This window comes from Peteryoungia rhizophila, assembly GCF_004912145.1.
GTDB lineage: Bacteria > Pseudomonadota > Alphaproteobacteria > Rhizobiales > Rhizobiaceae > Allorhizobium > Allorhizobium rhizophilum.
In genome coordinates, this window is the sequence record NZ_STGT01000006.1 from 114,823 (window position 1) to 170,348 (window position 55,526).

The following is a 55,526-nucleotide window of genomic DNA, read 5'->3' on the forward strand; positions in this document are numbered from 1 at the left end:
CCATGCCAAGGTCCCGCGCTTTCAACGTCATCATCTGGCCGAAGGCTTCCTCGGAGCCGGCAAGGGTTTCGGCGACAGCCGTTGCCGCATCATTGGTCGAAAGCACGACCATGCCCATGACCGCCTCGCGCACGCTGATCGTATTGCCGGCGCCGACCGCGAACTTGTAGGGCTCCTTGTCATTGGCATTCTTGGAAATGACCAGCCGCTGGTCCCAGTCGAATCGGCCTGAATGCAACGCCTCGAAGGTGAGGTAGAGCGTCATCATCTTGGTGAGTGATGCGGGATACAGCACCCGGTCGGCATTGTCCGCCTCCAGGATCGCTCCGGTTCCGGCATCGACCAGGATGGATGCATGGCCCGGCTTCTGGATCTCTGCTGCCGCTGGCAAGATGACCAGGAGGAGGCCGGTGAGGGCGAGCATGGACAGGCGGTACAGATGTGTCATCATCGAAGGGCGCGTCTTCTTTTATTGAGCATGATCCGGGGATAGCGGAGTTCATGCGTTCTGTCAGCCTTTGCAGGTTCCAGCGCGGCTTTTTCCGCTGGAGAACGCTGCGGCGTCGATGCCTTGTTGACAAATTTGTATAACGCCACTAATGACCGCTCCAACGCCGGGCCGAAACGCCCGGTGTTTGTTTTGACATGTCCCGTGGTTTTCTCCGTTCGCTGACGTGAGAAGCCTGTCGGAACCTCGGAAACGGAGGTTCAGAGGAGGGCGTGTTTCCTTAAGCGGCTTGGCAACAAACCGCTGTAACCTGTTGAAAAGGAAATACGGATGAGCAAGCGCGCATCTTCCAAGTATAAAATTGACCGCCGTATGGGCGAAAACATCTGGGGCCGTCCGAAGTCCCCGGTGAACCGCCGCGAATACGGTCCTGGCCAGCACGGCCAGCGCCGCAAGGGCAAGCTTTCCGACTTCGGCGTGCAGCTGCGCGCCAAGCAGAAGCTCAAGGGCTACTACGGCGATATCCGCGAGAAGCAGTTCCGCGCAACGTACGACGAAGCCAACCGTCGCAAGGGTGACACGGGTGAAAACCTGATCGGCCTGCTCGAGTCGCGTCTGGACGCCATCGTCTACCGCGCCAAGTTCGTACCGACGGTCTTCGCTGCCCGTCAGTTCGTCAACCATGGCCACGTCACCGTCAACGGCGTTCGCGTCAACATCGGTTCGTACCGCTGCAAGGCCGGCGACGTCATCGAAGTTCGCCAGAAGTCGAAGCAGATGGTCACCGTTCTGGAATCGGTAACGCTCGCTGAGCGTGACGTTCCCGACTACATCGAAGTCGACCACAACAAGATGGTTGCCACCTTCGTTCGCGTCCCGACCCTGGCTGACGTTCCGTACGCAGTCATCATGGAACCGAACCTGGTCGTCGAATTCTACTCGCGCTAATTGCTGCCGAGACGGATTTGTGGAAAGCCGCCCTTCGGGGCGGCTTTTTCTGTTTGCAGTGCAGCGCTGCCTGGGGAAGATGGCGCCGGACTTGGCCGGGCAAGGGGAACGAGATGGATCTGCAGCTGATTGCCGAAGAGATCGTCAGTGCGCTTGAGCCGCGCCTCGGCGAGGGCAAGGTGGCCGACTACATTCCGGATCTCGCCCGCGTAGACCCCAAGCAGTTCGGCATTGCGATTACCACCGTCGATGGCCAGACCTTCAAGGCTGGCGACGCCGACACGGCGTTTTCAATCCAGAGCATTTCCAAGGTCTTCATGCTGACGCTCGCGCTCGGCAAGGCGGGCGAATCGGTCTGGAAGCGGGTGGGTCGCGAACCCTCCGGCTCCTCCTTCAACTCTATCGTCCAGCTCGAACACGAGCACGGCATCCCTCGCAATCCCTTCATCAATGCCGGTGCGATCGTCGTCACCGACATGGTGGTGGCGGGCCACGCGCCACGGGAGGCGATCGGCGAGTATCTGCGTTTCATGCGCTACCTCGCCGATGACGAGACACTGTCGATCGATGAGAAGGTGGCGCAGTCGGAGCAGCGGACCGGCTACCGCAATTTCGCACTGGCCAATTTCATGCGCGGGTTCGGCAATCTCGAACATCCGGTGGAGCACACGCTCGGAGTCTATTTCCACCAGTGCGCACTGGCGCTCTCCTGCGTCCAGCTCTCGCATGCCGGTCTCTTCCTCGCCAACAGGGGCACCAATCCGCTGACGGGATTCTCGGTCGTCTCGCCGAAGCGGGCGCGGCGAATCAATGCCTTGATGCTGATGTGCGGCCATTATGATGGTTCCGGCGATTTCGCCTATCACGTCGGCCTGCCGGGCAAGTCCGGCGTCGGCGGCGGCATCCTGGCCGTCGCCCCGGGCAAGGCCTCTATTGCTGTCTGGTCACCGGGTCTCAACAAGGTCGGCAATTCGGCGCTCGGTTCGGCTGCCCTCGAGATGCTGGCAACCCGCACGGGCTGGTCCGTCTTCGGGGCTTGATCTTCCGGGCTGCAACGGGCATTGCATGGCACAATTGCCGCCGGGCCGGAGCCGCAGATGAACCTCGTGAACACGATCGACACTCAGGATGCCTCAGCACTCGACGGTGAGGATGCGCTCGACCTCTCGACGGTGCACCCGGTTTTCGCTCACGCGCCGCGCTCCGTGTCCTTCAACAAGCTGCGCAAGCGGCTCATCCGCCAGGTGCGTCAGGCCATTGGCGATTTCGACATGCTGAAGGGGCAGACGCGCTGGCTGGTCGGCCTCTCCGGCGGCAAGGACAGCTACGGCCTGCTCGCCATCCTGCTCGATCTGCAATGGCGCGGTCTGCTGCCCGTCGAGATCATTGCCTGCAATCTCGATCAGGGGCAGCCGAATTTTCCCAAACACGTCTTGCCGGAGTACTTGGCCTCGATCGGGGTCAAGCACCGCATCGAGTATCGTGATACCTATTCCATCGTTAAGGAAAAGGTGCCCAGCGGCGGCACTTATTGCTCGCTCTGTTCGCGTCTGAGGCGCGGCAATCTCTACCGCATCGCGCGGGAGCAGGGCTGTGACGCGTTGGTGCTCGGCCATCACCGCGAGGATATCCTCGAAACCTTCTTCATGAATTTTTTCCATGGCGGCCGGCTTTCGGCGATGCCTGCCAAGTTGCTCAACGACGAGAAGGATCTCTTCGTGCTGCGGCCGCTCGCCTATGCCGCCGAAGAGGATATGGCACGCTTCGCCCAGGCCATGCAGTTCCCCATCATCCCTTGTGACCTCTGCGGCTCCCAGGATGGGCTCCAGCGCAATGCGATGAAGGAGATGCTGGCCGGGATCGAATCAAAGATGCCGGGTCGGAAAGATGCGATGCTCAGGGCGCTTGGTCATGTCGATCCCTCGCATCTGATGGACCCGAAACTCTTCGATTTTGCCGGACTGGTGGCGACGAAGCCGGAGTGATTGCTGCGCCGCACCTTTTATGGCGCTCTTGCTTGTAAAGACACGGGGAAAATTGACGCATTCTCGACCTATCGGGTTCCGAGACTGGACGGCGCATGAGGCTTCTTGCACATTGCGCCCGGACAGGGACTGCGAACGCTGCTTCGCTGAACCGGGAAATTGTGGGAGTAGGAATGTCTGAGGTCGCTCAGCCTTCGGTGTCGAGGCGTGCCGTGTTTCTCGTCGGAGGATATGAACGCAACGACGCTGCCGGCTTCTTCCGGCGCATCGGGCGCGAGATGGATCGGTTTTGCAAGTGCTGGTCGGTCGAAGCAACGCTCGAAACGCCAGTGGAGCATGCGCAGGTCTCGGTCACTACGGCGGCCGCCGATTATCGTGGTCCGGATGGTGCCTGCCGGTCCGACATCACCTTCCTGAGTTTCGACGACATCGTCAAAACCGATGGTGCGCGACCCTTCGTGGTCAGGCTCTTCGCCTATCTCGTGGCCTTCTTCGATTATGTACTGAGCGGGACCATGTTCCGCTTCTTTGCCACCAATTGGCGCTTCGCGCTGTACTTTCTCTACCCTTTCGTGATGCTGGTCTTCTTCGCCTGGCTCGCAACAGCCGCCTATCGCTTGGCTGATCATTTGCCGCTTCCCGGTGGACCGCTCTTGCCACTCATCGTCGGGGCCGGTGTCGCTTATGGCGTCGGCCGCTTCATCGGGCGGCGCTACTTCGTCTTTCACCTCATGGATCTCTGGTCGTTCAGCCGCGAGCACCTGCATTGCCGTCGTCCTGTGATGGATGCGCGCGTCGATGCCTGGGCTGGGCTGATTGATGAGCGGCTGTCTGCCACGACCTATGACGAGGTTTTGCTCGTCGGGCATTCGACGGGCGGTGCGCTCATCCTCGACGTCGCACACCAGCTTGCCGAGCGACGAGTTGGGGAGGGCAGGCCGGTCCATTTCAAGCTTGTCACAGTCGGTTCCACGTCGCTCAAGGTGGCGCTGCATCCGGCGGCAAGGCGGGCTCGGATGCGATTGGAAGCGCTGGCCCGTCATCCGGACATCCGCTGGACCGAGTTCCAGGCGCTCACCGACATCATCAACTTCTACAAATGTGATCCTTACGCCGGTGCTGGACTGATGCATCAGCGTGGCGACGCGTTTCCGCACCAGTTTCAGGTGCGAATCCGCGATATGCTTGAGCGGGACACCTATCGCCGCGTGAAGAAGAACTTCTTCCGGGTTCACTATCAGTTCATTTCGGCGAACAGCCGGCGGTATTTCTATGATTTCTTCATGATCTGCTGTGGCACCCGGCCGATCGAGGCCGTAAGAGGCGATGCGCTGCCGATTGCGGTGGAGGCAGGCAAAACGGCAGAGGCAGTATCATGACGCGTGTTTCCTTCATCCTCTGGGCCCTGATGCTGGTGACTTGGTGTGCGATGCGTTATCCGGCCATGCGTCGGGCACGCCGCCAGAAGACGCGGGTCGACCGTCGCTCCACGCTCGATATTTCGCTTCTCGCCTTCTGCACCTTCGCGCTCGTGGTAATGCCAATCGTATGGCGGCTGCATCTGCTCGATGGCGTGGCCGATCGAGGGCAGGGGCTCCTGCCGATGATACTCGGCACGCTGACCGGCATCGCCTTTCTCTGGCTGTTCCGGCGCAGCCACAAGGATCTCGGCAAGAACTGGTCGGTAACGCTCGAGGTCCGCGAGGGACACCAACTGGTTACAGGGGGCGTCTATGCCCATGTGAGGCACCCGATGTATGCATCCTTCCTGCTCTGGGGGATCACCCAGGCCCTGCTCATTCCCAACTGGATCGCGGGTCTTGCCGGCCTTGTCGCCGTGCTCGCGCTGTATGCCGTGCGCCAGTCCCGTGAAGAGGCGATGATGCGGGATAGCTTCGGCGCCGAATACGACGCCTATTGCGCCCGCACGAAGCGCTTGGTCCCCGGGATTTTCTGAATAACCGTCAGCGCTTGCGCAGAGCCCGGGTGATCTCCTTCACCGCCCGGTCATGGAGGGCGGGGTTCTTGTCGATGTTGAAATGGCCGATGCCCTTGATCGCGGTGTCGCCCTGGCGCAGGTTGATATTGGCCAGTTCGCCCTTGAAGCCCGGCGCCGGCAATACCGGTGACCACAGATTTTCGCCGCCGGTGTAGAAATTCAGCGTCTTCTTGACGTTGCCCGGGACAGGGCCCTTGCCTGTCGGATCGAAACTCAGGATCAGCGCCACCGGGATCTTCATCGGTTGCAGGGCGCTTGCCACGGAGAAGGTCATATCTGCACCCAGCGAGTGTCCGATGAGAACGATCGGGCGGGCATCCTTCGACGCTCGATAACGCTCTGCGATCCTGCGGGCGAAGGTCTGAGCGTTTGGCAGCGACAGGACTTCCGCCTTGATGCCATCCTCTGTGAGTTGCTTTCCGAGCGTGTCGAGGCCTGTTGAGAAAATGTTGGCGAAGCCGCGGAAGAGATAGACCTGGCCGTTGGCGAGCTTCGGTTTCCTCGGTTTTGCCGCCTCGGCGGGCAGAACGGAGGCAGCGAGGATCAGCGATGCATGGGAAAGAAGGGCGCGCCTGGAGATCATGTCGGGAGGTGGTCCTGAAAATGCAGTGGTTTCGAATTCATGCATGTTTCAGGCCGGCTGACAACCGGATTGACCCGGCTCGGCATGGCTTTCGGCCTGTACTTCAACATTGTGGCCGGGCTCGGGCATTTCAGGCGGAAGGGGACTCCGCCTGAAATGCCCTCGCTCCCTTTTCAGACAATTCCGGGCGCAAAACCGCTTCGCACTTTTGCTGGAATTGCTCTAGAACGGGCGCAACCGGACGGTGCGATACCGTCGTGCCATGCCACAAGCATCAGGAGACGCCTCATGACTGCCGCCATCGATATCGCCGCCCTTGCCAATCTCTTGCAGGAGGCTGCCGTCGAGGAGATCCTGCCGCGCTTTCGCAATCTCGGCGATGGCGATATCAGGATGAAGACGGAAGCGATCGACCTCGTCACCGAAGCCGACGAGGCTGCCGAGCGTTTGATCCGCAAGGGCATCGAGGGCCTGATGCCCGACGCGCTGTTCGTGGGCGAAGAATCGGTCGCTGCAGATCCTGCGCTTCTCGATCAACTGAAGGATGCCGATCTCGCCGTGATCGTCGATCCCATCGACGGAACCTTCAACTTTGCCTCCGGGCTCAGCCTGTTCGGCGTGATGCTCGCCGTCGTCTCCAAGGGCGAGACCGTCGCGGGCTTGATTTATGATCCGATCGGCAATGATTGGGCGCTGTGCGAAAAGGGATCTGGCGCCTGGCTCTATCGCACGGACGGCGCCCAGGAGCAGATGTTCATGCGGCCGAGCGGTCCGCTCGAACAGATGATCGGCATCGCCAATACCGGCTTCTTCGATCTCGAAATGCGCCGCAAGATCCTGTCGAACCTTGCCGAGGTACGGCTTTTCACCAGCTACCGCTGTGCGGCCCATGAATACCGGCTGCTCGGCCAGGGCCACATGGATTTCGCCATGTACAACAAACTGATGCCCTGGGATCACCTCGGCGGTGCCTTGATGATGCAGGAGGCGGGCGCCCATGTCGCGCGCTTCGACGGATCGCCCTATCTGCCGCATCATACTGCGGGCGGGCTTCTGGTCGCAGCCGATGAAGACGCCTGGCAGGAATTGCGCGAGCGGATCTTCACCGTCGACTGATAGAAAAAAAAGGCCCGGCAGTGACCGGGCCTTTCGATTTTTGGGCTGCGCAAGCGGTTGTTCAGACCGGTTTGTTCTGTGCCTGGAACAGCCGGCCTTTTTCGCCGATCAGGACGAAGACGAGGCCGATGATCGAGACGACGAAGAAGCCGGCGACCATGGGGAGCGCCGTGCCGTCGAAGGCTTGGCCGATGGCCGCACCGATAATCGATCCGCCGATCGTGCCCATGAAGCCCAACACCGAGGAGGCCGTGCCGGCCACGTGACCGAGCGGCTCCATGGCCAGTGAGTTGAAGTTCGAACCGATCCAACCGAACTGGAACATCGCCAGACCAAAGAAGGTGATGAACAGAGCGAACGGCATCGGCGCCGGACCGACGAGCTGCACCACCAGCCAGATGAAGTTGATGGTGATGAAGCCGATGAGCGAACCGTGGGACAGCTTGCGCATGCCGAAGCGGCCGACGAGCTTGGCGTTGACGAAGGATGCGAGCGCCATGAACAGGGCGACGCCGGCAAAGGCGACGGGGAACCAGACGCCGAGGCCGTAGATGCCGACATAGATCTGCTGGGCCGAGTTGATGAAGCCGAACAAGGCGCCGAAGATGAAGGTGCTGGCGATCGTGTAACAGAGGGCGACACGATTGGTCAGCACGATGCGGAAACCATCGAAGATCACCTTCACCGTGAACGGACGCACGTCTTCCGGCGCAAGTGTTTCCGGGAGGCGGACATACATCCAGGCGCCGACGATCACGGCGATCACCGCCATGAAGACGAAGATCCAGTGCCAGTCGCCGAAGAGCATGATGACCTGGCCGGTGCCCGGCGCGACCACAGGGATGACCATGAAGACCATCATGATCAGCGACATGACTTCGGCCATCTGACGACCGCCGAAGACATCACGGACGATGGAGACGGTGATGACGCGTGTGGCGGCCGAGCCGATGCCCTGGATGAAGCGCAGCACGAGCAGCGATTCGAAGGACGGGACCATGACGACGGCGAGCGAGGAGACCACGTAGATGGCAAGACCGATGATCATCGGCATGCGTCTTCCGAAGCGATCCGCGATCGGCCCGTAGAAGAGCTGGGCGATGCCGAAGCCGATCAGATAGGCGGAAACCACATATTGCCGATGGTTTTCGTTCTCGACATTGAGTGCCGCGCCGATTTCCTGGAGGCCCGGCAGCATGATGTCGATGGCGAGCGCATTGAGTGCCATCAGGAAAGCCATGAGGGCGATAAACTCGGCACGACCCATGCCCCCAAGGACCTTGGGGGTGGACTGTAATGAATCTGACATGAATTATGACCTTGGAACGGCATGAAGGCGTTGCTTGCGACAACGCCTTCAACACCTCGAATATTGGGGGCCTAATGGCCGGTAGGGTCAGGCGGCGCCGCGTACGGCGATGCCCTGGTCTTCAAAATGCTTCTGCAGCTCGCCGGCCTGGAACATCTCACGGACGATGTCACAGCCGCCGACGAATTCGCCCTTGATATAAAGCTGCGGAATGGTCGGCCAGTTCGAATAGGCCTTGATGCCCTCGCGGATTTCCATGTCGGCCAGCACGTTCACGCCCTTGTAGTCCACACCGAGGTAGTCGAGCATCTGAACAACCTGGCCCGAGAAACCACACTGCGGGAACTGCGGGCTGCCCTTCATGAACAGGACCACGTCGTTGGTCTTGACTTCGTTGTCGATGAATTCGTGGGCGCTCATGTCATTCTTCCTTTCACATGCCGTTCAAGGCGGCAGCTTCGATTTGCCTTAGAAATAGCAATACAGCTCGGCTTTTGCCAGTGGCGAGTTTGCGCCAATGCCTGAATTAAACGCTGCGCTGGCGGCTGCGCTTTGCGGCTGTGCGGCGGCGGCTGACCTGCTTGCGTGCCGGTGCCTTCACGCGCTTTTTCGTCTTGCGCACGAAACGTCCCGTGGTCGCAGAACGGGTCTGGCGCTTGCGGCGACGTGTCGTGCCGCTGCGGGTGGTTTTCTTCAGGATTTCCTTCAGCACGCCCTCAACGACGTCCTTGACGATGTTGCCGATCAGATCCGCCATCTTCTCTCCCCGATGCCCTCGAATTCAGAGGGTTTTTGTTCCATCCGCTCTTTAAATCAGCGCAATTCTCGTCTAGCAAGCGCCACCTGCGGCGGCCTGCCGTCTATCAAGTGACCGACTAAATGATCCAAAGTCGCATCGTGCTGCATTTTCCGGGCTTCGAACCCCTCGAAGCCGAAGCCCATCGTCAGCGCTACAAGCGTTCGGCCGCGCAAGCCTCGGCTGTCTGGCAGACGCGGTTTGATGTCGGCGACCTCTTCGTCGATGGGCAGGGCACCCACTTCCCTGTGCATGCCGAAATTGCCGGTCGGGCGACGCGGTCCGACATCCACATATTCGACCATAACGACCTGATCAGCGCCATGCGGGCCGAACCGGTCTGGATGCAGATCGGCAAGGGGTTCAAGGCGGGATTCGACGTGGTGCGGCAGGGCGGTGCGTGGGGCTATTTCCGCCATGCCTGGCGCTTTGGTCTGTTCTTCCTTTTCCCCTTTCTGTTCCTGGCCGCGGGTCTGGCACTGGCTGTGAATATCGCTGCCATTCCCTCAGCTTTCGAGCTTTCCTCCTGGTGGTTCCTGCTGGCACTGCCTGCCGGCTATTTCGTCTTCCGCCACGGGGTCATTCCGTTTTCGGACCGTTACCACGTCATGCATCTGCTCGCCGATTGGCGCCTCGCGGTGGCCGTGGCGGAAAACAGGCGAGAGGTCGATGCTTTCATCGAGCGGGCGGCAAGGGAGGCGGGCGCTGCCTTGGAAGGCCCGGCCGACGAAATTCTTGTCACATCCCACAGCATGGGCGCGAACTTCGCCATCTCCGTCATTGCGCGGCTTCTCGAGAAGGCGCCGGGCGCGCTCAAAGGGCGACGGCTCGTCTTCGTCACGTTGGGCGGTGCGGCGCTGCAGTGCAGTCTCTTGTCGTCAGCATCCGTGCTCAGGCAGCGGATCGGCGCACTCGCTCGTCGTCCATCCGTCGACTGGTTCGACATCCAGTGCCTGACTGATCCGATCCATCTCTACAAGTGCGATACCGTGGCGTTGTCAGGTCATGCGGATGCGCCGCAGCCGAAGCTCGTCTTCATCCGCTTCAAGCATGCAATGTCGTCTGAGCGCTACGAGAAGAACCGCCGCGATTTTCTCAGGATGCACCGACAATATGTGCTCGGTCCCGACCAGCCGAGCGGCTTCGACTTCACCTTGATGACGGCTGGGCCGCTGCCGGCAAAGAGCTTCGAAGGGCTGGACTCGACGCGCGCTCCAGTGATCCATCCGATGTCATGAAAAAGGCCCGCCGAAAAACGGCAGGCCCCAGATTTGGTCTTGGCAATGCAGCCCGTTCAGTCTGGAATGCTGGTCTGCAGCGCGAGTGCGTGCAGCACGCCGCCCATATTGCCCTTCAAGGCGTCATAGACCATCTGGTGCTGCTGGACGCGGCTCTTGCCCCGGAAGGCTTCGGCGACGACCTCGGCGGCATAGTGATCTCCGTCTCCGGCGAGGTCGCGGATGACGACCTTCGCTCCCGGAATACCGGCCTTGATCATGTCTTCGATGTCGCCTGGTTTCATCGGCATGTAACGGATCCCTCATGCAAATCAGCAATGCGAGAACTATCCTGCATTCGCCGAAGTCTTTCAATGGGGTAGGCTGCGCCTACCCCATGCTCCACAGGCATGTGATCGAATGCCTCAGGCGAGTTCGCGTTCCATGAGAGCTGGAAACCACGCTTCGTGGGCCGTCTTGAGGTCCTCGACCGCGACAGGCTTGGCATCGCCCAGAACCACGTTCGAACCACCGGTGCGGCCGATCCACGGGCAGAACACGCCAGCGGCTTCGGCGCGGACCTGGACCTGATCGACATTGTCTTCGATGACGGTCAGGACATAGCGGCCCTGGTCTTCGCCGTAGAAGACGGCGATCGGGTTCGCATCGTTCAAAGCATTGACATGTGCGCCGATGCCGGAGGCCATCGCCATTTCGGCGACGGCGAGGGCCAGGCCACCCGACGAGCAGTCGTGAACTGCAGTCGCCAGACCATCCTCGATCAGGCCGCGTACGAAGTCACCGACCTTCTTCTCGTGGACCAGATCGACATGCGGCGCTGGGCCATCGGTCCGGCCATGAATGTCGCGCAGGTAGACCGACTGGCCGAGATGCGTGCCCCAGCCGGAGGGGGCACCGGCCAGCAGGATCGCTTCGCCCTGAGCGGCAAAGCGGATGCGGGCCATCTTCTTCCAGTCCGCCATCAGGCCGACGCCGGCGATGGTTGGGGTCGGCAAGATGCCCTGGCCATTGGTTTCGTTGTAGAGCGAGACATTGCCCGAGACGATCGGGAAGTCGAGTGCGAGGCAGGCTTCGCCGATACCCTTGATGGCAAATACCAGCTGGCCCATGATCTCAGGCCGCTCGGGATTGCCGAAGTTCAGGTTGTCGGTGGCTGCGAGCGGAAGTGCGCCGGTCGCAGTGATGTTGCGCCAGCATTCGGCAACCGCCTGCTTGCCGCCCTCGAAGGGATCGGCCTCGACGTAACGCGGGGTGACGTCCGAGGAGAAGGCGAGCGCCTTGGAGGCATGGCCTTCGACGCGGATGACGCCGGCATCGCCGCCCGGCAGCTGAAGGGAGTTGCCCTGGATCAGCGTGTCATACTGCTCGTAGACCCAGCGGCGCGAGGAGTTGTTGGCCGAGCCAACGAGCTTCAGCAGCGCGTCTGCGACGTCACCGGCCGGCATGTCGTTCTCGGCAAGCGGGGCAGGAGTCTTCGGCTCGATCCAGGGACGGTCGTATTCGGGGGCTTCGTCACCCAGTTCCTTGATCGGCAGGTTCGCGACTTCCTCGCCCTGATGGATGACGCGGAAGCGCAGGTCGTCAGTGGTGTAGCCGACGATCGCGAAGTCGAGGCCCCACTTGACGAAGATCGCCTTGGCGACTTCTTCCTTGGAGGGCTCAAGCACCATGAGCATGCGCTCCTGGCTTTCCGACAGCATCATTTCATAGGCCGTCATGCGCTCTTCACGCACCGGCACCTTGTCGAGCATGAGTTCGATGCCGAGGCCGCCCTTGGCGCCCATTTCGACCGCCGAGCAGGTGAGGCCGGCAGCCCCCATGTCCTGGATGGCGATGACAGCACCGGTCTGCATCAGTTCGAGGCAGGCTTCGAGCAGGCATTTTTCGGTGAAGGGGTCGCCGACCTGCACGGTCGGGCGCTTTTCTTCGATCGATTCGTCGAATTCGGCCGAGGCCATGGTGGCACCGCCGACGCCGTCGCGACCGGTCTTGGCGCCGAGATAGACGACGGGCAGGCCGACGCCCTTGGCTTCCGACAGAAAGATGCCATCCGCCTTGGCAAGGCCGGCAGCGAATGCGTTGACCAGGATATTGCCGTTGTAGCGGGCGTCGAATTCGACTTCGCCGCCAACCGTGGGCACGCCGAAGGAATTGCCGTAGCCACCGACACCGGCGACGACGCCGGCGACCAGGTGTTTGGTCTTCGGGTGATCGGGGGCGCCGAAACGCAGCGCGTTCATGGCGGCGACCGGACGGGCGCCCATGGTGAAGACGTCGCGCAGGATGCCGCCGACGCCGGTCGCAGCGCCCTGGTAGGGCTCGATGTAGGACGGGTGGTTGTGGCTCTCCATCTTGAAGACGACGACGTCGCCGTCATCGATATTGACCACACCGGCGTTTTCGCCCGGGCCCTGGATCACGCGCGGGCCCTTGGTCGGCAGCGTCTTCAGCCACTTCTTGGAAGACTTGTAGGAGCAATGCTCGTTCCACATTGCCGAGAAGATCCCGAGCTCGGTGAAGGTCGGCTCGCGTCCGATCAGGTTCAGGATGCGATCGTATTCGTCCGGCTTCAGGCCGTGGCTTGCGATCAATTCTGCGGTGATGGGACGGGCGTTGGAAACGGTCATCTGGCTCTCAGGGCAATGGAGATCGGTGGGATATCGGTTTCGAGGCAGGCTATAACGCAAGGCTGCGCTCGGCGCACTTGAAAAATGCGCGCAATCAGGCCTTTCCTGCGGCTTTCCAGCACAAGACGCCTTGGGTATTCCTGATGCTCAGACGATGGCGCTGGTGCCGAGCGGCGACTGGTCGAGGATGCGGCGGACGGTCTTCAGGCCCTCGATCGAGATCGAGCGCTCGCGCCCCTCGCTGAAGCCGACGCGGACATGGTGATAGACCCGTGACGAACGGGCGGGCTTGAACTCGTCCTCGTCGTCAATCAGGACATCGGCATCGAGAACGGCCTGCTTGAAGGTACCGGACATCCAGGGTTCGGGGAGCTTCAGCCAGAAGAAGGGCAGGCGGGGATGGGAGCGGAAGTCCTTGCCGGCGAAAAGCTCGCGGACCACCGCTTCGCGCGCGCCGATTTCCGCCAGCACCTTGCCTCGGATTTCTCCTGCAGCGCCTGACAGCACCAGCCGGGCGGAAAGCTCGGCGAGAAGGAATGGCAGTCCGCCGGTTACCATCTTCTGGGTCACGCGCACGCGCTGGCTCATATGGGGCGGACAGGCGACCCAACCGCCACGCACGCCGGCGGCAACGCATTTCGACAAACCGTTGAGCAGGAATGTGCGGTCGGGCGCCAGTTCGGCAAGCAGGGGAATGCTGTCAGCAATCATGCCGCCATAGAGATAATCCTCGATCAGCCAGACATTGTACTTGCGGGCGATGTCGACAATCTCCTTGCGACGAGACAGTGGCAGGCAGGCGAGGGTCGGGTTCTGGCCCGAGGACATGATGAAGGCAGCCTTCGGGTGCTCGCGAGCGCAGACGCGCTCGAAATCCTCCGGCAGAATCCCATCCTGATCCGAGTCAACGAGGGTGATCTGGCGGCCCATGAGATTGGCGCTGCGGGAAACTTGCGAATAGGTGAGGTGTTCGCAAACAATGCGATCGCCTGCGCCGCTGACGGCCGCTACGACCGCGTTGATCCCCGCATGTACGCCGAGCTGCGGCAGGATCTGTTCGGGGTCGGGTGTCCAGTTGCCCGAAGACAGCCATTGCCGGCCGGCCTCCAGCCAATCGGGGGAAAGGGTGCGGGTATAGCTCGAAATTTCGCCCGGATGCGCCGAGGCGATCTCGGCCATGATCTGTCCGACGACTTCCGCCTGACCGACATCGATGGCGGCCGTGGTGTCGAAGCGCAGCTTGCCCGGCGGCGGAATGATCGCGCGCGTGCCGCCATAGGTGATGCACACAGGGTCGCGAGGTGTGGCGGAACCCTGGTCATCACTGCCCTGCACATAAGTGCCGCGCCCGACTTCGCCGTTGACCAGGCCGCGCTCACGCAGCAAGGCATAGGCGCGGGATATTGTACCTATTGTCACCCCAACATCATAGGCGAGATCGCGCTGTGGCGGCAGCTTGGCGCCATGCGCAAGTGCGCCTGATTTGATGGCGTTTTCCGCCTCATCCGCGATCCGGACATAAAGCGGGCCGGTTCCTATATCGAGAGAAGGGAGCCAATTTGTCATGATGACAATTCTATAGATTGTCACCGCGTATGAGTCAATTCATACGGTGCCGTCAATGGAATTGCCTGTAGGAGCTTTCGCCATGGTGACAATAGAGACAATCACTTCGAATGCAGACAATGCTTTGGTTCGCCCGGCGCGATCAGCGTGGCTGGCGGCCAGTGTCCGGGCGGTCGGCGAGGCGCTGAAACTGTGGAGACGTCGGCGGACGACCCGCGTCCACCTTTCGCAGTTGACCGATGAGCAGTTGCGGGATGTCGGCCTGTCGCCTGATATGGCCGAGCGTGAAATCAGAAAGTCGCGGCTCTTGCTACTCGATCGGCCGTTGCAGCCACCCTTCTGATCAGCAGTTCTTCGCGCCATTCGCCCAGCGGACGACGTCCTTCTGAATGCGCGGCGCGATGTCTTCATTCATCATCGGCCCAAAGGCATCGAGACGTGCCGGCCGGCCTTCCGCCTGTACGACAAGCAGCGGACGGATGTCGGACGCGCCCTTGCGAACCAGCAGGATGCGGGGGCGGCCGGAGAAAGACGTCAGTTCCGGGGCGAGCGAATAGGCTTTGAATGCGGGGTCGCCCGACTTGAACCAGCAATTGTTGGCGCCAACCGCTACCTTTTCCATGATGTCGAGGGCGGACTGACCGCTAGTAGGCGGCCGTGGAGTTTCGGGCTTGCAGGCGGTTAGGCCCGCTGCAGCAAGGATACTGAGGGTGAAGGCGAGGCGGCGCATGGCGAACTTTCGGCTGACTGCCGCCTTCCATTATAGACGCTTGGTTAAGCGAAGCTTACTTCAGGCGGCGATGACGTCGAGCGCCGAGGCGAAGATGCCGCGGCCATCGTTGCCGCCGTGTGCTGCCTCGATCAGGTTCTCCGGATGCGGCATCATGCCGAGCACGTTGCCCCGGGCATTGACCATGCCGGCAATGTCGTTCATCGAGCCGTTCGGATTGGTGCCGTCGGCATAGCGGAAGACCACCTGGCCATTGCCTTCGATGGTCTTGAGTGTCTCGGTATCGGCGAAGTAGTTGCCGTCGTGGTGAGCGACCGGGCAGCGAATGATCTGGCCCTTGGCATAGGCGCGGGTGAAGTCGGTATCGGCGTTGACGACTTCCAGCTTGATTTCTTTGCAGACGAACTTCAGCGACTGGTTGCGCATCAGAGCGCCCGGCAGCATGCCAGCTTCGACCAGGATCTGGAAGCCGTTGCAGACGCCGATGACCTTGACGCCCTTCTCGGCCTTTTCCTTGATCGCCTGCATGACCGGCATGCGGGCCGCAATCGCGCCACAGCGCAGATAATCGCCATAGGAGAAGCCGCCGGGGATAACGATGAGATCGACATCAGGAATGTCCGTCTCCGTCTGCCAGATCGTGACGGGCGCATGGCCGGAGATCTTGGTGAGCGCCGCGATCATGTCGCGGTCACGATTAAGGCCTGGGAGCTGGACGACGGCTGATTTCATGGCTGTGGCTCAAACCTTGCTTGGGCTTCCTGGAACTCGCGCAGTTCCAGACGATTGTCGATGCGGTCTAATCGGCTTTCGAAGTGTCCGACGGTTGCGCGCAGGTTGTTCACATCACCCTGCAGTGCATGCAATTGCGCGCGCATTGTCTGATTGTCCGCGCGCAACTCGCTGATGGCAAAGTCGACCTTGTCAAATCGCTGATTGAGCTTCTTCAAGAGCTCGAACATCAATTCGCTGGTCACTTCAGCCATCGCATGTCTCCTTCAACCCTCAGGCGATGGAGATAGTATAATTCTCGATAACCGTGTTGGCGAGGAGCTTTTCGCACATGGCCTTGAGGTCGCTTTCCGCCTTGGCCTTGTCGGAGCCTTCGACTTCGAGGTCGAAAACCTTACCCTGGCGGACCTGGCCGACGCCTTCGAAACCGAGGGCGCCGAGTGCGCCTTCGATGGCCTTACCCTGTGGGTCGAGGACGCCGTTCTTCAGGGTAACGGTGACACGTGCCTTGATCACTGATCTCTTCTCCGAAGCTTACTTGACGAGAACCGGGCCGGTGCCACGGATCGGTTCGTTTTCATTGATGATGCCGAGCCGGCGTGCCACTTCCTGATAGGCTTCGAGGAGCCCGCCCAGATCCTGCCGGAAGCGGTCCTTGTCGAGCTTCTCGCGGGTTTCGATATCCCAGAGGCGGCAGCTGTCCGGCGAGATTTCGTCGGCCAAGATGATGCGCATCATGTCGCCTTCATAGAGGCGGCCGCATTCGATCTTGAAGTCGACGAGCTGGATGCCGATGCCGAGGAAAAGGCCCGAGAGGAAGTCGTTGACGCGGATGGCGAGCGCCATGATGTCGTCGAGTTCGGCCGGGTTGGCCCAGCCGAAGGCGGTGATGTGCTCTTCGGAGACCATGGGATCGTTCAGGGCGTCGGACTTGTAGTAGAACTCGATGATCGAGCGCGGCAGAACGACGCCTTCCTCTATGCCGAGGCGGGTCGAGAGCGAGCCGGCAGCGACATTGCGCACGACGATCTCAAGCGGGATGATCTCGACTTCCTTGATCAACTGTTCGCGCATGTTCATGCGGCGGATGAAATGGGTCGGGATGCCGATCTTGTTGAGATGCGTGAAGACGTATTCGGAGATTCTGTTGTTCAGAACGCCTTTCCCGTCGATGACTTCATGCTTCTTCTTGTTGAATGCCGTTGCATCGTCCTTGAAGAACTGGATCAGCGTGCCGGGCTCGGGACCCTCATAGAGGATCTTTGCCTTGCCCTCGTAAACGCGGCGGCGACGGTTCATGGATGGTTTTCTCTGTTGTTGGCATCTCGGCGCAAGTGCGCGGACGCAGTGGATCGGTCTTTGAAGCGGTCCCTTAACGGAAAACCCAAGTTTTCACAATGCGGAGTTCACCCCTTCCTGCCAAAACGTCGCGTTGCGGGTAGGTCACCCAGAATCGCGGAAGTTTGCATTGCACTTTGTACTCCCTTTTGATTAATGGGGAAACCAAACCGCACAATGACGGCATAAAACGGGAGATCGATATGAGCGGCATGAGTGATCGCGAAAAGGCCTTTGAAAACAAGTTCGCCCATGATCAGGAGCTGCGCTTCAAGGCCGAAGCGCGTCGCAACAAGCTCGTCGGTCTCTGGGCGGCCGGTCTGCTCGGCAACGCCGACCCCGATGCCTATGCGAGGGAAGTGGTCGCAGCCGATTTCGAGGAAGCCGGCGACGGGGATGTGATCCGCAAGGTCATGGGAGACCTGACCGCCGCTGGTGTGTCGATCACCGAGGAAGAACTGCGTGCCAAGATGATCGAGTGCCTCGGCCAGGCTATCGAGCAGATCCAGAACACCTGAGCCCCGGGCTGATGGCTGAAGCCGCCCGACCTCAGGTCGCGGCGGCTTTTTTGTGCGCGCGGAGCAGGTCGCCGGTCGCCGTGACGTCGAGTGGCCGAGCCAGGCCGTAGCCCTGCAACACGTCGCAGCCCAGCCGTTTCAGGATGCGGGCATGCTCTTCGGTTTCGACGCCCTCTGCCGTCACCTTGATCTTGAGTGAGCGTGCGATCTGAATGATCGACATGACCAGGATGCGTTGCTCCTGGCTCGTCGGAATGTTTTCGATCAGCTGGCGATCGATCTTCAGCGTGCTCGGCTTCAGGTTCAGCAGTCCGACGATCGAGGCGTGGCCGGTACCGAAGTCGTCGATCTCGATGTCGATCGAGAGCCGGCGCAAGGTTTCGAGATTGGCCATGACGGCCGCATCCTGACGGTCCAGGAAGACACTCTCGAGCAGCTCGAAGGAGACGGTACCGGGCTTGATGTCGAGGGCGGCCAGGCCGCTTGCGAGATTGGGATCCTTCAGGCGGCGCGCCGAGACGTTGACGGAGATCTTCGGCAGGAGGAGGCCCTCTTCACGCCAGACAGCGACATCGGCGAGGGCCTTTTCGAGAATGATCCCGTCGATCTGCGCGAGAACGCCGCATTCTTCGGCCGCTGCCAGAAATCGGTCCGGCCCGAGAATACCCTGGGTCGGATGCTGCCAGCGGGCGAGGCATTCCGCGCCGGTGATTTTCCGCGTCTTGGCGTCAAATTGCAGCTGATAGAATGGTATGATCTCGTCGTTTTCGAGCGCGCGCAGAAGTTCGCTGGACAGCCGTCGGGCATCCGCGAGCAGTCTTCGGCTCGACTGGGTGTAGAATTCGTGGCGATTACGCCCCTGGTTTTTCGCGTTGTAAAGGGCGATGTCGGCGTTCTGCAGCAGTGCTCTGGGATCGGCGCTGCGGTCCTCGGAATAGGCGATGCCAATGCTGGCGCCAAAGCGGCATTCCTGGCCATTGTGCCAGACAGGCTGCCGCATTTCGCCGATGATGCGATCTGCGATCGTCGACAAGACCTCGTCATTGCCGTCATAGTCGAGCAGGACCACGAATTCATCGCCGCCAATTCGGGCGGCGAAATCCGTAGGCCGGATGTTGTCGCGGAGAATGCGGGCCGCATGCTTCAGCATGGCATCGCCCGCGCCATGGCCGAGCGTGTCGTTGATCTGCTTGAACCGGTCGAGGTCGATGTGCAGCACGGCAATGCCGCGTTTGCGCTCGCTCGAGGTTTTCCTGAGTTCGTCGAGGCGCGATTCAAGGTAGCGGCGATTCGGCAGCGCGGTCAGGTAGTCGTGCAGAGCAGAATATTCGGCGTCGATGCGGATCTGATCGAGTTCGGCATTGCGGGCTTCGGCCAGGGCCTTCTGGCATTCCAGTTCCTGCCGCAGGCGCTGATCCTCGGTCACATCCCAGTTGACGCCGATCATCTTCAGATGGCCGTCATTGTCGACATAGGGCAGGCTGTTTGCGCGAATGTAGCGGGTGCTCCCGTTGCTGGCGGTGATGCGATAGTTGTCGGTGAACGGTTTGAGGGCGGCGATCCTCATCTCGACATGGGCCAGTGTCCGCTCGCGGTCGTCGGGGTGCAGCTTGCGCTCCCAGAAGTCACCAACGCGAACATCTTCGTCGAAGGGGACCTCGAAGATCTCGCGCATGCGCTCGTCCCACTCGCTGATGCCAGCGTCGAAATCCGTCTCGAAGATGCCGATGCGCGAGATGTCGACGGCCAATTTCAGACGCCGCGACAGGCCTTCGAGCCATTCCTCCTGTGCCTTTCGGGCCGTAACATCCGTATCCGTTCCGACAATGCGGGCCGGCTGTCCGTTTTCGTCGCGTTCGACGCAGGCGCCGCGGCATTCGATCCAGACATAGTGCCCGTCCTTGTGCATTTCGCGGTATTGGAACGTTGTATAGTCCGGATCACCCTCGTTCTGGCGTTCGATCGAATGCAGCACGCGTTCGCGGTCCTGCGGATGGACGAGTTCGAGCCATTCCTCCATGTTCTGCGCGATGGGATCGTCCGGGCCCAGCCCGCGGATCGACCGCCAGACTTCCGAATAATACATTTCGCCGCTGTTGCGCTGGTCCCAGACGCCAGACGCCGAACCGACCAGGGCGTGGTTCCAGCGGCTCTCGCGCTCGGCAAGCGCATCGAAGCTCTGTCGCAAGGAGGTGATGTCTATCAGTTGCAGCAGGATCACCTGACTTGCGTCGTCGCTCTGCGGCTTCGCCAGCGAAGTGACGAAGGAGGCTTTGCGGTCTCCGGTGGCCTGTATTTCCACAGATGCCGAGGGAGCGCCGAGTGTCAGTCGTTTCAAGGCTAGATCGAAGGCGCCGACATCCTCGGGGCGCAACACGTCCGAGAACGGGCGGCCAGACTCAACGTTGAAAAAGTCTGCCATCGCCGCGTTGCGGGCCTCGACGATTCCATTCGCGTCCACCCAGGCTGCGGGCGAGGGAAGGGTTGCAATGTCGATGCCGCCACCCCTTGGCGAGGTGGCTTTGATGGCAACGTCTGGACGCAATGTCAGGCTCCGGACTGAGTAAAGCCCGGACAGTGTATGAGAAGCGACTTAAGAAGGCTTTAAAGAGCTCCGCCATGATGGGCCGGACTGGTACAAGGGACGCATGTTCGGGCCTGACCAGTAAACGCTGCTATCGTCTATCGGAGATGGCTGAGGAATTGCGCAAAGACCATCGTGCCTTCCGGCCAGGGACCGTGTCCGGAGTCGGCATTGATGTGACCGGATTCACCGGCATCTATCAGGTGCGCGCCCCAGGCCTTGGCAATGTCCTCGGCATGCGCATATTCGCCGAACGGGTCATTGCGGCTGGCGATCATGATCGACGGGAAGGGGAGCGGCAGACGCGGATAGGGCCCGAAGGTCATCAGGTGCTTCGGACGGATGTCCGGGTTGGCCACATCAGGCGGTGCCACGAGAAAGGCGCCTGCGACACGCTGCTTCATCTCGGGGATCGCGTGCACGATTGCAGGAACGCCGAGCGAGTGACCCACGAGAACGACAGGCTTGGTAGAGGCATTCACCTCTTCGGCCACCCGCGCGATCCAGTCTTCGCGAACCGGCTTTGACCATTCGGCCTGCTCGACACGCCTTGCCGTCGAGAGCTTCTGCTCCCAACGGGTCTGCCAGTGGTCGGGTCCGGAATTGGTGTAGCCGGGGACGATCAGGATTTCTGCTTCAGAGACTTTCATGGCCCCTATCTGCTGTCCCGCAGGGGCGACGTCAAGATTTGGTCGTCCCTGCGATTGAAAAATTGAACCGGACAAAGCCGCAGCTCCTGATGGGGCCTTATCTCTCCGGACCGCGAGTGCCAAATTCGGCTGCCTAGGCGCGCGTGTTTGGCCAACGTGTTCAACGGGACTTCACGCGCCTCACACCTTCGTGCGCTCGTTTTGCGCGACAGGCAGGATATTAGCTGATAAACTAAATGCTTATGCAGGAGTCTGGTGCATCGATCGAACCAAGATGCTCCGGGCACTACAGACGACGCTTTGGCGGCCGCTTCGGCCCCTCTGCCGTCACGCATTTCACTTTGAAGCTTGCAGACCCCGAATGCTTGAGGAGGAAGTGAGTATGTCGACATTTCATGTCATGACCAGTGCCACCGGAAACATTGAGCGACCCGAGATCCGGCGCATCGCCGTGTCCGATGTGTTTTCTGCCCTGCGCGAAGGCTATGAGGATTTTCGCGAAAAGCCTTCACACTATGCCTTCGTGGCACTGATCTATCCCATCGCCGGTGCGATGATGATCGGCTGGAGTGCCGGTGTCGAACTCTTGCCGATGGTCTACCCGCTGCTGACAGGCTTTGCATTGCTCGGACCGCTTCTGGCGCTTGGGTTGATGGAGATCAGCCGTCGGCAAGAACTCGGCCAGCCGGCGAACTGGTCTGATGTCCTCAGCCTCCGCAAGTCCCCGTCTTTGCCGGCACTGCTGATGATGAGCGCCTATCTCGTGACGCTCTTCATGGTTTGGTTGGTCATGTCGCGCGGGCTTTATCTTTCCATGATCGGGGATTACCCGGCGCCGGGTGTCTTCGCCTTCGCCAGCGGCGTCTTCGATCATCCGAACGCCTGGGCCTTCCTGTTCTGGAGCAATGGCATCGGCTTTCTGCTGGCGCTGGTCGCGCTCGTGATCAGCCTTGTGGCATTCCCCATGCTGCTGGATCGCGACTGCGGTGCGGCCTCCGCCGTCGGCACGTCGGTGCGCGCGAGCCTCGCCAATCCGGTGCCGGTCGCAGTCTGGGGCCTGATGGTCGCCGGCCTGCTTGCCATCGGCATGGCGACGTTGCTCGTCGGGCTGATCGTGATCGTGCCGGTGCTCGGACACGCGACCTGGCATTTCTATCGTCGGCTGGTGGTGTAGCGGTTCATCACGCGGCTCATGGCCGGGCGACGACATAAAGGACGACTGCCAGAATTGCGAGAAAGAGAGGCGCGACCCGTGCGCCTCTTGTTGGGCCTGATGCCGCGAGGAACGCAGTGGCGAGGAACGCAATCACAAGAAGCAGCGTCGCCACGAGGTCGCGACTGCCGTCGGTTTCGATCGCAGCCTCGGCGTATGTCGGATCGAGATCTGACATCCAGGCGTACTTGCTTCCGCCGAGCAGCCAGATGCTGAACAGGGCCAGCACATAGACTGTCATTGCTGCAAGACGCGACAGGCGTTTCATGTCGATCTCCCTGCGTTGAAAAGCAGAACGGGCGCGGAGTTACCCGCGCCCGCCATGGTGTGCCGTCGCATTAACGCGTTCCGTCAACCGAAGACGCGGGCGAAGATCGTGTCGACATGCTTGGTGTGATAGCCGAGGTCGAATTTTTCGCGGATGTCTTCCTCGGAAAGTGCTTTGCGCACTTCCTCGTCGCCGAGCAGTTCTTCCAGGAAGTCGGCACCCTTTTCCCAGACCTTCATCGCATTGCGCTGGACCAAGCGGTAGCTGTCCTCACGCGAAACGCCGGCCTGGGTGAGGGCCAGAAGCACGCGCTGGCTCATCACGAGGCCCTTGAACTTGTTCATGTTCTTCAACATGTTCTCGGGATAGATGACGAGCTTTTCGACGACGCCGGCCAGACGATTCAGCGCGAAATCAAGGGTGATCGTGGTGTCGGGGCCGATCGCGCGCTCGACGCTCGAATGGCTGATGTCCCGCTCGTGCCAGAGGGCCACGTTTTCCATGGCAGGAACGACCGACATGCGAACGAGCCGGGCGAGGCCGGTCAGGTTCTCGGTCAGCACCGGATTGCGCTTATGCGGCATGGCCGACGAGCCCTTCTGGCCCGGCGAGAAGAACTCTTCGGCTTCCAGGACTTCGGTGCGCTGCATGTGGCGGATTTCGATCGCGACGTTCTCGATCGAGGATGCGATGACGCCGAGTGTGGCGAAGAACATCGCATGGCGGTCGCGCGGGATGACCTGGGTGGAAATCGGCTCCGGCACGAGGCCGAGCTTTTCGCAGACATGTTCTTCGACGCGCGGGTCGATATTGGCGAAGGTACCGACGGCGCCAGAGATCGCGCCGGTTGCCACTTCCGCACGGGCGTTGACCAGACGGTCACGGTTGCGGGCCATCTCGGCATAGAAGCGGGCGAAGGTCAGGCCCATGGTCGTCGGCTCGGCATGGATGCCGTGGCTGCGACCGATGCGGACCGTGTCCTTATGTTCGAAGGCGCGGGCCTTCAGCGCTGCCAGCACGCGGTCCATGTCGGCGATCAGGATGTCGGCGGCGCGGACCAGCTGGATGTTGAGGGTCGTGTCGAGCACATCCGACGAGGTCATGCCCTGGTGGACGAAGCGCGAGTCAGGACCGATGAACTCGGCGAGATGGGTGAGGAAGGCGATGACGTCGTGCTTGGTGACGGCTTCGATCTCGTCGATCCGGGCGACGTCGAATTCGGCCGGGCCACCCTTTTCCCAGATCGTGCGGGCGGATTCCTTCGGGATCACGCCGAGATCGGCGAGCGCGTCGCAGGCATGGGCCTCGATCTCGAACCAGATGCGGAACTTGGTTTCGGGGGACCAGATGGCGACCATTTCCGGCCGGGAGTAACGCGGGATCATCGGGCTCGTCTTTCGTTGGACTTGAAACTCTGGCCCCCCTTAGCAAAGTGGGGCGGCAAGCTCAACGGCTGCGACGGGCTATGACCACGCTCAGGGCGATAAGCATGGCAAATCCGGCCGGCAGCAAGTGCCGCACACCCAACACGGCGAATTGGTAGAGGGCGACGGCGGTCGTGTAAAACAGCTGGTAGCCCCAGATGCGCGTGGCGAAAGGCGCATGCCAGTGCGCGTAGAAGTATCGGTATTGCAGCGCATAGAGGCCGGCCGTCGCGCCGATCGTGACAAGGCCCAGAAGGCACATCCATCCTGCGAGGACCACGGATGGTCGACGCCCATGGGCGACGATGTGGATGAGCGGAATTGCGACAAGCCAGCCCAGCAGGCCACCGCCTGCGTAGATCGCGGTGAGGCTCAGATCATGGCTGCCGGTCGCACGACCGAAGACATGGATCGACAGCAGAAAGCTCGCGGCCATGGCGAGCCCCCAGGCGATCGAACCGAAGAACCAGAATGCGGCCGGCGGGAGCCATCGTCGCGCCGTCAAGGCTTCACCGGAACGGCGAGCCAACGGAGATTATTGCCCTCGAAGCCGAGAGTGGCGATCTGGATCATGGCCATATGGGGAGCGGACGAGCCATAAGAGGGCGTGACCATGCCGCCGATGGCATAGGCGCTCGGGCAGTTCCGGCTCTTTGGGACGCTGGTGTCGCGATAGACTTCGCGCCGGTCGTCGGGGGATGCGTCCTCGGCGATCTTCAGAGCGAATCCGCGCACCTTGACGTCCATGCTCCTGCAGAGTTCCAGTCCCTCGGCGTCGAACTCCTCCAGAAAGAGCCGATGAATTCCCTCCGACACGTAGAAACTCGGGAAGGCCTGGTAACGCAGCTCGTCACGTTTTTCCGCCAATTCCCCGATTGGCGACAATGCGACCAGATAGCCTGGATCGTCACCGATCTTGCGGGCCTCCAGGATTTTCTTCGCCTGAGCTAGGCTCTCGCGCCGCGCTTCGCCCACCGAGGCTTCTTCGCGACGGATCAGCACCGACACAGGTGTGCCGGATACGTATGTGTCGGTTTGCGTGTCGATCACCTGGATTTCCGCATAGGGAAAGCCCGAGCCGTCCTGCTCTCCGAATTGCTCGAAGGCGAAGAACCTGCCGTCCGGGGAGAAGCCGATCGGTCGCATTTCCGCCACGTCACCGGCGCTTGCGGCAGTGGCCGCAAGCAAAAAGAGCGCAATGGCGGAAAACCTGATGCTCAACCGCGACCTCCCTCGGCTGCCTTGCGCAGAGTGTCGACGGTCTTGCGGTAGTCGTCAACGCCCTTGCCCTTGAAGATCGCCGAACCGGCGACCAGCGCATTGGCACCGGCTCTGGCGATCTCGGCGGCGTTCTCGGCGGTCACGCCGCCATCGACTTCGAGATCGATCGGGCGGTTGCCGATCAGGGCGTGAGCCTTGGCGATCTTGTCGGTCATGGCCGGGATGTATTTCTGGCCGCCGAAGCCGGGGTTGACGCTCATGATCAGGATCAGGTCGAGATCATCCATGACGTGTTCGATCACCGATAGCGGGGTCGCCGGGTTGAGCGAGACGCCGGCCTTCTTGCCGAGTGCACGGATGGTCTGCAACGAGCGGTGCAGATGCGGGCCTGCTTCTGCATGGACGGTGATGATGTCGCAACCGGCATCGGCAAAAGCCGCGAGATAGGGATCGGCCGGCGCGATCATCAGGTGGCAGTCGAAGATCGCCTTGGTGTGCGGGCGCAGCGCCTTGATGACGGCGGGACCGAAGGAGATGTTTGGCACGAAATGGCCGTCCATGACGTCGAGATGCACCCATTCCGCGCCGGCATCGACGACGTCTCGGACTTCTTCGCCGAGGCGGGAAAAGTCGGCTGCGAGAATGGAGGGCGAGATCAGGAGAGGGCGGGTCATCTGGGGATCCTCGACGGCAGGACGATGTCGGCCCGTATGCGCGTTGCTTGCCTTGGCGGACGGGGCGATGGCTCGGCGTCCGCATAGCATCGGCGCTGTCTTGCGGCAACCATGCCTTCGGATGAGAACGGCCTCGACTACGCCTGCCCTTGACGATCGCCGCCCGGCGCTCCATCCCTCGGACACGACAAAGCAGTCTGGGAGGACGATATGGCCAAGTTCGCAATCATCACCGGCGGCAGTTCCGGAATCGGCCGGCATCTCGTCTCGGCCTTCGTGCGCGACGGTTATGACGTCGCCTTTACCCATCTCGGCCAGCAAGATGCGGCTTCCGACGTCGAGGCGGAGGCCGCGGCGCTTGGCGGACGGGCAGTGGGCCGAGAATGCGAGGTGGCCAACAGCGCCGCGATCGAGGGTTTCCTCGACGAGGTGATCGCCTGGGCCGGGCAGGTGCCGGACGTGCTCGTCAACAATGCCGGCATCCAGACCTGGGCCTCGATGCTCGAACTTTCCGAAGAGCGCTGGGATGCCGTCATCAGCACCAATCTCAAGGGTACCTTCCTGAATTCCCAGCGCGTGGCGCGTCGCATGGTGGACGCGGGCAAGGGCGGCTCGATCATCAATCTCGGCTCTGGCTGTAACAAGCATGCCTTCCCGAAGCTCGTCGATTATACCGCTTCCAAGGGCGGCATCGAACAGCTGACCAAGGTGTCGGCCGTTGAACTCGGGCCGCATCGGATCCGCGTCAACTGCGTGGCGCCGGGTGCGATCGAAACGGCGCGCACTCAGGCCGAAGCGCCGGATTACGCGAAAACCTGGGGGGATGTTACGCCGCTGCGCCGTGTCGGTACGCCGGAGGACATTGCCGGACCAATCCTGTTTCTTGCGGGACCGCAGTCGTCCTTCGTGACCGGCCAGACGATCTGGGTCGATGGCGGGGTCTTCAGCCAGGCATTCTGGCCCTATCGCGACTGAAGGCGTGTTTACTGCGTCTTGTCGGGCACGGGTACGAAACGGTCGTCTTGCCAGACCAGCAGGCGATAGGGGTTCTCCGTCAGCTCGTGATCCGCGCCGAAGGTGACAGGGCCAAAGGCTGTCTCGAAGGTCGTACCGATGAGCGCATCCGTGACCGGTGTGCCCATGGCGGTCGAAATGCCCCAGGCATCCGCGAGGATCGTCACGGCGGCATGGGCTGGAACAACGTAACCTTCTGGTTCGATCTTGCTCTCCGCGAGCTCGCCCGCCAGTGCTTCCGCCGCGCCTCCTTGCGGCGTCTCGATCAGACCGACCGCCAGCACGCCGTCTTCCAGAGGCACGGGTTCGTCTGCCGCCCGCATGGCCTCGCCGGCGAGCAGCGTCAGAGCGAGGCCCTCCGCCTTCGCGTCGCGGGCGATGACGGCCACGTCGCTGCGGTCGCCGCCGATGAAGGCGTGGGTGACGCCGGCATTCCTGACGCGGCGGACAAGCGCCAGCTGCTGTTCCTGGCCCGGGCGGAAGGTGTCGATGAAGGCGGGTTTCAGACCGCGTTCCTCCAGGCTTATACGGATTGCTTCCGTGAGTTCCCGTCCGCGGATCGTGCCGTCTTCCAGAAGGGCGACGGCGGAGCCTGCCCAGTCGCGCAGGATCACCTCCGAAAGCTTGCCGGCTTCCTGGTCGGCATTCGGCGCCAGGCGGAATAGAGGCGCGCCCGCCTTGATCGCATCTTCCATCAGGCCCTTCCAGCGGACCGAAAGCGTGAAGGCCGGTACGTTGGCTTGCTTCAGCGCGGGCAAGGCGTCCTTCAGGCTTTCACTGCAGAGAAAGCCGATCGCGGCCGTTGCACCCGCTGCTGCAATCGCCTCGGCGATCGGCTTGCCACTGCCTTCGTCGCAGGTCTCGTCGATCTCCACGAGCGTGATCTGGAGCTTTCCGGCGGCCAGTGATGCGCCTCGCCTTATCTGCTCACCGAGCACTGCAAAGGGGCCATCCTGCGGTGCGACGACTGCAAGTGTCAGCTCCGCAGCCGATGGCGCCCCGAGGCCGAGTCCGAGGAACAGAGGGGTCGCTAGAACGAGTTTCAAACGGGGCTTCACCATCATGTTGTGATCCTAACCGAAAGCGCAGCCGATTGGAAATGCTGGCTTTCCGGGCGAGACCGGGTGGTCGGAAGGAAATTGTTCCTGTGTTGTGGAAAAGGTAAGGCCCGCGGCCCATATTGCGGTTTCGATGGGGCCAGAACAGCAAGGGGAGGCGGGAATTTGAGCATGGCAGGTCTTGATCCGGTCGTTTATCGCGATGCCATGAGCCGTTATGCGGGACATGTGCAGATCGTAACGACGGAGCATGAGGGCATCCGGCGCGGCGTGACGATCACCGCTGCCTGTTCGGTCTCCGACAGTCCGCCGACGGTGCTGGCCTGCCTCAACAACAGCAATCCAAGCAACGAAGTCCTGTTCGAGAGCGGTCATTTTGCGCTGAATTCGCTCGGCGCGCACCATCAGGATATCGCCAATGCCTTTGCCGGCTTCGCCAAGCTGACATCGGAGGAGCGTTTTGCACTTGCCGAATGGCAGGTGCTTGCGACCGGCTCTCCCGTGCTCGCCGATGCGATCGTGGCCTTCGATTGTGTCGTCACGGACCAAAAGGTGACGAATACCCACACTGTGCTCTTCGGCGAGGTCAAGGCAGTCCATTTCGGCGCGCGTGAGCCATCGCTCATCTATCTGGACCGGGGCTATCACACGCTATAAGCTTCCATCCAAATCGGGAGGAGACATGGCAGAGACCTCGGGAAAGGTTCTGCCGGAGACGATCGATGGCATCATCGATCTTCTGTCGGCGGAGGATTATCTGGCGGCAAGGCCGCTCGCGACCGTGCTGTTCCTGGCGCTCAAGATGAAGCGTCCGCTGTTTCTCGAAGGCGAGGCCGGCGTCGGCAAGACCGAGGTCGCCAAGGTGCTGGCCAAGGCCCTCGACCGCCCGCTCATCCGCTTGCAATGCTACGAGGGCCTCGACGTCGCCTCCGCCGTCTACGAGTGGAACTATCCAGCCCAGATGCTCGAAATCCGCATGGCAGAGGCATCGGGCGTATCAGACCGCTCGCAGCTGGAAAGCGATATCTTCTCCGAACGTTACCTGATCCGCCGCCCCGTGCTGCAAGCCCTTCAGGGCGAGCCCGGAAAGGCGCCGGTCTTCCTGATCGACGAACTTGACCGCACGGACGAGGCCTTCGAGGCATTCCTGCTCGAAGTTCTCTCGGACTTTCAGGTGACGATCCCCGAATTCGGAACGGTGAAGGCCGCCGAGCCGCCGATCGTTATTGTGACGTCCAACCGCACCCGCGAAGTGCATGACGCCTTGAAGCGCCGCTGCCTCTATCACTGGGTCGATTATCCGGCCGCTGCCGACGAACTCGCCATCATCAGGCGGAAGGTGAAGGGCTGCAACGAGCAGCTCTCCCGACAGATCGTTGCCTATGTGCAGAAGCTCAGGACCGTCGATCTCTTCAAGAACCCCGGCATCGCCGAGACCATCGACTGGGCGACGGCGCTTACTGAACTCGATCGCCTCGCGCTCGATCCGGAGACGATTGCGGATACGCTTGGCACGCTTCTGAAATATCAGGAGGATATCGCCCGTATCCAGGGGAGCGAAGGGGAAAAGCTGCTTTCCGAGGTCAAGGCCGAGCTTTTTGCGGCGGCAGGCTGACCATGCAGGGCGCGGGTCAAGAGCGAGGCGGCGGACCAGATGGCATTGTCGTGCCGCCACCCGTGCAGGGTGACGGCCGGCTTGCCGACAATATCGTGCATTTCGCCCGCGTGCTGAGAAAAGCTGGCCTGAAACCGGGCCCAGGCGCCGTCATCGATGCGATCGAGGCGATCGACGCGATCGGCATCGGCTCGCGCGTGGAGTTTCATGCGGCGCTGTCGGCCATCTTCGTCAATCGCCACGAGGATCAACCCGTCTTCGACGAGGCCTTTTCGATCTTCTGGCGCTCGCGGGATCTGGTCGGCAAGATGATCGCGCTGATGTCACCGGTGGCGGCGATCGGGGAGCGGCAAAAGCCCAGGGCCGGCGGTGCGCGGGTCAGCGATGCGTTGTTCGCCGATAGGAGCCGCGCGCCACAGTCGCGGGACGAACCCGATGTCGAGATCGATGCGCGGCTCACGGTCTCCGGCCAGGAGGTCTTTCGCCGGCTCGATTTCGGCCAGATGACTGCCAGTGAACTCAACGAGGCCCGCCGGGCCATCGAACGGCTCGCCATGCCGCTCGATCTCGTTAAAACGCGGCGTTACAGGCTGTCGCCGCGGGGTCGGAGCGTGGATCCCCGCGCCACCATGCGTCAGTCGCTGCGAACCGGTGGCGACCTGATGCTGCCGAAGTTCCGCGAGCGTCGGAAACAGCCGCCCCCGCTCGTCATCCTCGCCGACATCTCGGGCTCGATGAGCCAATATACCCGCATCTTCCTGCATTTCCTGCATGTGCTGACGGAACGGCGACGTCGTGTTCACACCTTCCTGTTCGGCACGCGGCTCACCAATGTGACGCGCCAACTGAGGCATCGGGATCCGGACGAGGCGATCGCGCAATGCACCGAGGCGGTGGCTGACTGGTCGGGTGGCACACGCATCGGCGAGACGCTGAAACTGTTCAACCGGCATTGGGGACGGCGTGTGTTGGGGCAGGGTGCCGTGGTGCTGTTGATCACCGACGGGCTGGAGCGGGACGAGGTCGAGCTACTGTCGCGCGAAACCGATCGCCTGCACCGTTCCTGCCGCCGCCTCGTCTGGCTCAATCCGCTTCTGCGCTTCGCCGGCTTCGAGGCCCGCGCACGGGGCGTTCGCGCCATGCTGCCGCATGTCGACGAGTTGCGCTCGGTGCACAATCTGGAAGCCCTGTCGGATCTGGTGCAATCTTTGTCCGGCGCGGCGGATCGGGATTGCGACCCGAAGCGTTATCTCGGTTCTGGAAGGAGCCTGCCATGACCACAGTTACCGTCCCGCGCGACCCGCTCGCGATCGCCGAAAGCTGGTTTGCCGAAGGTCGATCCGTCGCCATCGCCACCGTTATCGAAACCTGGGGCTCGGCGCCGCGCCCTGTCGGAAGCCATCTGGTGATCGACGGCGAGGGCAATTTCGAGGGCTCGGTCTCCGGCGGCTGTGTCGAGGGGGCCGTCATCACAGAGGCATTGGACGTGATCGACACCGGGGCGGCGAAGACGCTCGAATTCGGTGTCGCCGACGAAACCGCCTGGCGCGTGGGTCTGTCCTGTGGCGGGCGCATCCGGGTGCATGTCGAGAGGCTCGGTTGATGGATGTTTCGACGCTTAAGGCGCTGAATGCTGCGAAGCGCGACCGTCGTGGCGCCGTGCTGGTCAGCGATCTCGCTTCAGGTATGTCGCAGCTGGTGACCGAGGATCAGGTGCCCACCGACGCTCTGGGGCAGGAAATCCGGGCGCGGCTTCTTTCCGGCAAGTCGGCAACCGCCGAGATCGACGGGCGAAGCCTTTTCCTCAATGTGCATCTGCCACCACCAAGGGTCGTTGTCATCGGCGCCGTGCATATCAGTCAGGCGCTCGCGCCCATGGCAGCACTTGCCGGGTTTGCGGTGACGATCATCGATCCGCGTACCGCCTTTGCCACGCCGGAGCGTTTTGCCGGCATCGACCTGCGTGCCGACTGGCCGGACGACGTGTTTTCGACCATGTCGCTCGACCGCTACAGCGCGCTGGTCGCCGTCACCCATGATCCGAAGATCGATGATCCCGGGCTGATCGCCGCACTCGAAGCGGGCTGCTTCTATGTGGGCGCGCTCGGGTCGCGCAAGACGCATGCGAAGCGCATCGAGCGGCTCGCATCCCTCGGCTTCGATCAACCGATCATCGACGGCATCCGGGCGCCTATCGGGCTCGATATCGGGGCTGCCACTCCCGCCGAGATAGCCGTCGCTATCCTGGCCGAGATCATCCAGTCCCTGCGGCGTCGCAGCTTGGCGTCCGGAACCCCGCAAGTCGGTGTGCCAGCGTGAAGTTCGGTCAAGTCGCAACCGAGACGGCTGAAGGCGCGATCCTCGCCCATTCCCAGTCGCTCGCCTCCCGCAGGTTGCCGAAGGGGCATCGCTTGACTGCCGCCGATCTTCTGAGCCTGGCAGCCGAGGGCATCTCCTCCGTGATCGCCTGCCGGCTCGACCCAGGCGATCTCACGGAAGACGAGGCAGCCGAAAGGCTTGCCTCGACGATCGAACCAACGGGGCTCAGGTGCAGTCCGGCCTCGACGGGGCGGGTAAACTTCTATGCGCGCGAGAACGGGCTGTTTCTCGCCGACAAGGTGACAGTCGACGGTTTCAATGCTGTGGACCCTGCGATGACGCTGGCCTGTCTGCCCGATCGTCGCGACGTGCGTGCCGGCGATCTGGTCGCAACGATCAAGATCATTCCGCTTGTCGTTGCCGATGCAAGCGTAGAGGCAGCGGCTGTGATCCTGAAGAAAGGAACTGCCTTCGAAGTGACGCCCTACCGCGCGCACCAAGTGCATCTTGTCGCCACGCAGCTTGCCTCGCTGAAAGCCACCGTCATGGACAAGACCGCCCGCGTGCTGGAGGCGCGGCTCAGTGCCTCGGCCAGCAGTCTCGTCTCGGAGCGCCGCGTCCCTCACCGTGCCGAGGACGTGGCAGAGGCTATCCGTGCGGCGTTGGATGATGCCGGGGCCAAGTCCGACCATCCGCCGGTGGTTATCGTCTTCGGCGCTTCGGCCGTGGCAGATGCCGAGGACGTCATTCCGACGGCCATCCGGCTTGCCGGTGGCGTGGTCGAGCAGGTCGGCCTGCCGGTCGATCCGGGCAATCTGCTCGTGCTCGGTCATATCGGCGAAGTGCCGGTGATCGGGGCACCGGGCTGCGCCCGCTCACCGAAGGAGAACGGCTTCGACTGGGTGCTGAACCGGATCCTCGCCGGTCATCCACCGGATCGGGCGGAGATGACCGGTTGGGGCGTAGGTGGCCTGTTGATGGAGATCCCGAGCCGTCCGCTGCCGCGCCTTGCCGCAACCGCTGACGCCGATCCGGCAGCGCTGGGTCTCGTGGTGCTCGCCGCTGGTCGGGCGAGCCGGATGGGCGAGGGCGGTCGGCACAAGCTGCTCGCGGAGTTCGAGGGCGAAGCGCTCGTGCGGCGCACGGTCAGGCAAGTCGTCGAAGCAAAACTTGGCCCCGTCACGGTTGTCACCGGCCATCGCAGTGCTGAAGTCGCCGAGGCGGTCGCCGGGCTCGGTGCGCAGGTTGAGGAGAATGCAGATTTCGCTAGTGGGATGGCGAGTTCGCTGAAAGCGGGGCTTGCCGCAGTCGAATCCAAGGGTCTGTCAGGCATGATGGTTCTGCTCGCCGACATGCCGAATGTCTCTTCGGCCGATATCGCGGCTCTGGCCGAGGTCTATCGAAAGGCCGGCGGCAAGGCGATCGTCCGCGCCGTCTCCGATGGCCAGCGTGGCAATCCCGTCATCCTGCCGGCCGCCACCTTCGAAGCGCTGAAGGCACTGGAGGGTGATATCGGCGCACGCCCGGTGATCGAGAGTGCTGGGCTTGCCGTCATCGATGTCGAGATCGGACCTGCTGCAAGGCTTGATGTCGATACGCCCGAGGCTATTCTGGCAGCCGGGGGCATCCTGAAAGGCTGAACATGGACAATGCGGCGATCGAGGAAATGTTCGAGGGGGTCGGGCCTGTGACGATCCGCCGGATGTTCGGCGGCAAGGGCATTTACGCGCGGGGCACCATCTTTGCGCTTGAACTGCGTGGCGAGCTCATGCTGAAGGGCGATGCCGAAAGCGCGCCAATGCTGGAAGAGGCGGGTGCCACGCGTTGGCGCTACGAGGGTCGCAGCGGCAAACCCGTCGCCATGCCCTATTGGACGGTCCCCGACGAAGCGCTCGACGATCCCGACATGATGGCGAAATGGGCGCGGATCGCACTCGATGCCGCGATCCGGGTGACGGAGCGGGAGAGCGATCAGCGCAAATAGGTCAGGACGGTTTTGGTGAAGACCGAGAGCGGCTGCGGCAGGTCGTCGAGGTCGAACCAGCCGATAGCCGATAGCTTGTCAGGTTCTGTGAGCAGGGGCTCGCCCGTCGTGTCTTCGCTCACATAGAGCAGCGAAACCCAGTGCTGGCGGTCCGCTTCGATCAGCTGTTCAGTCATGCCGACGTAACGGATAGAGCCGATCGAAAGTCCTGTCTCTTCCTCGGCTTCGCGGCGTGCTGCAAACTCTGCCGGCTCCATGTGGTCGACCTTGCCGCCCACGATGTTCCAGTGACCGGCTTCCGGCGCCTTCATGCGCTTGCATAAAAGCAGTTTGCCATCCCGAAGGATGGCAAGACCGACCCCGAGACCGGGGAAATCGAGACCAGGCTGACCCACCGGGATCAGGCCTTGGCGGCTACGACCAGCATGAATGCCGGAATGTCGTCGCCGAAACCAACCGGCGTCGGACCGTCGTCATGGTCGTGATGTCGATTGCGGCGACGATCGCGATTGTCGTCATTGGCCGGGTAGGGATTGTTGCGGTTATTGCGCGGGTTCTGGTCGCGACGCTTTTCCGCCCTGCGTTCTGTTACAACAGGCTCGACCTTGCTTGCAACCGGTTCGACCTTGATCGCTTCCACCTTGACCGCTTCCATTACCTGTTGTTCCTCTACCGGTTTGACATACTCGCTGCGCGTATCGGATTTATGACCGCCGCGCCGCTCGCGACCCTTGTCGCGAGTACGTTTCCCACGACTTTCGTCATGGCTTTCCGCCGGCGCCGGAAGCGCGGACACGTCACCGTCAAGCCATTCGATCTTCTGATCGATCAGCTTTTCGATGGCATCGAGGAACTTGGTGTCGCTGCGCGTCACCAGGGTAAAGGCCGCGCCTGAGCGCCCGGCACGGCCGGTTCGGCCGATGCGGTGGACATAGTCTTCGGCGTGGATCGGAACGTCGAAATTGAAGACGTGACTCACATCGGGGATATCGAGGCCGCGGGCGGCAACGTCAGAAGCGACGAGCAGCGTGATCGCATTGGCCTTGAAGCCCGCCAGCATGTTGGTGCGCGAGCGCTGGTCCATGTCGCCGTGCAGGGCACCGACAGAGAAACCGTGGCGGTCGAGCGAACGGAAGAGGTCGGCGACATCCTTCTTGCGGTTGCAGAAGATAATCGCGTTCTTCAGGTCGTCCTGGGCGCGGATCAGGTCACGGAGCGTCGAGCGCTTCTCGTAATCCTTGTTGTGGCAGGCGACGAGGCGCTGGGTCACGGTCTTCGCCGTCGAGGACGGCGGGGCGACTTCGATGCGCTCCGGGTTCTGCAGGAACTGATCGGCCAGCTTCTGGATCTCCGGCGGCATGGTTGCCGAGAAGAACAGCGTCTGACGCGTGAACGGGATCATCTTAGCGATGCGCTCGATATCGGGGATGAAGCCCATGTCGAGCATGCGGTCGGCTTCGTCGATGACAAGGATCTCGACGCCGGTCATCAGCAGCTTGCCACGCTCGCAATGGTCGAGCAGGCGGCCAGGCGTGCAAATCAGAACGTCGGCACCGCGCTCCAGCTTGCGGTCCTGTTCATCGAAGGACACGCCGCCGATGAGGAGGGCCACGTTGAGCTTGTGATTCTTGCCGTATTTCTCGAAGTTCTCGGCGACCTGGGCGGCCAGTTCGCGCGTCGGCTCTAGAATGAGCGTGCGCGGCATGCGCGCCCGGGCCCGGCCCTTTTCGAGCAGGGTCAGCATCGGGAGAACGAAACCGGCCGTCTTGCCGGTGCCGGTCTGGGCGATGCCCAGAATATCACGCCGCTGCAGGGCGGGCGGTATCGCGCCCAGCTGAATGGGTGTGGGGATCGTGTAGCCGGCATCGGTGACGGCAGAAAGGACTTTTTGGCTCAGGCCAAGGTCAGCAAAAGTGGTCAAAGGGAAGTAGTTTCCGTTCCTGTTCTCGCGAACATCGCTCAATAGCCCATCGGATCGGGCTCCAATGGTTGCGGCGAATAGTGGGAAACTGCCGGAAAGTCAAGGAAACAGCCGGATTTACCCCTATAAAGGCTTAATGTTCACGAATAATTGGCAGCTGTCGCGCAAACCAACAAGAAACTATTGGCTTTCCGGGGTTCCAGGCAGAAGCATTTCGGCATTTGATGCAGTGCTTCAATTGATCAATGGCGTCAGCTTCATGCCGGCATTGAGGAACCGCATCGGATCGACGGGGTCGCCGTTGCGGCGGACTTCATAGTGGAGATGCGGTCCCGTCGAGCGGCCGGTCGAGCCCGAAAGGCCGATGATTTGGCCCGGTTCGACCATATCGCCTTCACCCACCAGAATACGCGACATATGGCCGAAACGGGTCGTGAGACCCAGGCCATGGTCGATTTCGACCATATTGCCGTATCCGCCGGAAAAAGCGGCCTTTACCACCTTGCCGCTTCCCGTCGAGCGGATCTCGGTGCCCGTCGGTGCGCGAAAATCGATACCGGCATGCATCGCGAGGCCGCCGAAGAAGGGATCCGGGCGATTGCCGAATCGGCTGGTAATGTCCTGGCCGGGGGCCGGGTTGGAGAAAGGAAGGCGCTTTGCAGTCCCGCGCACAGTTTCGAGCCGGTTGAGGGCTGCATCGAGCGCATTGAGCGAGGCATTGAAGTCACGGTCCGATTGCGGGGCGAGATAAGGGCCACCGACGGCGTCTGCGATGGGGAGTGAGGCAAGGTCGCCGATCGGAACGCCCTGGCGCTCGAGTATGGCTGAGATTTCGTCGGCCGTCTGAGATGCGCCGCTGGCGAGTTGGTCGATCCGCTGCAGTTGCTCCGCTTCGATTTCCTTCAAGGACAATGTCATGTTGGAAAACAGCCGGTCGGCGCGATCCGCGACATTCTCGCCCGTCATCGGCACATAACCGAGGGCGAGTTCCGGCTTGCGGCTGCCGGCCTCCGCTGCAATGGCGGCAGTCTCGTCCGTCGCCGTTCCCAGGAGCGCCGCGAAGGCTTGCGTGCCCGTCGGCAGGGCCGCGTGATTCTTGCCGTCCACGATTGGCTTATCGGCCGGCACGGGGCCATCGGTCGGCAGAGCGTCGGATGGGTTGCTGCCCTCGAGAAGCGCACCGATCCGGCCATGCCGCGAAGTGAGCGCCATCTGCTGTTCGAGCAGTTTCTCGACCTTTTCCTCGACCACTTGCTGATCGAGAAGCTGGCGAGAGGTCACCCGGTCGACCTGCGCCCTGAGTGCGGCGATTCGGTCTTCGTATTCGTGCTGCATGCGTGCCTGGCGAGCCATGGTGGCGCCGATCAGATTGTCGCGCAGGACGAGATATGTGGTCGCGCCGAGATAGCCGATTGACATCGTGCCGAGAAAACAGACGGTGAGGGCGATCATCCAGGGGCGAATGGTCATGTGGCGGATGCGGTCGCCGCTCGCCAGAATGACGACGTGCTGCACCTTGCGCTTTCCGAAGATCTGGTTGTTCGAACCCGCCGCCACGCTGCCCCCCAATCAAATTCAGGCGAAACGCTGTTGCATTCCTTGCCCTTCGGCGGTCCGTCGACTCTGCGATCCCGCCTTTAGGAGTTACGCATAATTAGGGTTAATGAAGCGTTAGGCGCCTGGAATTGCGTGTCAAACCGACGAGTTGTTCTTGGAGGACAGAGACCTGTAGAAGGAGGGTGTGAGGCCCGCTTCCGCCCGGGCGACATCGTTGAAGGGGGCCTTGAGCTGGCCGCGAAAATTGGCGCGGACCAGATCCTGGAAGGCTCTCGCCGGATCGCGTTTCTCCCGGGCGCAGAGGAAACGGAACCACTTGGCGCCGACGGCCACATGGCCCTTTTCGTCCTCGTAGATCACCTTGAGCACGTCGGCGCTCTCGAGGTCTCCGGTCTCGCGCATCTTTTCCTGTAATGCCGGCGTGACGTCGAGACCGCGAGCCTCCAGGATCAGCGGTACTACCGCCAATCGTGCCGTCAGGTCGTTCTTGGTCGAATGTGCTGCCTGCCAGAGGCCGTCATGGGCCGGCATGTCTCCATAGTCGGCGCCGAGGGCGCGCAGCCTGTCGCGGACCAAATTGAAATGCTTGGCTTCCTCGAAGGCCACCTTCATCCAGCCGTCGAAGAAGGAATGCGGTACCGGCTCGGTCGCAAAGCGCGCGACGATGTCGAGCGCGAGGTCGACGGCGTTCAGTTCGATATGGGCGAGGGCGTGCAGAAGCGCAACGCGCCCGGGCAGCGTGTGCAGCGATCGCTTGCCGACGGCCTTGGGCGGAACCAGTTCCGGCTTTGCCGGGCGTCCGGGGCGATCGGGAAGCGGCGGATCGAGCGGCGAGCGCAATGACAGGCGGCGTTCCTGCCAGCGGATCGCCGCAGTTTGAGCGAGCGCCGTCTTCTCGTCGAGGTCGGCGCTCGTGATCGCGAGGGTGGCAGCGCCGCGAAGGGAATGGAAAGCCGTCTCGGGCTGCGTCATCTCGGGCATGTCACAGGGCCTGGGCTGCCTTCAGCACGGCCTGCGCATGGCCTGCTACCTTCACCTTGCGCCAGATTTCGACGACCTTGCCTGAGCCGTCGATCAGGAAGGTCGAGCGTTCGACACCCATATAGGTCTTGCCGTACATGCTCTTTTCCTTCCACACGCCATAGGCTTGCAGCGCCTGATGCTCCTCGTCAGCGGCGAGCACGACCGACAGGCTGTGTTTGGCGGCAAACTTGTCGTGGCTCTTCACCGAATCAGGCGAAACGCCGATGACGGTCGCGCCGATCTTTTCGAAATCGGCGGCAAGGCCGGTGAAGTCGATTGCTTCGGTCGTGCAGCCGCTCGTGTCGTCCTTGGGATAGAAGTAGACGATCACCGGCTTTCCGGAGAAATCGCCAAGCGAAACGGTGCCGCCGCCGTTGCGGGGCAGGGAGAATACGGGGGCCATGTCCCCGGCAGTCAAATCCGTCATGGGATAACCTTTCTTTTGCCCGTTTTATGCGTGAATCTGGGCATCATCGATATATAGTCCGCTCCGAAGTCGTCCAGAGCGACTTGTTAGCGGCATCGGTCGACGGAGACAATCACCAGCACATGTCGGAGATCCGGGGCGAAAAGCTACGGTTTCGCAAGCGGGACATCGTGCCGCTGCATGCCCTTCCTTCGGCTCAGGCCGAGGATCCCCTCATCGTGCATTGCCCTCCGCCGAAGCGCTCCCTGTTTCGGCGCTTCCTGAGGGTGCTTGTGGGGTTTGCGGGCCTCTGGTTGATCGTCTTCATGGGCGTCTATGCGGTCGTCGAGAGCGGGGCGCTCGATGCTGCCCTTGCCCAACGCGCGCGGACGGTTCTCAACGATGCGCTCGGCGAGCAATTCGTGGCCGAGATCGGTGCCACCGAGGTCCGGTTCTCGAACGACATGGAATTGTCGGTCGAAGCGCGCGACGTCACCTTGCATCAGACAGTCGGCGGCCAGCAGGTCGCCGTCACTCAATCGGTGCGCTTCATCATCGAACCGCTCGCACTTCTCGGGGGGCGCTTCTCTGTCCGCGAGGTGGTGAGCGAAGGGATCAATCTCGACGCCACCGTCCTGCCCAAGGGCAAGCCCATCGACCTCTCCAACTGGCGGGTCGACCAAGTGCCGGCGCGGCTCGCCGACGCTTTTGGCGAACTCGACAGGCTGCAGGGGTTTATCTCGCGGGGAGGCCTCGACCGAATGCGGCTCGGCGGGCTGGAAATTGCCTCGACCAGCGCCAGCGGACGGCCGCTTTCCATTTCCATCGACGACATCGTGCTGGAACGGGGCGACGACGATTCGCTGTCGATTTTCGGCGCCGTCTCGGTGAACGGGCAGCAGACAGAGCTCACTGCCCTGACCACCAATGTCGGAGGGCGGGCTGAAGCCTTGACGATGCGCGTTGCCGACGTGCGTGTCACGCCCTTTCTTCTCCGGCGCTCGAGCGTTGGCGAAGCGCGCCAGGGCATCGACGGGTCCGCCGAACTGCTGCTCAATGCCCGGCGCGAAGATGGGTCGCAGACACCGGCAGTGTCGCTCGCGATCAACATGCGCAAGGCGGGCTTTTACTCGGACGGCCAGCGCCAGGAACTGACCGACGCCCAGCTCAAGCTCTCCTATGATTTTGCCAAGGACACGATCGAGCTGGCTGATTCCATGGCGCGCTTCGAGGAGACGGTCATCCCGCTCTCCGGCGGCATCATCGATCTCGACCGCCTTCCCGAGGGGCCGAGTTTCGGCAAGGGCTTCGGCCTCGATCTGGTGGTGACCGACGGGCGGGCGAATGTGCCGACGGCTGGGGAGACGCCGTTTCCGTTTTTCCTCAAGGGCTACGGTCGCTATCTCGTCGATGAGAACATGCTGCAACTCGATACGCTCGACGCATCGACGCCCGGTGGCAACATGCGCGGGAAACTGCAGATCCGTTTCGGCGGCACGGGTCCGGAGATCCGCTTCAACGGCGAAGTGCAGGACATGCGCACCAGCGTCGTCAAGCAGCTCTGGCCTTACTGGATCGCCTCGAAGCCAAGGGCTTGGGTGCTCGAGAACCTCTATGGCGGCATCATTCCGCGCGGCACGATCGAAGTCTTCATTCCACAGAACCGCCTGTCGATCGATCCGAAACCCGTGCGCCTCGACGCCAATGAGTTGAAGATCGGTTTCGATCTGGAAGACGCCCGGTTGAACCTCACCGGTGACCTACCACCTCTTCGCGATGTCTATGGTCGTTTCGACATGGTGGGCGAAAGGGTCGATGTCGACATTCGCTCGGCCGGCTCCTTCTTTCCATCGGGGCGCATGGTGACGCTCGATCGCGGCAAGCTGGTCCTCCAGGACGCCTATGAAAAGCCGCTCATGGCCGATCTCGAACTCGATGTCAGCGGCGCTGCCGACGCCGTGGCCGAACTCGTCTCGTTCAAGCCGATCGAGGCGTTGCGTACCGTCGATTTCAAGGCGGATGACTTTGCCGGAAAGGTGCGCGGCAGGGCGAAGATCCGCCTCGGTCTCGTGGCCGACCAGCAGCCGCCCGACCCAAGCTGGACGGCAGAGGTCGATCTCGAAGACGTCGATGTTTCGAAGCCTTTCGACGGTCGGCAGATCAGCGATGTCACCGGAAAATTGATCGTCGATGCTGACAAGGCCAAGCTCGAGGCCAAGGCCCGGATCGATGACGTGACCATGGATGTGGAGCTGACCGAACCCGTGCGCCGCGGCGAAGGGGAGGTGGCCCGCGAACGGGTGGTCACCGCGACGCTCGACAATGCGACCCGCGAGAAGCTCGTGCCGGGGCTCGGCGAGCTCGTCAGCGGTCCCATGAAGATCGAATTGCGCCGTCTCGACGAAACCCGCCAGTCCGTGTCTGTCGATCTGCGCTCGGCGACGCTGACCATACCCTGGGTCGGCTGGGCCAAGGGGCAGGGCATCGGCGCCATGGCGAAGTTCGAATTATCGAAGAACGGTACCCAATCGCTGATCGAGAAGTTCGAACTCGACGGGGAAGGTTTCGGTGCCGTCGGCGAAATGTCGGCCGACGACAAGGGGCTTGTGGCCGCCAAACTTTCGCGCGTCCGCCTGTCGCCCGAGGATAACGTGGCGCTGACGATACGGCTCAGCAAGGGCGTCTATTCGGTCGTCGCCAATGGAAGTGCCTTCGACGCACGCTCGCTGATTTCGACGATACAGCAGCCCTCCGGGGACGTCGGTAACACAAAAACCTCAAATACTTCACTCCGTATCGAAGGGCGATTCGAGCGTGTCGTCGGTTTCGGCGGCGAACAGCTGTCCGGAGTATCCGTCGTCTATTCCTCGGGCAAGGGGCGCCTCAGCGGGGTCGATTTTTCCGGCGTGACGGGCAGTGGCCAGGCTCTGGTTGCCAAGCTGCGGCAACCGGACGGACGACGCGAACTCTCCGTGACGACGAGCGATGCCGGCGCCGTGCTCCGCTTCCTCGATACGTACAAGCGCCTGGGCGGCGGCCTTGCCAACCTCCGACTGACAGAGACCCGTGAGGGCGCCTGGAGTGGGAACCTCGACCTGCGGAATTTCCAGGTCCAGAACGAAGAACGGCTGCAGAGCATCGTGACGACGCCAACCGGTGCCGATGGACGAAGCCTCAACAGTGCGGTGCGCAGCGATATCGATGTCAGTTCGGCCCGCTTCCAGCGCGCCTTTGCGCGCCTTTCGGTGGTCGATGGCACACTCAGTTTGGAAAACGGCATCGTGCGTGGCGAACAGATCGGCGCCACCTTCCAGGGGATCGTGCGCGACCAGGCCGGGCGGATCGACCTGACCGGCACCTTCATGCCGGCCTATGGCTTGAACCGGCTGTTCGGCGAACTGCCGGTGATCGGCGCCATCCTCGGCAATGGCCGGGACCGTGGCCTGCTCGGGATCACCTTCAAGCTGACCGGCGCGACCACCAAGCCCAATCTCGTGATCAACCCGCTGTCGATCATCGCGCCGGGTGTGTTTCGCCAGATCTTCGAATTCCGCTAAAGATATTCGATCTCAGTCGCGCTCGATGATGATTACCGGCAGCGCGAGGCGACGGGCGGCGATGATCTTCGCATAACCCGCCGGGCCACCGGAATTTCGGCAGACGAGATGCGTGATTCCGTAGGCCGTAAAAAGGTCGGCCTCCCGTTCGGGGTCACTGGCCGGTTTGCCCAGCACGAGCATATGGTCCGTAAAGGCGAGGGGAGCCTCTGGCGGGTCGACCATGCGGATGACGAAGCGGCAATCGCTGCGCCCGGTAAAGGCGTCGAGATATTGCCGTCCGAGCGCGAGAAACACGGTGGCCGCGGGTGGCAGTGCCTCCGCTGCCGCGGCGAGCGACTGCACCGCCTTCCACCGGTCGCCGGGTTGCTTTTGCCAGCGTGGCCGCATGTGTTGCTCGAGCGGTACACCCGATATTGCCGAGGCCTGTATGGCGTTTTCGCTTATGCGTCGGGCGAAGGGATGCGTTGCATCGATCATCCGCTCGAAGCCTTCCGCCCGCAGATAGTTTGCCAGCCCTTCTGCGCCACCGAAGCCGCCGATCCTCACAGTGCCGACCGGTAGCGCCGGGTCGACCGTTCGCCCCGCGAGCGAGGTCGTGACACGATGGCCTTCGTCAAGGAGTTGCCTAGCCAGGGCCCGGGCCTCTGCCGTGCCGCCGAGGATGAGGATCTTTTGCGGGTTCTCGCTTTTCTCAGACTGCATGAGCGATGATCGCTCCTTTGCGGTCGGTCACGATGACGTCCACGCTCACTCCACTGTCGCGCAGCACGCCCTCCGCAGTCCGCTTGGCGGCCTCGGCGATGGATGTTGCTATGTCGATGGATACTTTCGTCATGATTTCAAAGACTTCAAGCGCTGTATTCGCGTTTTTGACGGCATGATGCTGGGAATCTGTCAGTGATTGGCTGCAAGGCATTGATAGATAGAATAGATTGTCCACCTGGCTGCGGGACGAATGCAGGTCCAGGGCGCCCTGGGCAAGCTTGGTCATCTTGGCGAAACCACCCGCGATGGTGAGCCGGGGTACGGGATGGGCGCGGATATATTTGAGCAATCCGCCGGCAAAATCGCCCATGTCGATCAGCGCGCCGTCCGGCAGGCCATGAAAGGCCTGGGCTGCCCTTTCCGATGTTGATCCCGTCGCGCCGAGCAGATGCGTCAGGCCCTCGGCGCGGGCCACGTCGATGCCGCGATGGATGGAGTGGATCCAGGCCGCGCAGGAGAAGGGATGGACCACGCCTGTCGTGCCAAGGATGGAGATGCCGCCGAGAATGCCGAGCCTCGGGTTCCAGGTCTTCTCCGCAATGGTCGCGCCGCCGGGCACCGAGATCCGGATCTCGAGATCGGGCGACACATTGTGTTCTTCGGCCAGTGCCTCGACCACGGCCGACATCATGGCGCGCGGCACGGGATTGATGGCCGGTTCTCCAACCCCGATCGGCAGGCCGGCCTTGGTCACGGTCCCGACGCCGTCGCCGGCCACAAAGCGGATGCCGCTTCCGGGCGACAGCCGTGTCACGGTGGAGACTACGGTGGCCCCATGGGTCACATCCGGATCATCGCCCGCATCCTTGACGATGCCTGCAAAGACGCTCTCTCCGTCCATGCCTTCCCTGGCCAGCGCGAAGGCGGGAGTTTCGCCTTTCGGCAGGGTGATCGAAACCGGGTCTGGAAAGGTCCCGGTCAACAGCGCCGTATAGGCGGCCTTGGTCGCCGCCGTCGCGCAGGCGCCGGTGGTCCAACCTTTGCGCAGGGGTGCTCCTTCCGGCTTCTCCAGCCGCTCGCCTTCGGAGGCGTTCTTCCCGTCGTTTCGATCGGCATCGCTCATGCCTCGCTTATAGGCGAGCTGACTGCCGGGCGGAAGGCATGGGGCCGCAGGTTGCATGCGGAAAGCACTGCTACGGAATTGCAATTTTTATCGGCGGGGCCTAGACCATGGACATGAGTGACACCACGCGTCTTGCCCTGCCCACGAGCCTGCCGGCCATCGAGCCTGGCCATGTGTGGCTGGCCGGCGCTGGCCCTGGGGATCCCGGCCTTTTGACGCTGCTTGCAGCGAAGGGTCTGTCGGAAGCCGACGTCATCGTTCACGATGCCCTGGTCAACGAGGACTGCCTGAAACTGGCGCGCACAGGCGCCGTGCTCGAATATGCGGGGAAACGCGGTGGCAAGCCGTCGGCCAAGCAGCGCGACATTTCGCTGCGTCTGGTGGAACTCGCCAAGGCCGGTCACCGGGTCCTGCGCCTGAAGGGCGGCGATCCTTTCGTCTTCGGACGCGGTGGCGAGGAGGCGCTGACGCTGATCGAACACGGCGTGCCCTTCCGCATCGTTCCCGGCATCACCGCCGGTATCGGTGGGCTCGCCTATGCCGGCATTCCGGTCACGCATCGCGAGGTCAACCACGCCGTCACATTTCTGACCGGCCATGATTCGTCGGGCGTCGTTCCGGATCGCATCGACTGGGACGCTATCGGTCGCGGCTCGCCTGTCATCGTCATGTATATGGCGATGAAACATATGGGCCAAATCGCGAGCAATCTCCTGGCCTCCGGCCGCCGGCCCGACGAGCCGGTCGCCTTCGTTTGCAATGCGGCAACTCCGGAACAAACTGTGCTCGAAACAACGCTCGCCCGGGCCGAGACCGACATGCTTGCCGCCGGCATCGAGCCGCCCGCGATCGTGGTCATCGGCGAGGTGGTGCGCTTGCGTCCCTCGCTTGACTGGCTCGGCGCCGCTTCGGGACGCAAGCTCCTGCCTGACCCCTTTGCCGTAGATCGGAAAGACACCGCATGAGCGGACTGCTGATCGCCGCACCGGCATCCGGTTCCGGCAAGACGGTGGTTACGCTCGGGCTGATGCGGGCCTTTCGCCGTCGAGGGATTTGCGTTGCTCCGGGGAAGGCCGGCCCAGACTATATCGACCCGGCCTTTCACGCGGCCGCAAGTGGCGTGCCCTGCTTCAACTTCGATCCCTGGGCCATGCGGCCCTCTCTTCTCAGAGCGCAGGCGGCCCGCTGTGCCGAGACTGGCACCTTGGTTGTCGAAGCGATGATGGGACTGTTCGACGGTGCAGCCGACGGCAGCGGCAGTGCCGGTGATCTTGCGACACTCCTCGACCTTTCCGTGATACTCGTCGTCGATTGCGCACGAACCTCTCAATCGGTCGCGGCCCTCGTCGCCGGCTTTGCCCGTTTTCGGCCGGATGTCCGTGTCGCTGGCGTCATTCTCAATCGCATCGGCAGCGACCGGCATGAGGCCATGCTGCGGGCCGCGATGGCTGGCATTGATGTGCCTGTTGTCGGCAGCCTGAGGGCCGACCCGACCTTGTCTCTGCCCGAGAGGCATCTCGGCCTCGTGCAGGCCGGCGAGCATGTGGCGCTGGAGGCTTTCATCGAGCGCGCAGCTGATGCGGTCGAAGCGGGCGTCGAGCTGGATGCCTTGCTGGCAGTGGCAGAAGCAGAGGCAAAATCCTCGCCCGCTCCGTTGCCCGCGATCCTGCCTCCGCTCGGCCAGCGCATCGCCGTCGCACGAGATCTGGCGTTCGCCTTCTCCTATCCGCACCTGCTCGAAGGCTGGCGCGGGCAGGGGGCAGAGCTTTCTTTCTTCTCGCCGCTGGCCGACGAGGCACCGGCGGGCGATGCCGATGCGATTTATCTGCCAGGCGGCTACCCGGAGCTGCATGCCGGAACGCTTGCGGATGCCGCGCGCTTTCGCACAGGCATGACCGCCGCTACCGCACGCAGTGCCCGTATCTACGGCGAGTGCGGTGGCTATATGGTGCTGGGCGAGGGCCTGATCGATGCCCACGGCCAGCGACACGCCATGCTCGGCCTGTTGCCGCTGGTGACGAGCTATGCGACGCGGAAACGGCATCTCGGTTACCGGAGACTTCGTTCGCTTGCGCCCGACTTGTTCAAAGGTACCTTCACCGCCCATGAATTTCATTATTCCACGGTCGTCTCCGAGGGGCCCGCAGACCGCCTCTTCGAGGCAGAGGATGCGCTGGGCGAAAAGCTTGGCGCGGTCGGCTTGCGCCATGGCTCTGTCGCCGGATCCTACATGCATCTGATCGATATCGCTGGAGAGCAGCCGTGAGTGGTCCAATCCAGCACGGCGGCGGACTTGCCGCAGTCGCCGCGCAATATGGTGGTCGGATCGAGGACTGGCTCGACCTGTCCACCGGCATCAATCCTTGCCCGCCGGATCTGCCCGAGATCCCGATGCGCGCCTGGCATAGGCTGCCAGACCAGGAGCGCGAAATGGCGGCGCGGGAGGCTGCCCGGTTCTATTACGGCTCGGGCGATCGCCTGCCTCTGCCCGTGCCGGGCACGCAATCCGTCATCCAGAATCTGCCACGCCTTGTGCCTTCGGGCAGCCGCGTTGCCGTGCTCACCCCGACCTATGGCGAATATGTCCGGGCCTTCATGGCTGCGGGTCTAGCCGTGGATATGATCGGCGATCTCGGCGAGATCAGCTCCGAGCACAGTCTCGTCGTCGTCGTGAACCCCAATAATCCGGATGGTCGCCTGTTCGGACGCGCGGAGCTTGTGGCCCTTGCTGACGAGCTCGACCGGCGTGGCAGTCTTCTCGTTGTCGACGAAGCCTTCGGCGACATGGATCCGAACCGGAGCCTCGCTGCCGAGCCAAATTCGAACCTCATCGTCTTCCGCTCCTTTGGAAAATTCTTCGGGCTCGCGGGCCTTCGCCTCGGCTTCGTCATCGCTGATGACAGCATCATCGGTCGTTTTGCCGATTGGCTCGGACCCTGGGCCGTGTCGGGGCCCGCCCTGGTGCTTGCCGAACAGCTGTTGTCATCGGACACCACACTCGTCCGCAACCAAATCCAGCGGCGTTCGCAAGCGCTAGGCCGGGTGTTATCCGAGGCCGGGCTCGCAGTGCGAGGCGGAACGGATCTTTTCCAGCTGGTCGAGGACGAAGCCGCCGGAGCCCTGCATCGGCACCTCTGCAGCCGTCACATCCTCACCCGCAAGTTCGATTACCGGCCCGACTGGCTGCGCTTCGGTCTTGCGCCGGACGAGGCCGCCGACGCGCGCCTGCTCGTTGCGCTTCAATCCTTCCAAAGGTGACTGCATGAGCCATCTTCTTCTGCTGCTCGCGGCCATCGGGTTGGACCGGATCGTCGGTGATCCGCCCTGGCTGTGGCGCCGTCTGCCGCATCCGGTCGTGATCTTCGGCAAGGCGATCGATCTCTTCGAGAAACCGCTGAACCGCTCGACGTTCACAGCCGAAGGTCGCCGGCTGAACGGCGTCGTCACGATCCTGCTGCTGCTTTCCGCCTCGGCTGCCGTCGGCCTGGTCCTTTCGCGCCTTTTCGACCATCTCGGCCCTATCGGGATGGTGCTCGAAGTGATTGTCGTCGCTGTATTTCTTGCGCAGAAAAGTCTCGGCGACCATGTCCAGGCGGTCGCTGACGGACTGCAACAGGAAGGGCTCGAAGGCGGCCGCCGGGCAGTTGCGATGATCGTCGGCCGCGATCCGAAGACGCTGGACGAGGCGGGTGTATCGCGGGCGGCGATCGAGAGCCTGTCGGAGAATTTTGCCGATGGCGTCGTGGCGCCGGCGTTCTGGTATGCGATTGCCGGGTTGCCCGGCATCCTCGCTTACAAGATGCTGAACACGGCCGATTCGATGATCGGGCACAAGAATGAGCGCTTCCTCGATTTCGGCTGGGCCTCGGCCCGGCTCGACGATCTCGCTAATTGGCCAGCCGCGCGGCTATCGGCCGGTTTCATCGCCCTGGCGGCCGCAACAAGGCTCGGGGCAGGGGCCGGCCGTCGCTCGCTTTCGGCCGCGCTTCGCGACAGCGGCCTGCATCGCTCACCGAATTCCGGTTGGCCGGAAGCTGCCATGGCGGGCGCACTCGACCTGCAGCTAGCCGGACCGCGCGTCTATGGCGGCGTCAGGGTGAGCGAGCCGATGATGCATGCGGGCGGTCGCGACAATGCCGGTCCTGGCGATATCCTCAGGGGTATACGATTGTTTTATACCGCCTGCGCTGTCATGGCGGCACTGATTTCCATGACCTGGCTCACAATCCGGTTGCTCTGAACCGGATAGCTCACCAAAACTGGGAAATGCGCGTTCTCTTCGATGTCGGCGCGGAGAATCAGTCGATGCCGGCTGCGTCCCGCAGGCGGTCGAGCTTCGGCACGATGACGTGGCGATTGTTCTCGATGACGATGATCCCGTCCTTGCGCAGCTTGGTCATCTGACGACTGACTGTCTCGATGGTGAGACCGAGGAAATCGGCGATGTCGGCGCGGGATAGCGGCAGGTCGAAGGTCTGGATGCCAAAGCTTTCCGGATCGATATGGGTGGCGATCAGGTAGAGGAAACTTGCAACCTTCTCCTGCGCGGTCTTGCGGCCCAGCGTCAGCATCCAGTCGCGGGCTTCGTCCAGTTCCTTCAGCGACTGGGAATGCAGCTTGCGCTCCATGTCTGGAACTTCGCCCACCATGCGGTCGACGACATTGCGAGGAAATGTGCAGATGTCTGTATCGGTCGCCGCTTCGGCCGTAATGGTGCTCTCACCGAGGAAGGGACGGCCAAGGAAGTCAGGGGCGAATTGCAGACCCACGATCTGCTGGCGGCCATCCGCCATCATCTTCGACAGCTTGATGACGCCCTTCAATATATTGCTGTAGCTGCCAACCTCTTCGCCCTGGCCAATAACCTCGTTGCCCGCGTCGATGCGACGGCGGATCGAGTGACGGTTCAGTTCGACCAACTGGGCCGCCGTGAGCACCGAACACAGGCCACCATGGCGCGCTTCGCAGGAGCGGCAGACCACCGGAGCGTCGCATTCCGGGACGTATTTTCTGTAGGTGTCCATGGTCTTGCCATCCCGTTGACGCGGTTTCGGCTGCAGCCCGCAGCGTCCGGTCGGCGGCCCGTTTCGGGCCTCTGAGTTTCGATAAACTCTACGTGAGAATTGTATCAGCAAATTGATCGAAGTCAAAGGGCGCGTCGTGCGGTGCCGCTATCTTTGGTCGTAGCTCGACACATATCAAGGCAGTGCAAGATCATGCAGAACTCCCTCCTGACCAAGTATTCCGGTGCTGTCCCACGCTATACGAGCTATCCCACGGCGCCCCATTTCCACGAGGCGATCGACTGCGGCAAATATGCACAGTGGCTGCAAGCAATTACGGCCAAAGAGCGCGTCTCGCTCTATCTCCACATCCCCTATTGCGACCGGCTCTGCTGGTTCTGTGCCTGTCACACCAAACACACGCTGAAATACGAACCCATCTCGATCTATCTGGAATCATTGAAGAAGGAGATCACGACCGTCGGCGCGCTGGTCAGCCGCGATGCTGCCGTGACGGCCGTGCATTTCGGTGGTGGTTCTCCCACCATGCTGCGTCCCGACGACATGATCAATTTGATGGCGTCGCTGCGTGCGGCCTTCCGGTTCGCCGACGATGTCGAGATCAGCGTGGAGATGGATCCCAATGATCTCGACGAGCCGCGCTACGATGCGCTTGCCGCCATCGGCATGACGCGCGCCAGCCTCGGCGTTCAGGACTTCCACCCTGAGGTGCAGAAGGCGATCAACCGTATCCAGACGTTTGAACAGACGAAGTCGGTCGTGGAGGCAGTCCGGACCCGCGGCGTGCATTCGGTCAATTGCGACATTCTCTATGGTCTGCCGTACCAGACGGAGACGACCGTGGCGGAGACGGTCAAAGACATCTTGTCACTTGCGCCGGATCGCATCGCGCTTTTCGGCTATGCCCATGTGCCGTGGATGAAGAAACACCAGACGATGATCAAGGAAGAGGTCTTGCCCGGGCTCGAGGAACGCTTCGCCCAGATGAACCTTGCCGCTTCCATGCTGGTCGAGGCCGGTTACGAACCTGTCGGCATCGATCACTTCGCACTCCCGACCGACAGCATGGGGATCGCTGCCCGCGAAGGGCACTTGCGTCGGAACTTCCAAGGGTACACCGATGATGCGGCGGAAGCCCTGATCGGCCTCGGTGCATCCTCGATCGGCCAGTTGCCACAGGGTTATGTGCAAAACATGCCCGCCACGGGCGAATACCAGCGCATGGCCGATGCCGGCAGTCTCCCCGTCGTTCGCGGGATCGAGGTGAGCGATGACGACAGGCTGCGCCGCCGGGTGATCGAGGAGATCATGTGCCGCTTCTCTTTTTCATTCGCGGACCTGAAGGCCGAGTTCGGTCATGCTGTGGATGCGATCATCATGGAAGCGAAGGCCTTCGCGCAGTCGAACCAGGACGGCATCTGTCTGATCGAAGCCGACCGCTTTCTCATCACGGAAGCCGGTCGACCCTTCGCACGCACCATCGCTGCGGTCTTCGACAGCTACCTGTCGACCGGCAAGGGGCGCCACTCGATTGCTGTTTAGGCAACACTACGCCCGCAAATTTCGCTGCTGCACAAATGCACCATTGGCATTTCCCGCCGTTTTCCTTATGTGGAACCCAGAATTTGAGACATATGAGGTACTGGCGTGACCGCTACATTCGACAAAGTTGCCGACATCATCGCAGAGACCAGCGAAATCGATCGCGAGACGATCACGCCGGAAAGCCATACGATCGATGACCTCGGCATCGACAGCCTCGACTTCCTCGACATCGTCTTTGCGATCGACAAGGAATTCGGCATCAAGATCCCGCTCGAGCAGTGGACGCAGGAAGTCAACGAAGGCAAGGTTTCGACCGAGGAATACTTCGTCCTGAAGAACCTCTGCGCCAAGATCGACGAACTTCGCGCCGCCAAGGGCTGAGCCGTCTCCAAAGGAGCGGACATCGTCATGCTGCTTGAATATTTCCAGATGATTGACAAGGTCGAGAGCGTGGATCTCGGCCTTGGTCTTTTGAAGGCCACCTCTGTCGTGCCGATGGAAAGCCCCGTCTTCGAAGGGCATTTCCCCGGCATGCCGCTGGTGCCCGGCGTTCTCTTGATCGAGACCATGGCGCAGGCCTCCGGCATGTTGCTGCTCGCGGTCAAGGACTTCGAAGCCATGCCCTTCCTGATGTCGGTCGATGGCGCAAAGATGCGCACCTTCGTCGAACCGGGCGCAGTCCTAGACATCGAAGCCGTGCTCGAACATGACGGCTCCGGCTTTGCCGTCACCAAGACGAAGATCACCAGCGCCGGCAAGAAGGTCTGCGATGCACAGCTGAAGCTGCGCACCGTGCCTTTCTCCGAGGTGCCACTTGCTCCTATCGTGCGCAAACGCGCCGAGGAAGTCGGCCTGATCGCGGCCGTGGCGGCTCAGGCTTAAGGCGCATTCGGCCGCAAGCGGGCAATCTGCTATTGACCTTGGGGCCTTATTCGGGAAAACCCGCATTTTACGTCGGCCAGCCCGCCGGCGAGAGGATTGCATATGGTCAAACAACCGAATGATGTGGTGATCACCGGCGTCGGGATCGTCACCTGCCACGGCACCGGCAAGGAAGCGCATCTCGCGCTGCTCTCTTCCAAGACCGCTCCGGAACCGGTCCTGGAGACCGAAAAGTTCAAGCCTTATGCCGTGCACAAGCTGCCCGAGATCGACTGGTCGGAGCAGATCGGGCGCAAGGACCAGCGCCAAATGGAAAACTGGCAGCGACTCGGCGTGTTCGCAGCGGGCCTCGCGCTCGACGATGCCGGCATGAAGGACGATGTCGACGCCTGTGGCTCGATGGACCTGATCGTGGCAGCCGGTGGTGGCGAGCGTGACATCGCCGTCGACAGCCTGATCGTCGACGAGGCGCTGAAGCGCAACGACCGCGAGAAATTCCTGATCGAGAAGCTCAAGACCGAGCTTCGCCCGACGCTCTTTCTGGCGCAGCTTTCGAACCTGCTCGCCGGCAATATCTCGATCGTTCACAAGGTCACCGGTTCCTCGCGCACCTTCATGGGCGAAGAGGCGGCCGGTATCTCGGCGATCGCAACCGCATTCGCCCGCATCAAGGCCGGCCAGTCGACCCATACGCTCGTTGGCGGCGCCTTCATTGCGGAGCGTCCGGACATCCTGCTGCTCGTCGAGGGCATCCGCGCCCATCAGACCGGCCCATGGCAGCCGCTCTGGTCGCGTGACGGTTCGTCGGGCGGTGGCATGATCCTCGGCACGGTCGGCGCCTTCCTCGTGCTGGAATCGCGCGAACATGCCGAAGCCCGCGGCGCACATATTTATGCAGTGCTGGACGCCGTCGAAGGTGATCGTGGCAATCGCGACGAGGGCAAGCTCGAAACGCGTCTGGGACGAATGGTCCCTGAAGCGGCATCGCTTTCATCAGCCGATACCATCGTCTTCTCGGGCGCGTCGGGTCTTGCTGAGCTTACGCAACGTGAGAAGGCTCACCTTACGGAACGTTTCGCCTGCATGCCGGTGCGTGGCTATGCCGGTTCGATCGGCCATTCGGTCGAAGCGCAGTTCCCGGCGGGTCTGGCGCTTGCAGCACTTGCCATTGACGCTGGCGCCATGGTGCCCGCCTTCGATCCGGCGAGCGAAGCTGCCCAGACCGGTCCGGCCAAACATGCCATCATCTCCACCGTCGGCTACGTGCGGGGCGAAGGCCTTGCCGTGCTCTCGGCGAATGCGTGAGAAGGATAGATCCATGACCGATAGCCGCTTCAAGGATCATCTCGGCCGCCCGATCATCGCCGTAACCGGCATGGGCGTCATCACCTCGCTCGGCCAGGGGCTTTCCGACAACTGGTCGAAGCTGACGTCTGGCCAGTCCGGGATCCACTACATCAAGCGTTTCGACACCGAGGGCATGTCGACCCGCATTGGCGGAACCGTCGATTTCATTGCCGTTCCCGCCAACAATGCCGTCGAGCGCTCCTATGCGCTCGCCCGCGAGACAACCATCGAGGCGCTCGCCCAGGCCGGAATCAACGGCGACTTCAACGGCCCGCTCTTCCTGGCCGCCCCACCGGTCGAGCCTGAATGGCATGACCGCTTCGCGCTGGCCGAGCGGGCGCCGGCCTCGACCCAGCCGGGCGATGCCTATGACCGTTTCCTTGCCGCCATGCGCGAACAGCCAGACCCGGTCTTCCTCGAAGCTGTCCAGTTCGGCTCGATCTCGGAGCGTCTATCGGACAAATTCGGCACGCGCGGTCTACCTGTGACGCTGTCGACAGCCTGTGCCTCGGGTGCAACCGCGATCCAGCTCGGCGTAGAGGCGATCCGCCAGGGCCGCACCGAGCGGGCGTTGACGGTTGCGACCGACGGCTCGATCAGCCCGGAAGCCGTGATCCGCTTTTCGCTGCTCTCGGCACTGTCCACACAGAACGATCCGCCGGAAAAGGCATCCAAGCCGTTCAGCAAGGAGCGCGATGGGTTCGTGATTGCCGAAGGTGCGGCCACGCTCGTCTTGGAATCGCTGGAATCGGCTGTTGCCCGCGGCGCAAAGGTGCTCGGCATCATCAAGGGCTGCGGCGAAAAGGCCGACCATTTCCACCGCACGCGCTCCTCGCCGGATGGCGGCCCCGCGATCGCAACGATCAAGGCGGCCCTGTCGGATGCCGGCCTGTCGGAAGATGCGATCGGCTATATCAATGCCCATGGCACTTCGACGCCCGAGAACGACAAGATGGAATATGGCGCCATGCTGTCGGTCTTCGGTGACCGGCTGAAGGACGCCATTCCGGCCTCGTCAAACAAGTCGATGATCGGCCACACGCTTACTGCCGCCGGTGCGGTCGAGGCGGTGTTCTCGATCCAGACCATGCTGACAGGCACAGTGCCGCCAACCATCAACTACACGAACCCCGATCCTTCGATCGTGCTCGATGTGGTGCCGAACGTGAAGCGGGAGTCCTCGGTTTCAGCGGTTCTCTCCAACTCCTTCGGCTTCGGCGGCCAGAACGCCAGCCTTGTCATGACGCGGGAACCGGTCTAAGGCCTGCGCCATCAATTCGGGACGTCATCCTCGGCTTTCAACCGAGGATCCACGAACCTCGCAAGAACAACGAAGGTCGGCAGATGCACGGGACATGCCCGAGCATGATGATGGGAGCGTGACGACGCCTCATCAGCCCCATAGGCCCTGAAGGAAACATGTCATGCGCGCATTGCAACTCGTCGAAGACCGCAAGCTTGAAATCGTCGACCTGCCGGAGCCGGATGCTCCGGCTCCGGGCGAGGTGACCCTGCGCGTCAAGGCCGTTGCGCTCAACCACATCGACGTCTGGGGCTGGCGCGGCATGGCATTCGCCAAGCGCAAGATGCCGCTCGTCATCGGCGCGGAAGCTTCCGGCGTCGTCGAGGCGATCGGTCCGGGCGTCGGCAATATCCTGCCGGGCCAGCTGGCAGCCGTTTACGGCGCGCGCACCTGCGGTCTCTGCAAGCCCTGCCGTGAAGGCCGCAACAATCTTTGCGAGAACGTTTCCGGCGTCCATGGCTTCCATCTCGACGGCTTCGCCCAGGAAAAGATCAACCTGCCGGCCCGCCTGCTCGTTCCGGCCCCTCCGGGCGTGGACGCCATCGGTGCGGCCCTTGCGCCGGTTACCTTCGGCACCGTCGAGCACATGCTGTTCGACAATGCCAAGCTCCAGCCGGGCGAAACCATCCTCATCCATGCCGGCGGCTCCGGCATCGGCACGGCGGCCATCCAGCTTGCCAAGAAGATCGGCTGCACGGTCATCACCACCGTCGGCTCCGACGACAAGATCGAGCCGGCCAAGGCGCTAGGCGCTGATCACGTCATCAACTACCGCACCGACCGCTTCGAAGGCGTGGTGCGCAAACTGACCAAGAAGAAGGGCGTTGATGTCGTCTTCGAACATGTCGGCAAGGATACGTTTGCGGCATCGATGTTCTGCCTGAAGCGTGGCGGCCGGCTCGTTACCTGCGGTTCGACCTCGGGCGTCTCGACCGAAGTGAACCTGATGATGCTCTTCCAGCAGCAGCTCAAGCTCATCGGCTCTTTCGGCTGCCGGATGGAGAACATGGCGGACGCCATGCAGAAGATGGCGCGGGGTCTCGTGCATCCCGTCATCGACACGCAGGTCTCCTTCGACGATATCGACAAGGCACTTGCCCGCATGGAAGGCCGCCAGGTCTTCGGCAAGATCATCCTGAAGATGGATTGATCCTGTGCGGATGCTCGTCACCC

The 55,526-nt window shown here is 62.2% G+C and carries 59 protein-coding genes (2 of these 59 only partly in view); 30 read left to right on the forward strand and 29 right to left on the reverse strand.

Annotated features, from left to right (window positions below; all coding sequences use genetic code 11):
• On the reverse strand, positions 1-451 hold the 5' portion of the coding sequence (locus tag E9677_RS21735; RefSeq protein ID WP_408014767.1) for a D-alanyl-D-alanine carboxypeptidase family protein. 371 nt of this gene lie to the left of the window's left edge; the window shows 451 of its 822 coding nt (coding positions 1-451); the start codon lies at positions 449-451; its stop codon lies off the left edge, out of view.
• Between the two features lie 327 nt (positions 452-778).
• Here E9677_RS21735 and rpsD point away from each other — a divergent pair, with 327 nt between their 5' ends.
• From rpsD to E9677_RS21760, 5 genes are all read left to right on the forward strand, one after another.
• Positions 779-1,396: a 30S ribosomal protein S4 gene (gene rpsD / locus E9677_RS21740; protein ID WP_136560155.1), complete on the forward strand. Its 618-nt coding sequence runs from the start codon at positions 779-781 to the stop codon at positions 1,394-1,396.
• A 113-nt stretch (positions 1,397-1,509) separates the two neighbouring features.
• Positions 1,510-2,436 (forward strand): glutaminase, encoded by a 927-nt coding sequence (locus tag E9677_RS21745; protein ID WP_136560156.1) that lies wholly within the window; start codon positions 1,510-1,512, stop codon positions 2,434-2,436.
• Between the two features lie 57 nt (positions 2,437-2,493).
• Positions 2,494-3,381, forward strand: coding sequence for a tRNA 2-thiocytidine(32) synthetase TtcA (gene ttcA / locus E9677_RS21750; RefSeq protein WP_136560157.1), 888 nt, complete (start codon positions 2,494-2,496; stop codon positions 3,379-3,381).
• A 173-nt stretch (positions 3,382-3,554) separates the two neighbouring features.
• Positions 3,555-4,760 (forward strand): lipase, encoded by a 1,206-nt coding sequence (locus tag E9677_RS21755; protein WP_136560158.1) that lies wholly within the window; start codon positions 3,555-3,557, stop codon positions 4,758-4,760.
• The gene (locus E9677_RS21760) at positions 4,757-5,338 is read left to right on the forward strand and encodes a protein-S-isoprenylcysteine O-methyltransferase (protein WP_205910181.1); all 582 of its coding nucleotides are present in this window, start codon (positions 4,757-4,759) and stop codon (positions 5,336-5,338) included. Before E9677_RS21755 ends, E9677_RS21760 begins: the two co-directional genes overlap by 4 nt.
• 7 nt (positions 5,339-5,345) lie before the next feature.
• On the opposite strand, the gene E9677_RS21765 is transcribed toward E9677_RS21760, so the two are convergent.
• A complete protein-coding gene (locus tag E9677_RS21765) occupies positions 5,346-5,963 on the reverse strand; it encodes a thioesterase domain-containing protein (RefSeq protein ID WP_168801296.1) in 618 nt (205 codons plus the stop codon).
• A 288-nt stretch (positions 5,964-6,251) separates the two neighbouring features.
• Here E9677_RS21765 and E9677_RS21770 point away from each other — a divergent pair, with 288 nt between their 5' ends.
• Entirely contained in the window at positions 6,252-7,079 is an 828-nt protein-coding gene (locus tag E9677_RS21770) for an inositol monophosphatase family protein (protein ID WP_136560161.1), read from the forward strand.
• Positions 7,080-7,140: 61 nt separating this feature from the next.
• On the opposite strand, the gene E9677_RS21775 is transcribed toward E9677_RS21770, so the two are convergent.
• The 3 genes from E9677_RS21775 to E9677_RS21785 all read right to left on the reverse strand — a co-directional run bounded on the left by E9677_RS21775 (position 7,141) and on the right by E9677_RS21785 (position 9,145).
• A complete protein-coding gene (locus tag E9677_RS21775) occupies positions 7,141-8,346 on the reverse strand; it encodes a multidrug effflux MFS transporter (protein WP_136560321.1) in 1,206 nt (401 codons plus the stop codon).
• A gap of 129 nt (positions 8,347-8,475) precedes the next feature.
• Complete coding sequence (gene grxD, locus E9677_RS21780) at positions 8,476-8,808, reverse strand: Grx4 family monothiol glutaredoxin (RefSeq protein WP_136560162.1); 333 nt, start codon at positions 8,806-8,808, stop codon at positions 8,476-8,478.
• Positions 8,809-8,914: 106 nt separating this feature from the next.
• Positions 8,915-9,145 carry a hypothetical protein gene (locus tag E9677_RS21785; protein WP_136560163.1) on the reverse strand — a complete coding sequence of 77 codons (231 nt, stop codon included), beginning with the start codon at positions 9,143-9,145 and terminating at the stop codon, positions 8,915-8,917.
• Between the two features lie 122 nt (positions 9,146-9,267).
• Here E9677_RS21785 and E9677_RS21790 point away from each other — a divergent pair, with 122 nt between their 5' ends.
• A complete protein-coding gene (locus E9677_RS21790; RefSeq protein ID WP_136560164.1) occupies positions 9,268-10,422 on the forward strand; it encodes a hypothetical protein in 1,155 nt (384 codons plus the stop codon).
• A gap of 56 nt (positions 10,423-10,478) precedes the next feature.
• Here the strand turns inward: E9677_RS21790 and E9677_RS21795 are convergent, their stop codons facing one another.
• From E9677_RS21795 to E9677_RS21805, 3 genes are all read right to left on the reverse strand, one after another.
• Complete coding sequence (locus E9677_RS21795; protein WP_054149753.1) at positions 10,479-10,712, reverse strand: BolA/IbaG family iron-sulfur metabolism protein; 234 nt, start codon at positions 10,710-10,712, stop codon at positions 10,479-10,481.
• Between the two features lie 114 nt (positions 10,713-10,826).
• Positions 10,827-13,049, reverse strand: a complete 2,223-nt coding sequence (purL, locus tag E9677_RS21800) for a phosphoribosylformylglycinamidine synthase subunit PurL (protein ID WP_136560165.1) — start codon at positions 13,047-13,049, stop codon at positions 10,827-10,829.
• A 147-nt stretch (positions 13,050-13,196) separates the two neighbouring features.
• The gene (locus E9677_RS21805) at positions 13,197-14,615 is read right to left on the reverse strand and encodes an aminotransferase-like domain-containing protein (protein WP_136560166.1); all 1,419 of its coding nucleotides are present in this window, start codon (positions 14,613-14,615) and stop codon (positions 13,197-13,199) included.
• Positions 14,616-14,697: 82 nt separating this feature from the next.
• Here E9677_RS21805 and E9677_RS21810 point away from each other — a divergent pair, with 82 nt between their 5' ends.
• The gene (locus E9677_RS21810; RefSeq protein WP_235883066.1) at positions 14,698-14,958 is read left to right on the forward strand and encodes a DUF1127 domain-containing protein; all 261 of its coding nucleotides are present in this window, start codon (positions 14,698-14,700) and stop codon (positions 14,956-14,958) included.
• On the opposite strand, the gene E9677_RS21815 is transcribed toward E9677_RS21810, so the two are convergent.
• Genes E9677_RS21815 through purC form a run of 5 tightly spaced genes read right to left on the reverse strand, consistent with a single transcriptional unit; the run spans position 14,959 to position 17,376 of the window.
• Positions 14,959-15,345: a hypothetical protein gene (locus E9677_RS21815; RefSeq protein ID WP_136560168.1), complete on the reverse strand. Its 387-nt coding sequence runs from the start codon at positions 15,343-15,345 to the stop codon at positions 14,959-14,961.
• 60 nt (positions 15,346-15,405) lie between these two features.
• Complete coding sequence (purQ, locus tag E9677_RS21820) at positions 15,406-16,077, reverse strand: phosphoribosylformylglycinamidine synthase subunit PurQ (RefSeq protein ID WP_136560169.1); 672 nt, start codon at positions 16,075-16,077, stop codon at positions 15,406-15,408.
• Positions 16,074-16,331: a hypothetical protein gene (locus tag E9677_RS21825; protein WP_136560170.1), complete on the reverse strand. Its 258-nt coding sequence runs from the start codon at positions 16,329-16,331 to the stop codon at positions 16,074-16,076. Before E9677_RS21825 ends, purQ begins: the two co-directional genes overlap by 4 nt.
• 19 nt (positions 16,332-16,350) lie before the next feature.
• The gene (gene purS / locus E9677_RS21830) at positions 16,351-16,593 is read right to left on the reverse strand and encodes a phosphoribosylformylglycinamidine synthase subunit PurS (protein WP_136560171.1); all 243 of its coding nucleotides are present in this window, start codon (positions 16,591-16,593) and stop codon (positions 16,351-16,353) included.
• An 18-nt stretch (positions 16,594-16,611) separates the two neighbouring features.
• Entirely contained in the window at positions 16,612-17,376 is a 765-nt protein-coding gene (gene purC, locus E9677_RS21835; protein ID WP_136560172.1) for a phosphoribosylaminoimidazolesuccinocarboxamide synthase, read from the reverse strand.
• A 242-nt stretch (positions 17,377-17,618) separates the two neighbouring features.
• On the opposite strand from purC, the gene E9677_RS21840 reads away from it, so the two are divergent.
• Positions 17,619-17,933 carry a DUF1476 domain-containing protein gene (locus tag E9677_RS21840; RefSeq protein WP_136560173.1) on the forward strand — a complete coding sequence of 105 codons (315 nt, stop codon included), beginning with the start codon at positions 17,619-17,621 and terminating at the stop codon, positions 17,931-17,933.
• Positions 17,934-17,964: 31 nt separating this feature from the next.
• On the opposite strand, the gene E9677_RS21845 is transcribed toward E9677_RS21840, so the two are convergent.
• Both E9677_RS21845 and E9677_RS21850 read right to left on the reverse strand, forming a co-directional pair.
• The gene (locus E9677_RS21845) at positions 17,965-20,478 is read right to left on the reverse strand and encodes a sensor domain-containing protein (protein WP_136560174.1); all 2,514 of its coding nucleotides are present in this window, start codon (positions 20,476-20,478) and stop codon (positions 17,965-17,967) included.
• 137 nt (positions 20,479-20,615) lie between these two features.
• On the reverse strand, positions 20,616-21,167 hold the full coding sequence (locus E9677_RS21850; protein ID WP_136560175.1) for an RBBP9/YdeN family alpha/beta hydrolase: 552 nt from the start codon (positions 21,165-21,167) through the stop codon (positions 20,616-20,618).
• 382 nt (positions 21,168-21,549) lie between these two features.
• Between E9677_RS21850 and E9677_RS21855 the strand changes: the two genes are divergently transcribed.
• Positions 21,550-22,341, forward strand: coding sequence for a DUF2189 domain-containing protein (locus E9677_RS21855; RefSeq protein WP_136560176.1), 792 nt, complete (start codon positions 21,550-21,552; stop codon positions 22,339-22,341).
• A 16-nt stretch (positions 22,342-22,357) separates the two neighbouring features.
• Here the strand turns inward: E9677_RS21855 and E9677_RS21860 are convergent, their stop codons facing one another.
• The 5 genes from E9677_RS21860 to rpe all read right to left on the reverse strand — a co-directional run bounded on the left by E9677_RS21860 (position 22,358) and on the right by rpe (position 25,967).
• A complete protein-coding gene (locus E9677_RS21860; RefSeq protein ID WP_136560177.1) occupies positions 22,358-22,648 on the reverse strand; it encodes a hypothetical protein in 291 nt (96 codons plus the stop codon).
• Positions 22,649-22,731: 83 nt separating this feature from the next.
• Positions 22,732-24,033: an adenylosuccinate lyase gene (gene purB / locus E9677_RS21865; protein ID WP_136560178.1), complete on the reverse strand. Its 1,302-nt coding sequence runs from the start codon at positions 24,031-24,033 to the stop codon at positions 22,732-22,734.
• A 61-nt stretch (positions 24,034-24,094) separates the two neighbouring features.
• Positions 24,095-24,577 (reverse strand): hypothetical protein, encoded by a 483-nt coding sequence (locus E9677_RS21870; protein WP_136560179.1) that lies wholly within the window; start codon positions 24,575-24,577, stop codon positions 24,095-24,097.
• Positions 24,574-25,293: a DUF2259 domain-containing protein gene (locus E9677_RS21875; RefSeq protein ID WP_136560180.1), complete on the reverse strand. Its 720-nt coding sequence runs from the start codon at positions 25,291-25,293 to the stop codon at positions 24,574-24,576. Before E9677_RS21875 ends, E9677_RS21870 begins: the two co-directional genes overlap by 4 nt.
• The gene (gene rpe, locus E9677_RS21880) at positions 25,290-25,967 is read right to left on the reverse strand and encodes a ribulose-phosphate 3-epimerase (protein WP_136560181.1); all 678 of its coding nucleotides are present in this window, start codon (positions 25,965-25,967) and stop codon (positions 25,290-25,292) included. Before rpe ends, E9677_RS21875 begins: the two co-directional genes overlap by 4 nt.
• A 210-nt stretch (positions 25,968-26,177) precedes the next feature.
• Here rpe and E9677_RS21885 point away from each other — a divergent pair, with 210 nt between their 5' ends.
• Complete coding sequence (locus E9677_RS21885; protein ID WP_136560182.1) at positions 26,178-26,942, forward strand: SDR family NAD(P)-dependent oxidoreductase; 765 nt, start codon at positions 26,178-26,180, stop codon at positions 26,940-26,942.
• Between the two features lie 8 nt (positions 26,943-26,950).
• Here the strand turns inward: E9677_RS21885 and E9677_RS21890 are convergent, their stop codons facing one another.
• Positions 26,951-28,042 (reverse strand): ABC transporter substrate-binding protein, encoded by a 1,092-nt coding sequence (locus E9677_RS21890; protein ID WP_136560322.1) that lies wholly within the window; start codon positions 28,040-28,042, stop codon positions 26,951-26,953.
• A 168-nt stretch (positions 28,043-28,210) separates the two neighbouring features.
• Here E9677_RS21890 and E9677_RS21895 point away from each other — a divergent pair, with 168 nt between their 5' ends.
• From E9677_RS21895 to E9677_RS21925, 7 genes are read left to right on the forward strand one after another with little or no spacing between them, the layout of a single operon-like run.
• Positions 28,211-28,696, forward strand: coding sequence for a flavin reductase (locus E9677_RS21895; protein ID WP_136560183.1), 486 nt, complete (start codon positions 28,211-28,213; stop codon positions 28,694-28,696).
• 25 nt (positions 28,697-28,721) lie between these two features.
• Positions 28,722-29,654 (forward strand): AAA family ATPase, encoded by a 933-nt coding sequence (locus tag E9677_RS21900; RefSeq protein ID WP_136560184.1) that lies wholly within the window; start codon positions 28,722-28,724, stop codon positions 29,652-29,654.
• A gap of 2 nt (positions 29,655-29,656) precedes the next feature.
• Positions 29,657-30,931, forward strand: coding sequence for a vWA domain-containing protein (locus E9677_RS21905; RefSeq protein WP_136560185.1), 1,275 nt, complete (start codon positions 29,657-29,659; stop codon positions 30,929-30,931).
• A complete protein-coding gene (locus tag E9677_RS21910; RefSeq protein WP_136560186.1) occupies positions 30,928-31,257 on the forward strand; it encodes an XdhC family protein in 330 nt (109 codons plus the stop codon). Before E9677_RS21905 ends, E9677_RS21910 begins: the two co-directional genes overlap by 4 nt.
• Positions 31,257-31,973 carry an XdhC family protein gene (locus E9677_RS21915; protein ID WP_136560187.1) on the forward strand — a complete coding sequence of 239 codons (717 nt, stop codon included), beginning with the start codon at positions 31,257-31,259 and terminating at the stop codon, positions 31,971-31,973. The genes E9677_RS21910 and E9677_RS21915 overlap by 1 nt, the downstream gene beginning before the upstream one ends.
• A complete protein-coding gene (locus E9677_RS21920; RefSeq protein ID WP_136560188.1) occupies positions 31,970-33,613 on the forward strand; it encodes an NTP transferase domain-containing protein in 1,644 nt (547 codons plus the stop codon). The genes E9677_RS21915 and E9677_RS21920 overlap by 4 nt, the downstream gene beginning before the upstream one ends.
• A gap of 2 nt (positions 33,614-33,615) precedes the next feature.
• Positions 33,616-33,957 (forward strand): TfoX/Sxy family protein, encoded by a 342-nt coding sequence (locus E9677_RS21925; protein ID WP_136560189.1) that lies wholly within the window; start codon positions 33,616-33,618, stop codon positions 33,955-33,957.
• On the opposite strand, the gene E9677_RS21930 is transcribed toward E9677_RS21925, so the two are convergent.
• From E9677_RS21930 to bcp, 5 genes are all read right to left on the reverse strand, one after another.
• Positions 33,945-34,352, reverse strand: a complete 408-nt coding sequence (locus E9677_RS21930) for an NUDIX domain-containing protein (protein ID WP_136560190.1) — start codon at positions 34,350-34,352, stop codon at positions 33,945-33,947. The genes E9677_RS21925 and E9677_RS21930 overlap by 13 nt on opposite strands.
• A 5-nt stretch (positions 34,353-34,357) precedes the next feature.
• On the reverse strand, positions 34,358-35,878 hold the full coding sequence (locus E9677_RS21935; RefSeq protein WP_136560191.1) for a DEAD/DEAH box helicase: 1,521 nt from the start codon (positions 35,876-35,878) through the stop codon (positions 34,358-34,360).
• A 234-nt stretch (positions 35,879-36,112) separates the two neighbouring features.
• Complete coding sequence (locus E9677_RS21940) at positions 36,113-37,435, reverse strand: M23 family metallopeptidase (RefSeq protein WP_136560192.1); 1,323 nt, start codon at positions 37,433-37,435, stop codon at positions 36,113-36,115.
• Between the two features lie 135 nt (positions 37,436-37,570).
• Complete coding sequence (locus tag E9677_RS21945) at positions 37,571-38,416, reverse strand: ferritin-like domain-containing protein (protein ID WP_168801297.1); 846 nt, start codon at positions 38,414-38,416, stop codon at positions 37,571-37,573.
• A 1-nt stretch (position 38,417) separates the two neighbouring features.
• Entirely contained in the window at positions 38,418-38,885 is a 468-nt protein-coding gene (gene bcp / locus E9677_RS21950; RefSeq protein WP_136560193.1) for a thioredoxin-dependent thiol peroxidase, read from the reverse strand.
• Positions 38,886-39,007: 122 nt separating this feature from the next.
• Between bcp and E9677_RS21955 the strand changes: the two genes are divergently transcribed.
• Positions 39,008-42,421: a DUF3971 domain-containing protein gene (locus E9677_RS21955; protein ID WP_168801298.1), complete on the forward strand. Its 3,414-nt coding sequence runs from the start codon at positions 39,008-39,010 to the stop codon at positions 42,419-42,421.
• Between the two features lie 12 nt (positions 42,422-42,433).
• Here the strand turns inward: E9677_RS21955 and E9677_RS21960 are convergent, their stop codons facing one another.
• Entirely contained in the window at positions 42,434-43,126 is a 693-nt protein-coding gene (locus E9677_RS21960) for a cobalt-precorrin-6A reductase (RefSeq protein ID WP_136560195.1), read from the reverse strand.
• On the reverse strand, positions 43,116-44,252 hold the full coding sequence (locus E9677_RS21965) for a cobalt-precorrin-5B (C(1))-methyltransferase (protein ID WP_136560196.1): 1,137 nt from the start codon (positions 44,250-44,252) through the stop codon (positions 43,116-43,118). The genes E9677_RS21960 and E9677_RS21965 overlap by 11 nt, the downstream gene beginning before the upstream one ends.
• Positions 44,253-44,359: 107 nt before the next feature.
• Between E9677_RS21965 and cobA the strand changes: the two genes are divergently transcribed.
• From cobA to cbiB, 4 genes are read left to right on the forward strand one after another with little or no spacing between them, the layout of a single operon-like run.
• Positions 44,360-45,217, forward strand: coding sequence for a uroporphyrinogen-III C-methyltransferase (cobA, locus tag E9677_RS21970; RefSeq protein WP_168801299.1), 858 nt, complete (start codon positions 44,360-44,362; stop codon positions 45,215-45,217).
• Entirely contained in the window at positions 45,214-46,518 is a 1,305-nt protein-coding gene (locus E9677_RS21975; protein WP_136560198.1) for a cobyrinate a,c-diamide synthase, read from the forward strand. The genes cobA and E9677_RS21975 overlap by 4 nt, the downstream gene beginning before the upstream one ends.
• Entirely contained in the window at positions 46,515-47,510 is a 996-nt protein-coding gene (gene cobD / locus E9677_RS21980; RefSeq protein ID WP_136560199.1) for a threonine-phosphate decarboxylase CobD, read from the forward strand. Before E9677_RS21975 ends, cobD begins: the two co-directional genes overlap by 4 nt.
• A 4-nt stretch (positions 47,511-47,514) precedes the next feature.
• Complete coding sequence (cbiB, locus tag E9677_RS21985; RefSeq protein WP_136560200.1) at positions 47,515-48,492, forward strand: adenosylcobinamide-phosphate synthase CbiB; 978 nt, start codon at positions 47,515-47,517, stop codon at positions 48,490-48,492.
• Between the two features lie 58 nt (positions 48,493-48,550).
• Here cbiB and E9677_RS21990 read toward each other — a convergent pair whose 3' ends face one another.
• Positions 48,551-49,276 carry a Crp/Fnr family transcriptional regulator gene (locus E9677_RS21990; protein WP_136560201.1) on the reverse strand — a complete coding sequence of 242 codons (726 nt, stop codon included), beginning with the start codon at positions 49,274-49,276 and terminating at the stop codon, positions 48,551-48,553.
• A gap of 192 nt (positions 49,277-49,468) precedes the next feature.
• Here E9677_RS21990 and hemN point away from each other — a divergent pair, with 192 nt between their 5' ends.
• The 7 genes from hemN to E9677_RS22025 all read left to right on the forward strand — a co-directional run.
• A complete protein-coding gene (gene hemN, locus E9677_RS21995; RefSeq protein ID WP_136560202.1) occupies positions 49,469-50,818 on the forward strand; it encodes an oxygen-independent coproporphyrinogen III oxidase in 1,350 nt (449 codons plus the stop codon).
• Between the two features lie 105 nt (positions 50,819-50,923).
• Complete coding sequence (locus E9677_RS22000) at positions 50,924-51,202, forward strand: acyl carrier protein (protein WP_003502893.1); 279 nt, start codon at positions 50,924-50,926, stop codon at positions 51,200-51,202.
• 27 nt (positions 51,203-51,229) lie between these two features.
• A complete protein-coding gene (locus E9677_RS22005; protein WP_136560203.1) occupies positions 51,230-51,703 on the forward strand; it encodes a 3-hydroxyacyl-ACP dehydratase FabZ family protein in 474 nt (157 codons plus the stop codon).
• Positions 51,704-51,805: 102 nt separating this feature from the next.
• Entirely contained in the window at positions 51,806-53,008 is a 1,203-nt protein-coding gene (locus E9677_RS22010) for a beta-ketoacyl-ACP synthase (protein ID WP_136560204.1), read from the forward strand.
• Between the two features lie 13 nt (positions 53,009-53,021).
• On the forward strand, positions 53,022-54,311 hold the full coding sequence (locus tag E9677_RS22015) for a beta-ketoacyl-ACP synthase (protein WP_136560205.1): 1,290 nt from the start codon (positions 53,022-53,024) through the stop codon (positions 54,309-54,311).
• Between the two features lie 163 nt (positions 54,312-54,474).
• Positions 54,475-55,503 carry a zinc-binding dehydrogenase gene (locus E9677_RS22020; RefSeq protein ID WP_136560206.1) on the forward strand — a complete coding sequence of 343 codons (1,029 nt, stop codon included), beginning with the start codon at positions 54,475-54,477 and terminating at the stop codon, positions 55,501-55,503.
• A 10-nt stretch (positions 55,504-55,513) separates the two neighbouring features.
• Positions 55,514-55,526 carry the start of a lipid A biosynthesis lauroyl acyltransferase gene (locus E9677_RS22025; protein WP_408014771.1) on the forward strand. Its footprint extends 911 nt past the window's final position, so 13 of the gene's 924 nt are visible here — the first part of the coding sequence; the start codon lies at positions 55,514-55,516; the stop codon falls past the right edge of the window.

Excerpts from the sequence above, each read along its gene's own strand:
- E9677_RS21755 (WP_136560158.1), top strand. The coding sequence starts at position 3,555 with ATGTCTGAGGTCGCTCAGCCTTCGGTGTCGAGGCGTGCCGTGTTTCTC.
- E9677_RS21915 (WP_136560187.1), top strand. The coding sequence starts at position 31,257 with ATGGATGTTTCGACGCTTAAGGCGCTGAATGCTGCGAAGCGCGACCGT.
- E9677_RS21945 (WP_168801297.1), bottom strand. The coding sequence starts at position 38,416 with ATGCCCGAGATGACGCAGCCCGAGACGGCTTTCCATTCCCTTCGCGGC.
- E9677_RS21885 (WP_136560182.1), top strand. The coding sequence starts at position 26,178 with ATGGCCAAGTTCGCAATCATCACCGGCGGCAGTTCCGGAATCGGCCGG.
- E9677_RS21770 (WP_136560161.1), top strand. The coding sequence starts at position 6,252 with ATGACTGCCGCCATCGATATCGCCGCCCTTGCCAATCTCTTGCAGGAG.
- E9677_RS22020 (WP_136560206.1), top strand. The coding sequence starts at position 54,475 with ATGCGCGCATTGCAACTCGTCGAAGACCGCAAGCTTGAAATCGTCGAC.
- hemN (WP_136560202.1), top strand. The coding sequence starts at position 49,469 with ATGCAGAACTCCCTCCTGACCAAGTATTCCGGTGCTGTCCCACGCTAT.
- purL (WP_136560165.1), bottom strand. The coding sequence starts at position 13,049 with ATGACCGTTTCCAACGCCCGTCCCATCACCGCAGAATTGATCGCAAGC.
- rpe (WP_136560181.1), bottom strand. The coding sequence starts at position 25,967 with ATGACCCGCCCTCTCCTGATCTCGCCCTCCATTCTCGCAGCCGACTTT.
- grxD (WP_136560162.1), bottom strand. The coding sequence starts at position 8,808 with ATGAGCGCCCACGAATTCATCGACAACGAAGTCAAGACCAACGACGTG.
- E9677_RS21955 (WP_168801298.1), top strand. The coding sequence starts at position 39,008 with ATGTCGGAGATCCGGGGCGAAAAGCTACGGTTTCGCAAGCGGGACATC.
- E9677_RS21890 (WP_136560322.1), bottom strand. The coding sequence starts at position 28,042 with ATGGTGAAGCCCCGTTTGAAACTCGTTCTAGCGACCCCTCTGTTCCTC.
- E9677_RS21990 (WP_136560201.1), bottom strand. The coding sequence starts at position 49,276 with ATGGACACCTACAGAAAATACGTCCCGGAATGCGACGCTCCGGTGGTC.
- purC (WP_136560172.1), bottom strand. The coding sequence starts at position 17,376 with ATGAACCGTCGCCGCCGCGTTTACGAGGGCAAGGCAAAGATCCTCTAT.
- E9677_RS22010 (WP_136560204.1), top strand. The coding sequence starts at position 51,806 with ATGGTCAAACAACCGAATGATGTGGTGATCACCGGCGTCGGGATCGTC.
- E9677_RS21785 (WP_136560163.1), bottom strand. The coding sequence starts at position 9,145 with ATGGCGGATCTGATCGGCAACATCGTCAAGGACGTCGTTGAGGGCGTG.
- E9677_RS21965 (WP_136560196.1), bottom strand. The coding sequence starts at position 44,252 with ATGAGCGATGCCGATCGAAACGACGGGAAGAACGCCTCCGAAGGCGAG.
- rpsD (WP_136560155.1), top strand. The coding sequence starts at position 779 with ATGAGCAAGCGCGCATCTTCCAAGTATAAAATTGACCGCCGTATGGGC.
- E9677_RS21815 (WP_136560168.1), bottom strand. The coding sequence starts at position 15,345 with ATGCGCCGCCTCGCCTTCACCCTCAGTATCCTTGCTGCAGCGGGCCTA.
- ttcA (WP_136560157.1), top strand. The coding sequence starts at position 2,494 with ATGAACCTCGTGAACACGATCGACACTCAGGATGCCTCAGCACTCGAC.
- E9677_RS21795 (WP_054149753.1), bottom strand. The coding sequence starts at position 10,712 with ATGCCGATGAAACCAGGCGACATCGAAGACATGATCAAGGCCGGTATT.
- E9677_RS21790 (WP_136560164.1), top strand. The coding sequence starts at position 9,268 with ATGATCCAAAGTCGCATCGTGCTGCATTTTCCGGGCTTCGAACCCCTC.
- bcp (WP_136560193.1), bottom strand. The coding sequence starts at position 38,885 with ATGACGGATTTGACTGCCGGGGACATGGCCCCCGTATTCTCCCTGCCC.
- E9677_RS21900 (WP_136560184.1), top strand. The coding sequence starts at position 28,722 with ATGGCAGAGACCTCGGGAAAGGTTCTGCCGGAGACGATCGATGGCATC.
- E9677_RS21855 (WP_136560176.1), top strand. The coding sequence starts at position 21,550 with ATGTCGACATTTCATGTCATGACCAGTGCCACCGGAAACATTGAGCGA.
- E9677_RS21840 (WP_136560173.1), top strand. The coding sequence starts at position 17,619 with ATGAGCGGCATGAGTGATCGCGAAAAGGCCTTTGAAAACAAGTTCGCC.
- E9677_RS21775 (WP_136560321.1), bottom strand. The coding sequence starts at position 8,346 with ATGGGTCGTGCCGAGTTTATCGCCCTCATGGCTTTCCTGATGGCACTC.
- E9677_RS21825 (WP_136560170.1), bottom strand. The coding sequence starts at position 16,331 with ATGGCTGAAGTGACCAGCGAATTGATGTTCGAGCTCTTGAAGAAGCTC.
- E9677_RS21745 (WP_136560156.1), top strand. The coding sequence starts at position 1,510 with ATGGATCTGCAGCTGATTGCCGAAGAGATCGTCAGTGCGCTTGAGCCG.
- E9677_RS21895 (WP_136560183.1), top strand. The coding sequence starts at position 28,211 with ATGGCAGGTCTTGATCCGGTCGTTTATCGCGATGCCATGAGCCGTTAT.
- cobA (WP_168801299.1), top strand. The coding sequence starts at position 44,360 with ATGGACATGAGTGACACCACGCGTCTTGCCCTGCCCACGAGCCTGCCG.
- E9677_RS21975 (WP_136560198.1), top strand. The coding sequence starts at position 45,214 with ATGAGCGGACTGCTGATCGCCGCACCGGCATCCGGTTCCGGCAAGACG.
- E9677_RS21805 (WP_136560166.1), bottom strand. The coding sequence starts at position 14,615 with ATGACAAATTGGCTCCCTTCTCTCGATATAGGAACCGGCCCGCTTTAT.
- E9677_RS21860 (WP_136560177.1), bottom strand. The coding sequence starts at position 22,648 with ATGAAACGCCTGTCGCGTCTTGCAGCAATGACAGTCTATGTGCTGGCC.
- E9677_RS21810 (WP_235883066.1), top strand. The coding sequence starts at position 14,698 with ATGGTGACAATAGAGACAATCACTTCGAATGCAGACAATGCTTTGGTT.
- purB (WP_136560178.1), bottom strand. The coding sequence starts at position 24,033 with ATGATCCCGCGTTACTCCCGGCCGGAAATGGTCGCCATCTGGTCCCCC.
- E9677_RS21765 (WP_168801296.1), bottom strand. The coding sequence starts at position 5,963 with ATGATCTCCAGGCGCGCCCTTCTTTCCCATGCATCGCTGATCCTCGCT.
- E9677_RS21925 (WP_136560189.1), top strand. The coding sequence starts at position 33,616 with ATGGACAATGCGGCGATCGAGGAAATGTTCGAGGGGGTCGGGCCTGTG.
- E9677_RS21850 (WP_136560175.1), bottom strand. The coding sequence starts at position 21,167 with ATGAAAGTCTCTGAAGCAGAAATCCTGATCGTCCCCGGCTACACCAAT.
- E9677_RS21910 (WP_136560186.1), top strand. The coding sequence starts at position 30,928 with ATGACCACAGTTACCGTCCCGCGCGACCCGCTCGCGATCGCCGAAAGC.
- E9677_RS21960 (WP_136560195.1), bottom strand. The coding sequence starts at position 43,126 with ATGCAGTCTGAGAAAAGCGAGAACCCGCAAAAGATCCTCATCCTCGGC.
- E9677_RS22005 (WP_136560203.1), top strand. The coding sequence starts at position 51,230 with ATGCTGCTTGAATATTTCCAGATGATTGACAAGGTCGAGAGCGTGGAT.
- cbiB (WP_136560200.1), top strand. The coding sequence starts at position 47,515 with ATGAGCCATCTTCTTCTGCTGCTCGCGGCCATCGGGTTGGACCGGATC.
- E9677_RS21760 (WP_205910181.1), top strand. The coding sequence starts at position 4,757 with ATGACGCGTGTTTCCTTCATCCTCTGGGCCCTGATGCTGGTGACTTGG.
- E9677_RS21905 (WP_136560185.1), top strand. The coding sequence starts at position 29,657 with ATGCAGGGCGCGGGTCAAGAGCGAGGCGGCGGACCAGATGGCATTGTC.
- purQ (WP_136560169.1), bottom strand. The coding sequence starts at position 16,077 with ATGAAATCAGCCGTCGTCCAGCTCCCAGGCCTTAATCGTGACCGCGAC.
- E9677_RS22015 (WP_136560205.1), top strand. The coding sequence starts at position 53,022 with ATGACCGATAGCCGCTTCAAGGATCATCTCGGCCGCCCGATCATCGCC.